General features: G+C 38.7%; 57 protein-coding genes (2 of these 57 cut by a window edge). 48 read left to right on the forward strand and 9 right to left on the reverse strand.

The window, feature by feature from the left end:
- The 30 genes from BFM98_RS13125 to BFM98_RS13270 all read left to right on the forward strand — a co-directional run.
- On the forward strand, nt 1–780 hold the 3' portion of the coding sequence (locus BFM98_RS13125; RefSeq protein WP_054550706.1) for a hypothetical protein. Its footprint begins 3 nt before the window's first position; only the last 780 of its 783 coding nucleotides appear in the window; its start codon lies beyond the left edge, outside the window; its stop codon occupies nt 778–780.
- A 92-nt stretch (nt 781–872) separates the two neighbouring features.
- On the forward strand, nt 873–2,351 hold the full coding sequence (gene spoIVA / locus BFM98_RS13130; RefSeq protein WP_048389809.1) for a stage IV sporulation protein A: 1,479 nt from the start codon (nt 873–875) through the stop codon (nt 2,349–2,351).
- Between the two features lie 198 nt (nt 2,352–2,549).
- A complete protein-coding gene (locus tag BFM98_RS13135; RefSeq protein WP_004232618.1) occupies nt 2,550–2,822 on the forward strand; it encodes an HU family DNA-binding protein in 273 nt (90 codons plus the stop codon).
- A 219-nt stretch (nt 2,823–3,041) separates the two neighbouring features.
- Nucleotides 3,042–3,611, forward strand: a complete 570-nt coding sequence (gene folE, locus BFM98_RS13140) for a GTP cyclohydrolase I FolE (RefSeq protein ID WP_066037616.1) — start codon at nt 3,042–3,044, stop codon at nt 3,609–3,611.
- Nucleotides 3,612–3,673: 62 nt separating this feature from the next.
- Nucleotides 3,674–3,892 carry a trp RNA-binding attenuation protein MtrB gene (mtrB, locus tag BFM98_RS13145; protein WP_004232621.1) on the forward strand — a complete coding sequence of 73 codons (219 nt, stop codon included), beginning with the start codon at nt 3,674–3,676 and terminating at the stop codon, nt 3,890–3,892.
- A gap of 263 nt (nt 3,893–4,155) precedes the next feature.
- Nucleotides 4,156–4,923, forward strand: coding sequence for a heptaprenyl diphosphate synthase component 1 (locus BFM98_RS13150; RefSeq protein WP_048389813.1), 768 nt, complete (start codon nt 4,156–4,158; stop codon nt 4,921–4,923).
- Nucleotides 4,924–4,938: 15 nt separating this feature from the next.
- Nucleotides 4,939–5,643 carry a demethylmenaquinone methyltransferase gene (locus BFM98_RS13155; protein WP_048389815.1) on the forward strand — a complete coding sequence of 235 codons (705 nt, stop codon included), beginning with the start codon at nt 4,939–4,941 and terminating at the stop codon, nt 5,641–5,643.
- A gap of 19 nt (nt 5,644–5,662) precedes the next feature.
- Nucleotides 5,663–6,637 (forward strand): heptaprenyl diphosphate synthase component II, encoded by a 975-nt coding sequence (hepT, locus tag BFM98_RS13160; protein ID WP_054550708.1) that lies wholly within the window; start codon nt 5,663–5,665, stop codon nt 6,635–6,637.
- 86 nt (nt 6,638–6,723) lie between these two features.
- Nucleotides 6,724–7,140, forward strand: a complete 417-nt coding sequence (gene ndk, locus BFM98_RS13165) for a nucleoside-diphosphate kinase (protein WP_004232627.1) — start codon at nt 6,724–6,726, stop codon at nt 7,138–7,140.
- Between the two features lie 116 nt (nt 7,141–7,256).
- Entirely contained in the window at nt 7,257–8,093 is an 837-nt protein-coding gene (locus BFM98_RS13170) for a tyrosine-type recombinase/integrase (protein WP_254660036.1), read from the forward strand.
- 905 nt (nt 8,094–8,998) lie between these two features.
- A complete protein-coding gene (locus tag BFM98_RS13175; RefSeq protein WP_066037617.1) occupies nt 8,999–10,753 on the forward strand; it encodes an RNA-directed DNA polymerase in 1,755 nt (584 codons plus the stop codon).
- A gap of 541 nt (nt 10,754–11,294) precedes the next feature.
- A complete protein-coding gene (locus BFM98_RS13180) occupies nt 11,295–12,443 on the forward strand; it encodes a thiolase family protein (RefSeq protein WP_054550709.1) in 1,149 nt (382 codons plus the stop codon).
- A gap of 15 nt (nt 12,444–12,458) precedes the next feature.
- Nucleotides 12,459–13,226, forward strand: coding sequence for a 3-hydroxyacyl-CoA dehydrogenase (locus BFM98_RS13185; protein ID WP_066037618.1), 768 nt, complete (start codon nt 12,459–12,461; stop codon nt 13,224–13,226).
- Between the two features lie 70 nt (nt 13,227–13,296).
- Nucleotides 13,297–14,922 carry a long-chain fatty acid--CoA ligase gene (locus BFM98_RS13190; protein WP_066037619.1) on the forward strand — a complete coding sequence of 542 codons (1,626 nt, stop codon included), beginning with the start codon at nt 13,297–13,299 and terminating at the stop codon, nt 14,920–14,922.
- 125 nt (nt 14,923–15,047) lie between these two features.
- Nucleotides 15,048–15,278, forward strand: a complete 231-nt coding sequence (locus BFM98_RS13195; RefSeq protein WP_048389827.1) for a hypothetical protein — start codon at nt 15,048–15,050, stop codon at nt 15,276–15,278.
- Nucleotides 15,279–15,362: 84 nt separating this feature from the next.
- The gene (locus BFM98_RS13200; protein ID WP_048389829.1) at nt 15,363–16,136 is read left to right on the forward strand and encodes a CheR family methyltransferase; all 774 of its coding nucleotides are present in this window, start codon (nt 15,363–15,365) and stop codon (nt 16,134–16,136) included.
- Nucleotides 16,137–16,417: 281 nt separating this feature from the next.
- Nucleotides 16,418–17,599 carry a chorismate synthase gene (aroC, locus tag BFM98_RS13205; protein WP_066037620.1) on the forward strand — a complete coding sequence of 394 codons (1,182 nt, stop codon included), beginning with the start codon at nt 16,418–16,420 and terminating at the stop codon, nt 17,597–17,599.
- Nucleotides 17,600–17,602: 3 nt separating this feature from the next.
- Nucleotides 17,603–18,694: a 3-dehydroquinate synthase gene (gene aroB / locus BFM98_RS13210; RefSeq protein ID WP_066037621.1), complete on the forward strand. Its 1,092-nt coding sequence runs from the start codon at nt 17,603–17,605 to the stop codon at nt 18,692–18,694.
- Entirely contained in the window at nt 18,691–19,059 is a 369-nt protein-coding gene (gene aroH, locus BFM98_RS13215) for a chorismate mutase (protein WP_004232646.1), read from the forward strand. Before aroB ends, aroH begins: the two co-directional genes overlap by 4 nt.
- 18 nt (nt 19,060–19,077) lie before the next feature.
- Nucleotides 19,078–20,178, forward strand: a complete 1,101-nt coding sequence (hisC, locus tag BFM98_RS13220; RefSeq protein ID WP_066037622.1) for a histidinol-phosphate transaminase — start codon at nt 19,078–19,080, stop codon at nt 20,176–20,178.
- Nucleotides 20,175–21,272 (forward strand): prephenate dehydrogenase, encoded by a 1,098-nt coding sequence (locus tag BFM98_RS13225; protein ID WP_066037623.1) that lies wholly within the window; start codon nt 20,175–20,177, stop codon nt 21,270–21,272. Before hisC ends, BFM98_RS13225 begins: the two co-directional genes overlap by 4 nt.
- Before the next feature lie 59 nt (nt 21,273–21,331).
- On the forward strand, nt 21,332–22,618 hold the full coding sequence (gene aroA / locus BFM98_RS13230) for a 3-phosphoshikimate 1-carboxyvinyltransferase (protein WP_066037624.1): 1,287 nt from the start codon (nt 21,332–21,334) through the stop codon (nt 22,616–22,618).
- A 96-nt stretch (nt 22,619–22,714) separates the two neighbouring features.
- Nucleotides 22,715–23,983, forward strand: coding sequence for a tetratricopeptide repeat protein (locus tag BFM98_RS13235; RefSeq protein WP_004232654.1), 1,269 nt, complete (start codon nt 22,715–22,717; stop codon nt 23,981–23,983).
- Between the two features lie 14 nt (nt 23,984–23,997).
- The gene (locus BFM98_RS13240) at nt 23,998–24,555 is read left to right on the forward strand and encodes a ReoY family proteolytic degradation factor (protein WP_048389838.1); all 558 of its coding nucleotides are present in this window, start codon (nt 23,998–24,000) and stop codon (nt 24,553–24,555) included.
- Nucleotides 24,556–24,696: 141 nt separating this feature from the next.
- On the forward strand, nt 24,697–25,146 hold the full coding sequence (locus tag BFM98_RS13245; RefSeq protein ID WP_048389840.1) for a DUF2487 family protein: 450 nt from the start codon (nt 24,697–24,699) through the stop codon (nt 25,144–25,146).
- Between the two features lie 154 nt (nt 25,147–25,300).
- Nucleotides 25,301–25,807: a QcrA and Rieske domain-containing protein gene (locus tag BFM98_RS13250; protein WP_004232660.1), complete on the forward strand. Its 507-nt coding sequence runs from the start codon at nt 25,301–25,303 to the stop codon at nt 25,805–25,807.
- Between the two features lie 19 nt (nt 25,808–25,826).
- Nucleotides 25,827–26,501: a menaquinol-cytochrome c reductase cytochrome b subunit gene (gene qcrB / locus BFM98_RS13255; RefSeq protein ID WP_004232663.1), complete on the forward strand. Its 675-nt coding sequence runs from the start codon at nt 25,827–25,829 to the stop codon at nt 26,499–26,501.
- A 41-nt stretch (nt 26,502–26,542) separates the two neighbouring features.
- A complete protein-coding gene (locus BFM98_RS13260) occupies nt 26,543–27,310 on the forward strand; it encodes a menaquinol-cytochrome c reductase cytochrome b/c subunit (RefSeq protein ID WP_066037625.1) in 768 nt (255 codons plus the stop codon).
- Between the two features lie 268 nt (nt 27,311–27,578).
- Nucleotides 27,579–28,175, forward strand: a complete 597-nt coding sequence (gene lhaT / locus BFM98_RS13265) for a lipoprotein heptaprenylglyceryl N-acetyltransferase LhaT (RefSeq protein ID WP_048389842.1) — start codon at nt 27,579–27,581, stop codon at nt 28,173–28,175.
- 60 nt (nt 28,176–28,235) lie between these two features.
- The gene (locus BFM98_RS13270) at nt 28,236–28,910 is read left to right on the forward strand and encodes a zinc metallopeptidase (protein ID WP_036077718.1); all 675 of its coding nucleotides are present in this window, start codon (nt 28,236–28,238) and stop codon (nt 28,908–28,910) included.
- A 55-nt stretch (nt 28,911–28,965) separates the two neighbouring features.
- Here BFM98_RS13270 and BFM98_RS13275 read toward each other — a convergent pair whose 3' ends face one another.
- Nucleotides 28,966–29,835 carry a YitT family protein gene (locus BFM98_RS13275; protein WP_004232676.1) on the reverse strand — a complete coding sequence of 290 codons (870 nt, stop codon included), beginning with the start codon at nt 29,833–29,835 and terminating at the stop codon, nt 28,966–28,968.
- A 115-nt stretch (nt 29,836–29,950) separates the two neighbouring features.
- Between BFM98_RS13275 and BFM98_RS13280 the strand changes: the two genes are divergently transcribed.
- The 6 genes from BFM98_RS13280 to BFM98_RS13305 all read left to right on the forward strand — a co-directional run bounded on the left by BFM98_RS13280 (nt 29,951) and on the right by BFM98_RS13305 (nt 34,984).
- The gene (locus BFM98_RS13280) at nt 29,951–30,286 is read left to right on the forward strand and encodes a nucleotide pyrophosphohydrolase (RefSeq protein ID WP_036077682.1); all 336 of its coding nucleotides are present in this window, start codon (nt 29,951–29,953) and stop codon (nt 30,284–30,286) included.
- Nucleotides 30,286–31,083 (forward strand): 4-hydroxy-tetrahydrodipicolinate reductase, encoded by a 798-nt coding sequence (gene dapB, locus BFM98_RS13285; RefSeq protein ID WP_004232679.1) that lies wholly within the window; start codon nt 30,286–30,288, stop codon nt 31,081–31,083. Before BFM98_RS13280 ends, dapB begins: the two co-directional genes overlap by 1 nt.
- 19 nt (nt 31,084–31,102) lie before the next feature.
- Complete coding sequence (mgsA, locus tag BFM98_RS13290; RefSeq protein ID WP_004232690.1) at nt 31,103–31,507, forward strand: methylglyoxal synthase; 405 nt, start codon at nt 31,103–31,105, stop codon at nt 31,505–31,507.
- A gap of 33 nt (nt 31,508–31,540) precedes the next feature.
- Nucleotides 31,541–32,686, forward strand: coding sequence for an N-acetyl-alpha-D-glucosaminyl L-malate synthase BshA (gene bshA / locus BFM98_RS13295; protein ID WP_004232695.1), 1,146 nt, complete (start codon nt 31,541–31,543; stop codon nt 32,684–32,686).
- Nucleotides 32,673–33,845, forward strand: coding sequence for a CCA tRNA nucleotidyltransferase (locus tag BFM98_RS13300; protein ID WP_066037626.1), 1,173 nt, complete (start codon nt 32,673–32,675; stop codon nt 33,843–33,845). Before bshA ends, BFM98_RS13300 begins: the two co-directional genes overlap by 14 nt.
- Nucleotides 33,846–34,000: 155 nt before the next feature.
- Complete coding sequence (locus tag BFM98_RS13305; protein ID WP_054550716.1) at nt 34,001–34,984, forward strand: biotin--[acetyl-CoA-carboxylase] ligase; 984 nt, start codon at nt 34,001–34,003, stop codon at nt 34,982–34,984.
- A 606-nt stretch (nt 34,985–35,590) separates the two neighbouring features.
- Here the strand turns inward: BFM98_RS13305 and BFM98_RS13315 are convergent.
- Genes BFM98_RS13315 through BFM98_RS13325 form a run of 3 tightly spaced genes read right to left on the reverse strand, consistent with a single transcriptional unit; the run spans nt 35,591 to nt 37,346 of the window.
- Nucleotides 35,591–36,427, reverse strand: a complete 837-nt coding sequence (locus BFM98_RS13315; RefSeq protein ID WP_066037627.1) for a DUF4097 family beta strand repeat-containing protein — start codon at nt 36,425–36,427, stop codon at nt 35,591–35,593.
- Nucleotides 36,428–37,033, reverse strand: a complete 606-nt coding sequence (locus tag BFM98_RS13320; RefSeq protein WP_066037628.1) for a DUF1700 domain-containing protein — start codon at nt 37,031–37,033, stop codon at nt 36,428–36,430.
- Nucleotides 37,026–37,346, reverse strand: a complete 321-nt coding sequence (locus BFM98_RS13325) for a PadR family transcriptional regulator (RefSeq protein WP_004232706.1) — start codon at nt 37,344–37,346, stop codon at nt 37,026–37,028. The genes BFM98_RS13320 and BFM98_RS13325 overlap by 8 nt, the downstream gene beginning before the upstream one ends.
- 427 nt (nt 37,347–37,773) lie before the next feature.
- Between BFM98_RS13325 and panB the strand changes: the two genes are divergently transcribed.
- From panB to dinG, 5 genes are all read left to right on the forward strand, one after another.
- On the forward strand, nt 37,774–38,610 hold the full coding sequence (gene panB, locus BFM98_RS13330) for a 3-methyl-2-oxobutanoate hydroxymethyltransferase (RefSeq protein ID WP_066037629.1): 837 nt from the start codon (nt 37,774–37,776) through the stop codon (nt 38,608–38,610).
- Nucleotides 38,610–39,464, forward strand: a complete 855-nt coding sequence (gene panC / locus BFM98_RS13335; protein WP_066037736.1) for a pantoate--beta-alanine ligase — start codon at nt 38,610–38,612, stop codon at nt 39,462–39,464. The genes panB and panC overlap by 1 nt, the downstream gene beginning before the upstream one ends.
- A 1-nt stretch (nt 39,465) precedes the next feature.
- Nucleotides 39,466–39,849 carry an aspartate 1-decarboxylase gene (gene panD, locus BFM98_RS13340; protein WP_009370842.1) on the forward strand — a complete coding sequence of 128 codons (384 nt, stop codon included), beginning with the start codon at nt 39,466–39,468 and terminating at the stop codon, nt 39,847–39,849.
- Nucleotides 39,850–40,077: 228 nt separating this feature from the next.
- The gene (locus BFM98_RS13345) at nt 40,078–42,228 is read left to right on the forward strand and encodes a 5'-nucleotidase C-terminal domain-containing protein (RefSeq protein WP_066037630.1); all 2,151 of its coding nucleotides are present in this window, start codon (nt 40,078–40,080) and stop codon (nt 42,226–42,228) included.
- A 182-nt stretch (nt 42,229–42,410) separates the two neighbouring features.
- A complete protein-coding gene (gene dinG / locus BFM98_RS13350; protein ID WP_066037631.1) occupies nt 42,411–45,182 on the forward strand; it encodes an ATP-dependent DNA helicase DinG in 2,772 nt (923 codons plus the stop codon).
- Between the two features lie 82 nt (nt 45,183–45,264).
- Here the strand turns inward: dinG and BFM98_RS13355 are convergent, their stop codons facing one another.
- Entirely contained in the window at nt 45,265–45,915 is a 651-nt protein-coding gene (locus BFM98_RS13355; RefSeq protein ID WP_054550961.1) for a TetR/AcrR family transcriptional regulator, read from the reverse strand.
- Nucleotides 45,916–46,238: 323 nt separating this feature from the next.
- Here BFM98_RS13355 and BFM98_RS13360 point away from each other — a divergent pair, with 323 nt between their 5' ends.
- Nucleotides 46,239–48,272 carry a CocE/NonD family hydrolase gene (locus BFM98_RS13360; RefSeq protein WP_066037632.1) on the forward strand — a complete coding sequence of 678 codons (2,034 nt, stop codon included), beginning with the start codon at nt 46,239–46,241 and terminating at the stop codon, nt 48,270–48,272.
- A gap of 22 nt (nt 48,273–48,294) precedes the next feature.
- Nucleotides 48,295–49,593 (forward strand): MFS transporter, encoded by a 1,299-nt coding sequence (locus BFM98_RS13365; RefSeq protein WP_048389869.1) that lies wholly within the window; start codon nt 48,295–48,297, stop codon nt 49,591–49,593.
- 146 nt (nt 49,594–49,739) lie between these two features.
- Here the strand turns inward: BFM98_RS13365 and BFM98_RS24560 are convergent, their stop codons facing one another.
- Complete coding sequence (locus BFM98_RS24560) at nt 49,740–49,910, reverse strand: GGDEF domain-containing protein (RefSeq protein ID WP_081011058.1); 171 nt, start codon at nt 49,908–49,910, stop codon at nt 49,740–49,742.
- Between the two features lie 436 nt (nt 49,911–50,346).
- Between BFM98_RS24560 and BFM98_RS13370 the strand changes: the two genes are divergently transcribed.
- The 5 genes from BFM98_RS13370 to BFM98_RS13390 all read left to right on the forward strand — a co-directional run bounded on the left by BFM98_RS13370 (nt 50,347) and on the right by BFM98_RS13390 (nt 53,598).
- Nucleotides 50,347–51,114 carry an isocitrate lyase/PEP mutase family protein gene (locus BFM98_RS13370; RefSeq protein WP_048389871.1) on the forward strand — a complete coding sequence of 256 codons (768 nt, stop codon included), beginning with the start codon at nt 50,347–50,349 and terminating at the stop codon, nt 51,112–51,114.
- Nucleotides 51,115–51,139: 25 nt separating this feature from the next.
- Nucleotides 51,140–51,715 carry a bifunctional transcriptional activator/DNA repair enzyme AdaA gene (locus BFM98_RS13375; RefSeq protein WP_066037633.1) on the forward strand — a complete coding sequence of 192 codons (576 nt, stop codon included), beginning with the start codon at nt 51,140–51,142 and terminating at the stop codon, nt 51,713–51,715.
- Entirely contained in the window at nt 51,712–52,626 is a 915-nt protein-coding gene (locus BFM98_RS13380) for a DNA-3-methyladenine glycosylase family protein (RefSeq protein ID WP_066037634.1), read from the forward strand. The genes BFM98_RS13375 and BFM98_RS13380 overlap by 4 nt, the downstream gene beginning before the upstream one ends.
- Complete coding sequence (locus BFM98_RS13385) at nt 52,613–53,098, forward strand: methylated-DNA--[protein]-cysteine S-methyltransferase (protein ID WP_054550724.1); 486 nt, start codon at nt 52,613–52,615, stop codon at nt 53,096–53,098. The genes BFM98_RS13380 and BFM98_RS13385 overlap by 14 nt, the downstream gene beginning before the upstream one ends.
- 182 nt (nt 53,099–53,280) lie before the next feature.
- The gene (locus BFM98_RS13390) at nt 53,281–53,598 is read left to right on the forward strand and encodes a DUF378 domain-containing protein (protein ID WP_048389879.1); all 318 of its coding nucleotides are present in this window, start codon (nt 53,281–53,283) and stop codon (nt 53,596–53,598) included.
- Nucleotides 53,599–53,690: 92 nt separating this feature from the next.
- Here BFM98_RS13390 and BFM98_RS13395 read toward each other — a convergent pair whose 3' ends face one another.
- The 3 genes from BFM98_RS13395 to BFM98_RS13405 all read right to left on the reverse strand — a co-directional run.
- Nucleotides 53,691–55,211 carry a CoA-acylating methylmalonate-semialdehyde dehydrogenase gene (locus BFM98_RS13395; RefSeq protein WP_054550725.1) on the reverse strand — a complete coding sequence of 507 codons (1,521 nt, stop codon included), beginning with the start codon at nt 55,209–55,211 and terminating at the stop codon, nt 53,691–53,693.
- A 13-nt stretch (nt 55,212–55,224) separates the two neighbouring features.
- On the reverse strand, nt 55,225–56,586 hold the full coding sequence (locus BFM98_RS13400) for an aspartate aminotransferase family protein (protein WP_066037635.1): 1,362 nt from the start codon (nt 56,584–56,586) through the stop codon (nt 55,225–55,227).
- Nucleotides 56,587–56,758: 172 nt separating this feature from the next.
- On the reverse strand, nt 56,759–57,671 hold the 3' portion of the coding sequence (locus BFM98_RS13405; RefSeq protein ID WP_066037636.1) for a PucR family transcriptional regulator. It continues 257 nt past the right edge of the window; only the last 913 of its 1,170 coding nucleotides appear in the window; its start codon lies off the right edge, out of view; it ends in the stop codon at nt 56,759–56,761.

Genomic DNA, 57,671 nt, shown 5'->3' on the forward strand with positions numbered 1-57,671 from the left:
AAAAAACTAAGTGCTTTGCTGTTGGTATTTGCAACCGCCATACTGTTAGTAGGATGTGCGTACCCAGAAGAAGAAAAAAGGGCTAAGGTCACGCCTGATGTCGATCAACTAGCGGCAGTTCAACGTGCTGTGGATGAATACCGTGAAGCAACAGGTGGACTAGTACCAATTAAAAATAGCGAGCTAGATACGGATATCTATATCAAATATTTAATCGATTTTGAAAAACTTATGCCGAAGTATTTGACGACAATTCCTGGAAATGCCTATGAAAAAGGTGGTATATATCAATATATCATTTGGGACCCTGAAAATGAGGCATCGGTCAAATTAGTAGATTTAAACGCGGCAGAGCGTATACGTGAAATAGGTATTCGTAAACTATCTACACAGTATTTACCAATAAAAGGGTCAATTTCAGATAATGTTTATCAGATCAACTATAAAGATTTGGGTTATAAAACAGAGGTAACTGTAAAAAGTCCCTATTCTGGCGTCGAGTTACCGCTTTTCATGACTGGTGATGGTGAATTACATGTAGACTATGCTGTGGATTTAGGCCAGCTTTTAAAAGAGGATAAGCCGAATGTAAAGCCAGGTGATGATATTCGCCAACTGCTTGTCGACAAATTTCCAGTGGTGCCTGCCTATTCTATTCCATATACAGTGGACGAGAATGGAGAGCCTATCTATGATATGAAAACGTATAATGCGGATGTCAAAAAAGCGAAAGAATTACAAAAACAAGAGGCAGAAGCCGCCGAGAAAAAAGAGAAATAGCAAACAAGCTCCTTACATTTGTGAGGGGCTTTTTCATATTTGTCTACAGGCTCGCATATAGTGAAAAAGCGTAGATAAAGGAGGCAGAAACCTTGAGTGAAGCAGTATTTAGAGAAATTGCAGAGCGCACAAATGGCGATGTTTATATTGGTGTTGTCGGTCCAGTACGTGTAGGTAAATCAACATTTGTAAAAAAGGTAATGGAATCAGTCGTGTTACCAAACATTGTGGATGAAACGGAAAGAATGCGAGCACAAGATGAGTTGCCACAAAGTTCTCCGGGGCCAGTCATTATGACTGCTGAGCCGAAGTTTGTGCCTGCCCAAGCAACCCGTATTGTGGTCGGTGAAGATGAAATGCCATTCCAAATTCGATTAGCAGATTGTGTTGGTTATATTATCGATGGGACAAAAGGCTATGAGGATGAAAATGGACCAAAATTTGTTCATACGCCTTGGCATACGGAGCCAATTCCATTTCAGGAAGCCGCTAAAATTGGCACAGATAAGGTGATTCGCGATCATGCGAATATTGGTATTGTCGTAACGACTGATGGTACAGTGAACGGAATCAGTCGACGAGCAGCAGAGAAGGCAGAAGAGGAAATTGTAGAGCAATTAAAAGACATCGGCAAACCATTTGTCATCTTACTCAATTGCCAAATGCCTGCGAGAGAAGAAACGGTTCAGCTTCGCAATGAATTGTTTGAACGTTACAATGTCCCTGTTATTGCGATGTCCATTGATCAAATGAGAGAAACGGATATTCAATATATTTTACAAGAGGCGTTATTTGAATTCCCAATTCGTACCATTGAGGTGGAAAAACCAGACTGGCTGGATGTATTAGATGCTACACATCCATTAAATGTTGCATTGATTGATTCGATGGAGGAAGTCCTTTCTTCTGTTATGAAAATTCGAGATGTGCAACAGGCGTCAGATGCCTTTAAAGCCATTGACTTTATTGACCAAAGTGAAGTTGTTCATGTAGATGCAGGTGTAGGAACAGCTGTAATTCGGGTATCCCTACAGGGTGAATTGTATAAATCAGTTTGTAATGAATGGCTAGAAGAACCAATTGAAACGAAAAAAGATTGGTTACTCTTTATCAAAGAGGCGGCAGAGGCAAAAGAGGCCCAAAAGCGATTTAAAAGTGCTATTCACGATGCTGATACGACAGGCTATGGCGTGACATTGCCAATGATGCAGGAATTTGAGCCAACAGCCCCAGAGCTCATTAAACAGAATAATTTCTTCGGCGTACGAATGAAGGCAAAAGCGCCATCCTATCATATTATCCGAGTTGATATGGAGTCAGAATTTGCACCGTTAATTGGCTCAGAGTTCCATAGTCAGCAACTTCTAAAAGATTTAAATCATGCTTATTTACATGATCGTGATGCCTTATGGAATACACAATTATTTGGCACACCATTGCATGAAGTATTAAAAGAGGGAATTCGCTATAAAATGGATGCAGTTCCATCCACTGCCAAAAAACGTATGCGTCAGACGATTGAACGTATGGTTAACGAAGGAGATCGTGGTTTAGTAACATTTATTTTATAGTGATAAAATTCAGAAAAAATGCAAAAAATATACGCAGGGCTTTTCGTTTTTATGCGAAAAGTCCTTTTATTTTTGTTTTTTGGGTGAAAAACTGATTTTTTGGTTATAATCATGTATGAATACAGTTGCGTAGCGGTTTTCTATGTGTTACTCTTTTTACAGAATTGGTTCATGACCCTTTGAGAGGAGGTGAATGGTGTGAATAAAACAGAATTAGTAAACTCTGTTGCTGAAGCTGCAGGTCTTTCTAAAAAAGACGCTTCTAAAGCAGTTGAAGCTGTATTTGATACAATTCAAGATGCTCTTGCAAAGGGTGACAAAGTACAATTAATTGGTTTTGGTAACTTTGAAGTACGTGAACGTGCGGCTCGTAAAGGTCGTAACCCACAAACTGGTAAAGAAATCGAAATCGCTGCTAGCAAGGTGCCTGCTTTCAAACCAGGTAAAGCGCTTAAAGACGCGGTAAAATAATACACGTCTAGTAGTTACATAGAGCAGTCTTCATGTTAACGAACATGAAGGCTGCTCTTTTTAACTTCAAATTTGAATTTTACATAATAATATACAGTGATTTTCTTATCTAGAAGCGAATTTCTGATGAATCAGGTAAGTCATTTTGCGCTTACCTTTTGGATGTGCTACGATGCATAGGGAAATGTGTAATGTTTTGATATGCAGGAGGGTTTTTTGATGTCGAATATTGATTTATTAAAAATAGAAAAAGCGGTAAAAATGATTTTAGAAGCGGTAGGTGAAGATGTAAATCGTGAAGGTTTATTGGATACGCCGAAGCGTGTAGCAAAAATGTATGCCGAAATGTTCAGCGGCTTGCATGAGGATGCTAAAGATTATTTTAAAACGGTATTTCATGAGGATCATGAAGAACTAGTGCTTGTCAAAGATATACCTTTTTATTCGATGTGTGAGCATCATCTAGTACCTTTCTATGGCAAAGCACATGTTGCATACATACCAAATGACGGCGTTGTTGCTGGGCTGAGTAAGTTAGGACGTGCAGTGGAGACGATTGCCCGCAGACCACAACTGCAAGAGCGTATTACCTCTTCAGTAGCAGACACAATAATGGAGATGCTTTCGCCAAAAGGTGTCTATGTTGTGATCGAGGCTGAGCATATGTGTATGACAATGCGTGGATTAAAAAAACCTGGTTCTAAAACGGTGACATCTGTTGCACGCGGTATTTATGAGGAAGATGAAGTGAAACGTAGAGAAGTACTATCATTTATTCAAATGTCTTAAATTGCGTGTCTAATTATGTTATGATGAACTAAGAATTTGTCGGATTTAAGGAGTGTACAAAGATGTCACAAGATTATATTGTTATTCAAGCAGAAGAAGATGGTGTACATGTCATTGGATTAACACGTGGAACTGATACGAAATTCCATCATTCAGAGAAATTAGATGCCGGCGAAGTAATGATTGCTCAATTTACAGAACACACGTCTGCCATGAAAATACGCGGTAAAGCGCAAATTCATACAGCACATGGCGTGATCAATAGCGAAGCGAAAAAATAAGAAATTTTGTTTCTGACGATAGGTTTTAATGCTGTTCAACGTTCTACAGCACATATAAAAACACTAGATGTGAAAAACTTAGTATAAGGTCTATGGGCAGTTAGCATTCCAACATTCAATTATGGGAGAGCTTTACTGCCTGTGCTATGAAGAAAGCAAATTTTTTTTATTCCGCATCGTTGCGTATGCTATAATGACTCAGTAAGCAAGCGTTTGGCCTTGTAAAGGGCTAACGTATCTGAAAGTGAAATGGAGTAAGGTCTATGAATGCAACATACATTCAAAATTCAATTGCACAGTTAAAAACAGAGATTTTCATGGATGTTCGTCATAGAACTTTGCAAAAATACACAGGTGTACCTGTGCTAGATGAAAATCAACTGTTTTATTTGTTAATCCCGTTTTTGAATGGTGAAGAGTGGCAACAAGAGCAACAAGAGGCTGCAATTACTGTTGGCATAGTGTACGCAGCATTAGCGGCTCACGATCATATAAAAGAATTAGACGCAACATCAAAAGAACAGCAGCTTACCGTATTAGCTGGGGATTTTTATAGTGGTCGTTATTATGAAATATTAGCAATGTCAGGGAATGTTGCATTAATTCGAAACTTGTCACAAGGTATTGTGGCACGATGTGAAAACCAAATTAAGGTTTATGAAAATAAACAACGAACAATGGAACAGTGGTATACATCGATGAGTACGATAGAATCTGGGTTAATTGCTCAATTTTTTGATCTTTATTCTTTCAGTGAATATATACCACTTATAGAAAAAAGCTTATTAATCTTGCGTTTAGAAAAAGAATGGACAGCTTATCAACGTGGGCAAATGTCTTTAATGGGTAAGGCACTAGAAGAAAGTGTCAGACGTAATGGCGCAACCTTTAATAGCGTCATCCAAGGGAAAATTGTGCATTTAAAAACAGAGCTATCACAGATCATTAATCAGGCATCCTTTTTACAAAGTGATATCAAACAAGCTTTACATGCACATGTAGAGGCATCCATTGCTTCTACTAACGGATAAGAGAGGTTTTTCAAAATGGCTAAAACGAAAGAAGAACACGTTCACGAAGTATTTGAAAGTATTTCGGAAAACTACGATAAAATGAATGGTGTAATTAGTTTCCAGATGCATGTTGGCTGGCGTAACGATACGATGAAGCACATGGCTGTAAAACCTGGATCAAAAGCACTTGATGTATGCTGTGGCACCGCAGACTGGACAATCGCATTGGCAGAGGCTGTTGGTGAAAGTGGGGAAGTAAAAGGGCTTGACTTTAGTCAAAACATGCTGAAAGTTGGCGAAAAAAAGGTAGAGCCATACCCACAAATTGAACTCATTCATGGAAATGCGATGGAGTTGCCTTTTCCTGATGATACGTTTGATTATGTGACAATCGGCTTTGGTCTTCGCAATGTACCTGATTATTTACAAGTTTTGAAGGAAATGCATCGTGTTGTTAAACCAGGTGGAATGGTGGTTTGTTTAGAAACATCTCAATCTGAAATCCCTGGTTATCGTCAGCTGTTCCGTTTTTATTTTAAATTTATAATGCCGATATTTGGTAAAATATTTGCGAAAAGCTATAAGGAGTATTCTTGGCTTCAGGAATCTGCGAATGATTTCCCAGGTATGAAAAGGTTAGCGGCATTGTTTGAGCAGGCAGGATTAGAAAAAGTAACGTACAAAGCATACAGTGGCGGGGCTGCGGCAATGCATATGGGCTTTAAAAAGATACGTTAATGGGGGAAGGTTTTCACACGTGGAAAAGATGAAGTTAAAACTACTCTATTCCGATTTGAAATCAGATATCGAAATCATTGAACAAGAGTTAGAAAAAGCGGTGGACTCATCTTCATATTTGATCAACGATGCTTCTCTCCATTTATTACAAGCTGGTGGCAAACGGATAAGACCAATTTTTGTGTTACTAGGCGCAAAATTTGGTGATTATGACATTGAGAAGATGAAGGATGTAGCAGTGCCTTTAGAACTCATTCATATGGCATCGCTTGTACATGATGATGTCATTGACGACTCCAATATGCGAAGAGGACGCCCAACTGTCAAATCACAGTGGAATAACAGGGTAGCAATGTACACAGGCGATTTTATTTTCGCACGTGCGCTGGAATATATAACAAAGTTAGAAGACCCACTTGTTCATCAAATTTTAGCCCGTACGATGGTGGAGATTTGTAACGGTGAAGTCATTCAAATTGAAGATAAATTTAGATTAGATCAAGGTTTAAAAGATTATTTTAGAAGAATCAAACGTAAAACAGCATTACTTATTTCTTCAAGCTGTGAGCTAGGAGCTGTGGCAGCGGGGGTTGATGCTAAAACAGTTCGGCATTTAAAGCGCTTCGGCTACTTTGTAGGCATGAGCTTCCAAATTATCGATGATGTTTTAGATATTATGGCAACCGATAAAGAACTAGGGAAGCCAGCAGGTAGTGACTTACTACAGGGCAATATTACTTTACCGATTTTATTGTTGAAAGATGATCCGGAGATGCAACCATACTTAGTTAAAGTGTTTGCAGGCACGTTAACAGAATCGGAACGTCAAAATATGTTGCAATATGTGCGTAAATCTCATGCGATTGAGCAAGCTAATCGTATGAGTGATAAATATTTGAAAAAAGCCTTACAAGAAATTGATGCTTTACCAAAACATCCCGTTAAGAAAAAATTACGTGATGTAGCATTGTTCATGGGTAAGCGCAAATTCTAGCTTTTTGTTGTACAAAAGCTCATTTTTTGTTAATATTTATCGGTAGGTGTAAAACCTGTTAGACGAATTTAAGGAGTGTTTTAAACATGGCAATTGAACAAACTTTTTTAATGGTTAAGCCTGACGGCGTTGAACGTCAAGTAATTGGAGACATCGTTGATCGTTTCGAACGTCGCGGTTTTGTAATGAAAGGTGCTAAATTAATGGTAATTCCTAAAGAATTAGCAGAAAAGCACTATGCTGAGCATGCTGAGCGTCCATTCTTTGGTGAATTAGTTGATTTCATCACTTCTGGTCCTGTATTCGCTATGGTATGGGAAGGCGAGAACGTAATCAAGCTTGCTCGTACAATGATGGGTGCAACAAAACCTGAAGAATCTAACCCAGGTACAATCCGTGGTGACTACGCAACAACTGTTTCTCACAACATCATCCACGGTTCTGACTCTCTTGCTTCTGCAGAGCGCGAAATCGGCTTATTCTTCGGTGAAGATTTAGTTTAATTTGCGAATCTAAGAAGCGTAGCGAAAATAACTACGGATAGAACTCAATAAAAAAATCATCTATTTTTCCGATGGAACTTTTACCTTCTAACAAAAAATGTTAGGGGGTTTTTTATTTGTCAAAATCATTCAATAAAGTTAACACAAACATTGATTTAAGCTTATTGACTATCAAAACTGAAAAAGAACCAAAGAAAGAAATGGTGACAAAAATCAATAACTCAATAGTTAAAATGGATACTTATGATGAATTGGACAACAGAAATATTGCCATTAAACACGCCATACAAATTTTAAATCAACAATGGCGACTAAACGGATTAAGACCAAGGACAATTGATAGTTACAACTATAATTTTAAGCGATTTGTTGAAGTTACTAAAGTTGAATATCTCCACGAAATCAACAATGAAAAAATTTATCAATATTTATCAAGTTTCAAAAATGCAAAGGACACATCTCTACATGGTCGTTTAAAGCAAATTAAAGCCGTTTTAAGCAAGTGTCACGATAATGGTTGGTATAACTCAAAGTTTTGGACAAACATCAAAATAAAAGTAAATACAAGCGTTAAAGAAGCTACTACGGAAAGAGAACTGGCACTTTTGTTATCACTTTTGGATAAATCAACGTATTCAGGGTTACGTGATAGCATAGCGATTTTACTTTTATACAAAACAGGTATTCGAATTAAAACATTAGGTGCGTTGAGAGAACAGAATATTGATTTTGAAAATATGCTTTTGAAGTTACAAGGAGAGATAATGAAATCGCATAGACCATTGATTCTCCCTTTAGATGATGAAATGTGTACTTTATTAAGAGAGTTAATTTCAATAAATGATGATATTAGGAAAGAACATAGAGAAAAGAATGATTATATTTTCCTTTCAAACATAGGTGTACCAATTTCGAATACAGTTTCTTCTTATCTGATATATCTACAAAATTAATCATGGATGTGTTCAAATTTAATGAAGGGAGAGAGTTAATCAAACAAAATATTGATACGCTATTTAAATGGATGACTTTACCTTATCTTATATGCATGGTATTTGGATGCTTTACAATCGAATTGAAACTAAGAAATATCACCAACCTGGTACATTTCTGATTGAATCGTCAAATAGGGACTTCTAATTGAATAATATATTTCTATTTTATAATCAATCGATATAGTATAAAATAAGTAAGGTCTTTGAACCAAGTGTAATACTCCCTATTGAATATAGAAATGTGGATAGCTCTCAAACGCTTATGGCTCTAAAGGTCGACATCGTGTGAATCGTAAATAGCCAAACTAAACGAGTAGAAGCTGTAGTATTGAAGTCTTTGAACGCGGGTTTGACTCCCACGATCTTCTTTGTATGCAATCATATGATTTCGTTGAACGTCAAAACCTTTGATAATTAAGGGTTTTGGCGTTTTTCTATCTTAAACAATTTCAATTGAATGTAGTCAATTGTGTTTAACAACTAATGTGTAGATGAGTAGCATGGAACACAAGTACTGTCTTTGATATAGGATTTTTCATATAGTAGATTTTCAGTAAATGATTCCTATTTATCTATTATTACCTTACAATGGTATAATAGTACTGTAGGTAAAATATATTACAATTACTACAACTTATCATAGTAAATATTATATGAATTAAATACTACAAGTTTTTTGGACATTTAAGTCAGTCTTTATTTTGAAGATTAAGAACAAATCAAAGCAACAGTAATATGCACTTAACTACAAAAAGGCAAGTGCTAGGGTATGCACTATATACAAAACAAATTTGAAATTATTAAGGAATTTTAAGAAGCATGAAATTAACATAATTACAATAAAGAAATAGTAGGAGATTAGTATGTACGCTAAACAACAAATTAGAAATGCATGTAATCGTGCAATAAATAACATTTTATATGAAGGTACTACTGATGTAGAAATTTTTAATAAATTTTTTGAAATATCATTTTTAGAGGATGAAAATACCAAAAAAAATATTGTAGATTCAATAACACAAGATATTTTAAACAAAAAATTAGAATTTACAAGAATAAAGCACCACGGAAAAGTTTTAGTCCCTAAAAATAATTTAGCTGCTTTTCGTATTTGCTCTCTGACAGATATATATGATGAAATATTTTATTTAACACTTGTTTTACTTATGTCTAATGAAATAGAGGTGAAGCGCTTAAATAAATCTGAAAAGACAATCTATTCTTATCGTATTAATAAAAATAAAAGCTCAAAAAGCTTATTTGATGAAAATTTTAATTTTACTTCTTTTAAGGAACAAGTAAGAAAAGAAAGTGCACAAAATGGAAATAATATTATTGTTGAATGTGATATTGCTAATTTTTATGATAGATTGAACCTTCATAGGTTAGAATCTACGTTATTATCTATTAAAGCTATAGATAGAGAGGCTATAAAATTATTGAATGAACTTTTGCTATATTGGAGTCATAGAGATTCATATGGTATTCCAGTAGGTTCAAATGCTTCTAGAATTTTAGCAGAAGCGTCTTTAATAGAGGTAGATAATTATCTAAAAAGAAAGAAAATTAAATTTTGTCGTTTTGTAGATGACTATAGAATCTTTGCTAAAGATTCAAATGAAGCTTTTAGAAGCTTAACTATTTTAATTGAAAGACTTCAGTTGGAAGGTCTTTTTGTAAATTCATCTAAAACTAATATTAAACAAATTATTATCAATGAAGTTTCTGATACATCAGTTAATACTGCAGAAACGAACCAATCTGTTGCAAAATCTAATGAAATTAAAACGATAACTAAAGTTCCTGAGGCGGTAGCCGCTACAATTGAAGTCAACGAATCTAATAAAGTAACTGGAGAAAAAAGCTCCACTATAAATAATAGTAATAATGAAATAGCTGATCGAAGTTCTTTGAATAAGATTATTAGAGGTTACTCTGGTATTATTCCATTGAAGTTTAGACAAATGTCTGAAAAAGAAGTTGAGAAATTGTCTCTTTTAGATTTTGATAAAGAATTTGAATTAATTAAAGATGAAGTGATTATTGAGCCTGAAAAAATAAAGACTTTATTGAAAATTGTTGTCGCTCAAAAAAAATGGGAAGAGATTACAACTGTATTGCTGTTAATTAAAAAATTCCCTCAGTTTACACCATATGTAATTGATATACTAACAAAGTACGAAGAGTATCTATCTCAAAATAGTATTAAAGAAATTAAAGAAGATTTTAAGAATATTATTCAAGATGAAGACACTCCTGAATATATTGTTATTTATTTGGTCAAATTATTTAGTAATGGTTCATTTACTGATAAAGAAATACTTTTAGACTTCTTTTTCAATTTAAAAAGAAATTCGGGTGATTATATAGGACGAGCAGTTTTGGATGCATTGTCTAATTGTAAGGATTTATCAATAGGGGATGCGTTGCAAATAAAAACCTATTTTCAACGCGCGGATATATTTGAAAAAAGAAGGATATTATATATATTGAATAAGCATCTAGAGTTAGAAGAGAGAAATGCTTATTTTAAAAATGTAGGGATGATTGAAGAAGATCATTTTATATTACATATGACAGATAGGAAAAAGGATTTTATGTACCCTAAAAAGACCTAATAAGGTTTAAATTTAAAATTGGTACGATAGTTTCTTAAGAACTGCTAACTCAATTCATAATTTACTCTAGAAAAATGTTCCTAAATTAACAAATTAAAAAAATGTTGACTCATAAAGTGATAGGAATATATGTTTCGCGATCAATTTAATTTCAAAGATTAATACATTAAAATGTAGATTTTTGCGAGAGATAATTTTATGTGCGAAATAACAATACAATTATCGAAAAAAAATACTGGGGGAATTTCCCCTCTTCTACTTAATCAAACTTGCTAACAAAGCTATAATGTATAGTGACTAATTAATAGAAGGTAAAAACGCAGTTCTAATCTAGTTTAATTTCGAATAGATCAAGCAATCTCAATTTATGAGATTGCTTTTTTTATTGCGCAAAAAGGGGAGGGCACATCCTGATATAGAATTGTTAAAAACTTCTTACTCATGTACAATAAATAATGTAATATTCTGATAATTAAGTTAGGAATAGTTTAGTAGACTCGTCAATAAACTAAGAGGATGACGAGGAAAAGGGGTTATGGACATGAGAGAAGTGGTGATTGTAGCAGCTGTGAGAACTGCTATAGGAAGAAGTAAGGGCGCATTAAGTCAAGTTCGAGCAGATGATTTAGCAGCTGATGTATTACAGGAGGTTGTAAAGCGTGCAGGCATTGGTAAGGAACAAGTAGACGATGTCATTTTGGGATGTGTGACGCAAACAGCAGAACAAGGGGCAAATATTGCGAGAACCTCTTTATTAATGGCTGGATTCCCAGATAGTGTGCCAGGTGTAACCATTGATCGTCAGTGTGGTTCAAGCCAACAAGCCGTGCACTTCGCAGCACAGGCAATTTTAGCGGGGGATATGGACATTGTCATTGCTGGTGGGGTAGAAAGTATGTCAAGAGTACCAATGGGCTCAAACATGCAACATGCCCATGCTAGTAACCGCTTACAGGAAAATTATGATATTATCCATCAAGGATTATCAGCAGAGAAAATCGCTTCCCAATGGTCTTTATCGAAAGAACAGCTAAATAGCTATGCTTATCAAAGCCATCAACGGGCGATTTCCGCCATTAGAGCGGGTCATTTCCAAGCTGAAATACTACCCATTCAAGTTCCACAAGAGGATGGCTCAGTGACAACATTTGCGGTAGATGAGGGTCCTCGTGCAGAAACTACCGTTGACATTTTAAATGGATTAAAAACTGTCTTTCAAGAGAATGGCGCGATTACTGCGGGCAATGCGAGCCAAATGAGTGATGGGGCCTCAGCTGTAGTCGTAATGGCATTGGATAAAGCGAGAGAACTAGGCATTCAACCACTCGCTAAAATTGTGACAAGAGTGGTCGTGGGCTCTGATCCGACATTAATGCTGACAGGGCCAATCGAAGCTACTAGAAAAGCATTAGAACGGTCAGGGCTCAACATTGAGGATATCGACACATATGAGGTAAATGAAGCCTTTGCACCTGTGCCGCTCGTATGGCTGCATGAAATAGGAGGAGACCCACAGAAGCTCAATCCTGATGGTGGAGCCATTGCACTGGGACATCCATTAGGGGCAACAGGTACGAAATTGTTAACGACCATGCTCTATCGAATGGAGCGAGAGAATTATCGTTACGGCTTGTTGGCGATTTGTGAGGGAATGGGAATGGCCAATGCCACGATCATTGAAAAAATGTAAAAGGGGATATGTCTGATGAAGGAACATGAAGTGGTGGCAGTCGTAACAGGGGGTGCCTCTGGTTTAGGAGAGGCAACCGTTCGGAAATTAATAGGACAGGGTGGCAAAGCAATTATTTTTGATGTCAATGATGAGCGTGGACAAGCTCTAGTGGAAGAATTAGGTCAAAATGTCCTTTATGCACGAGTAGACGTCACAAAGGAAGAGGAGGTGGCGACTGGCCTTGAGCAGGCTATTGCAGCTTTTGGTAAGATCAATGTTGCAGTGAACTGTGCTGGCATTGCAGATGCGAGTAAAGTTATTTCGAAGCGTGGTATACACGCCCTTGCGTTATTTGAAAAAGTGATTGCTGTTAATTTAGTTGGCACGTTTAATGTCATCCGTCTAGTGGCAGAAAAAATGCAACATAATGAGCCAAATGAGGATGGACAGCGTGGCGTCATTATTAATACCGCGTCTGTGGCTGCATTTGATGGGCAAATCGGACAAGCTGCTTATAGCGCGTCAAAAGGTGGCGTAGCAGCCATGACTTTGCCAATTGCAAGAGAGCTTGCGGAAATCGGTGTCCGAGTGATGACCATAGCGCCAGGATTAATTGAAACACCAATGTTTGCTTCGTTACCTGAGCCTGCACGAACAGCTCTTGCTCAAATGACACCATTCCCTAAACGACTTGGTAAACCTTCGGAATATGCTCTTTTGGTTGAAAGTATTATCCACAATGGCTTGTTAAATGGAGAGATCATTCGACTAGATGGTGCCATTCGCATGCAGCCGAGGTAACGGCAAAATCTAGTTCAAATAGTTTTTGTTTTGATTGTTTCTAAAATCGTAGATGAAGGGAAGCGGTATCATGCATATGATGGATACACCTTTATTATTAACAAGTTTTTTGAATCGTGCAGAACGATTTTTTCACTCAAAGAAAATCTATTCTCGAACAAGTGCCACTACTATTCACGAATTTACGTATAAAGAATATGTCAAACGGACTCGCCGATTAGCCGATGCTTTGACGAAACTAGGGATGGATCAAGGAATGAAGGTGGGCACATTTGCTTGGAATCACCATCGCCATTTGGAAGCCTATTTTGCTGTACCATGTGCAGGAGCAGTATTGCATATGATTAATATTCGATTATCCCCTGAGCATATTGCCTATGTCATCAATCATGCCGAGGATGAAATATTATTAATAGATGATAATCTGGTGCCACTAATTGCACCTATCGTCTCTCAGCTGAAAACGGTAAAGCATTATATCATTATGGGTGATGCTGTTGCAGTAGAAACTTTACCGATTCCAAATGCTCTTTCCTATGAATCGTTACTTGCGGAGGCAGATGAACATTTCACATTCCCAGAAGATTTAGATGAAAATACACCCGCAGGCATGTGCTATACCAGTGCAACGACGGGCATGCCAAAGGGAGTAGTCTATACACATCGCAGTATTGTACTTCATAGTTTAACAGCTGGTCTCGCTGACAGTATTGCAATTTGTGAGTCGGATGTGGTGTTACCTGTTGTGCCAATGTTCCATGCGAATGCATGGGGATTACCATTTGCCAGTGTCGCATTTGGTTCTACACAGGTCTTACCGGGACCTATGTTTACACCACAGCTATTGCTAGAATTATTTGATGTATATAAAGTTACATTGACAGCAGGTGTACCGACCATATGGCTGGGCGTTCTACAGGAGCAGCGTCAAAATCCTCGTGACCTATCGTCTATGCGATTAATTGTTTGTGGAGGTTCTGCTTCACCAATTGGTCTTGTCCGAGGCTTTGAGCAAGAACTTAATATCCCGTACATGACAGGTTACGGTATGACGGAAACCTCACCTCTTGTAAGCCTATCCACGTATTTAACACATATGGAGGACTATACGGCTGATGAAAAAATGAATGTTCGGATTACACAAGGTATGACGATGCCACTTATTGATACAAGGATTGTCAATGAAAATGGTGAAGTGCCTTGGGATGGCAAAACGATGGGAGAGCTTACGATTAGAGGACCATGGATTGCTAATGAGTATTATCAGGATGAACGAACGGAAGAGGCCTTTAAAGACGGCTGGCTCTATACAGGCGATATTGCTGTGATGACAACAGATGGCTATATAAAAATTACCGACCGTACAAAGGATTTAATTAAGAGTGGTGGCGAATGGATTTCTTCAGTAGAGCTTGAAAATGCATTAATGTCCCATCCAAAGGTCTTTGAGGCAGCTGTTATTGCCATTCCACATGAAAAGTGGTTGGAGCGACCATTAGCTTGTGTCGTAGCAAAGCCAGAGTTTAAGGGTTCGATTACAAAAGAAGAGTTACTAGAGAGTCTACAGCACCAATTCCATAAATCATGGGTTCCTGATGATATTGTCTTCATTGACGAGGTACCAAAAACGTCTGTAGGTAAATTCTTAAAGACTAAATTACGAGAAGATTTAAAAGCGTACCGCATACAAGTCTAACGATAATGGATAGAATGAGGGTGGTGAAAAACTACCTTCATTTTTTATTGGAATAAATTCCTGAAAAATGAAACTATTTTTTCTATTTTGCCGTATAATCAAAATAACGAAAGGAAGTGAACGGATTGTCAATTGCCATTGTAGCGATAATTGGAGGCGTCATTATTTCTCTAGCTGGAATTTTTACAGACGCTCGTACTAGACAACAAAAAATAAAACTGAAGGCTGTTGAAAAAGAAGTAGAATTAGAAAAGCTTAGGTTAGAAACTTATACGATTGAAACAGAAAAAATGAGACTTGAATTAGAACAGTCGAAAGTATTACTTTTAGAGGAAAAACAAAACGTAAGAAAGTAGATTTGCATACATGAGAAAGACTATTTCAGGATTGGGACTTTTCCGCTATAATGGTAATACGACGCTAGAGGGGAAGATGACCATATGTCTGATTATGAACAGTTTATAGAAGGTATTAAGCGCAAAACAGGAATAGATTTAGCGTTATATAAAGAAGCGCAAATGAAAAGACGATTAACCTCTCTTTATGAGAAAAAGGGCTATCGTAATTTTGTAGACTTTCTAAAGGCACTCGAACAAGATCGTGATTTAATGAATGAATTCTTAGATCGTATGACGATCAATGTTTCTGAATTTTATCGCAATGGAAAGCGCTGGGAAGTATTACAAAAGAAAATATTTCCGAAACTTTTACAAACTAATAAGCGTTTAAAAATTTGGAGTGCGGCTTGTTCGACAGGAGAAGAACCATATTCTTTAGTAATGGTATTATCTCAATTGGTGCCTTTATCTCAAATTCAAATTATTGCCACTGATTTAGATGAGAATGTGATACAAAAGGCGAAGTTAGGTGTCTACCCTGAACGCTCTTTAGCCGAGGTCCCAAGTGATATTAAAGCAAAGTATTTTGAACAAGAAGGCTCCTTCTATCGCGTGAAGGATGAGATTAAGCGTTGTGTAACCTTTAAGAAACATAATTTATTGAATGACTCTTATGACGGCAATTATGATTTAATTGTTTGTCGCAATGTCATGATTTATTTTACAGAAGAAGCGAAAGATCAAATTTATAATAATTTTAGTAAAGCACTGCGCAAGGATGGCGTTTTATTTGTTGGATCGACAGAGCAAATTTTTAATCCAGCACGTTATGAATTTGATGTAGAAGACACGTTCTTCTATCGCAAAAATAATTAATAATATGGATGAAAAGCTTTGTACAAATAACCCAATTGTACATAAAGTTGACCAAGCATTAAACATAGATAATTCATACGCTTTTCGCTTATCATAAGCAAAGGCGTATTTTTTATAAAATTTAGCTAGGTGTTTTTTATAACTTTCATTCAGAATATTCACATTTAGATCTATGAAAATGGTAACTACTTAAAAGACATTCGTAAAAGGACTGTTTTTTTAAAGAATATATGTTATAGTGAAAAATACATACTTTAGCGAGTTGAAGGGAGAAAGTGTTTATGCGTTACTTAACAGCAGGTGAGTCTCACGGACCTCAATTAACGACAATTATTGAGGGTTTACCGTCACTCTTACCCATTACAGCAGAAAAAATTAATCACGATTTAAAACGTCGCCAAGGAGGTCATGGACGTGGGCGCCGCATGCAAATCGAAACAGATACAGTGGAGATTGTAGCTGGTGTTCGTCATGGTCAGACACTTGGATCTCCTGTTGCACTCGTTGTCACAAATGATGACTGGAAGCACTGGACTAAAATTATGGGAGCAGAGCCATTAGCTGATGATATCAACCCTGAAGATATCAAGCGTCAAATCTCACGTCCTCGACCAGGTCATGCAGATTTAGTTGGAGGCATGAAATATGGTCACCGCGATTTAAGGAATGTATTAGAGCGTTCCTCTGCGCGTGAAACAACTGTACGAGTAGCAGTTGGGTCTGTGGCAAAGGCGTTACTTAATGAACTAGGCATTTCCATTGTTGCACATGTTACAGAGATAGTGGGAATTAAAGCCGATACTTCTTTAATAGAAGGAAAAACAACAGAAGAAATTCGTGCAATTGTCGAAGCGGATCCTTGCTACTGTGTAGATCCAATCGCCTCTGCGAAAATGGTTGAGGCAATTGATGAAGCGAAAAAGGCCGGCGATTCGATCGGTGGTGTTGTAGAAATCATTGTAGAAGGCATGCCAGCAGGTGTAGGTTCTTATGTACATTATGATCGTAAGCTGGATGCAAAGCTTGCTGCTGCTATGCTATCTATTAATGCATTTAAAGGAGTAGAGTTTGGACTTGGCTTTGAAATGGCACGTCGAAAAGGTTCTGAAGTACACGATGAAATCATCTGGTCTGAAGAAGAAGGTTATACTCGTGCAACCAATCGACTTGGTGGCTTAGAAGGCGGTATGTCAACAGGTATGCCAATTGTTGTACGTGGTGTGATGAAGCCAATTCCTACTTTATATAAACCATTACAAAGTGTAGATATTGAAACAAAAGAGCCGTTTAAAGCGAGTGTTGAGCGCTCTGATAGCTGTGCAGTACCAGCAGCGTCTGTAGTTGCAGAACATGTTATTGCCTGGGAAATAGCGAATGCAATTTTAGAGCAATTCCATAGTGATCAACTACCACAATTACAAGCTCAAATTGACGAGCATCGTCAATATACAAAGGGGTTCTAAGTTATGCGTGTACCAGTAGCAACAAAATCGCATCAATATGAAGTTGTTCTTGGGCATCAATTTCTAACTGAAGCTGTGGAGGCATTTGCTGATAAACTTCAAAAAGCGGATAAGCTCTTTGTGTTTACTGATGTCAATGTTTGGGCAGCACAGGGAGAGTACTTCAAAGCAAATTTCCCGTACCACTTTGAGGTTTTTATTTTGCCAGGTGGAGAAGCGTGCAAAACCTTTGATCAATACAATGCTGCTCAAACATTTTTATTAGAGCAAAAATGCTCCAGAAAATCCTTCATTTTTGCTTTTGGAGGAGGAGCAGTTGGCGATTTAACAGGTTTTGTTGCGGCAACTTATATGCGTGGGATTCCGTTTATTCAAATTCCAACGACTATTCTAGCGCATGATTCCGCAGTTGGTGGAAAAACTGCCATTAATCATCCACTAGGAAAAAATATGATTGGCGCATTTTATCAGCCAGAAGGCGTGATATATGATACAGCTCTTTTAGAAAGTTTATCAGAGCGTGAGGTACGTTCGGGAACAGCAGAGTTAATTAAGCATGCCATGATTTCTGACCCGAACTGGCTGGAGGAATTAATGACAGGAGATTCGGTGATCCATTTTAATCAAAATGAACTAGCAAAGCAACTAAAAAAAGGAATTGAAGTGAAAGCACAAATTGTTGCTGAGGACGAAACAGAGCAATCCGTTCGAAAGTTTTTAAACCTAGGCCATACATATGGACATGCCATTGAGGCAGCTGCGGGTTATGGCAAAGTGGCTCATGGTGAGGCTGTTATGATTGGACTCGTCTATTGTCTTCTATTGAGTGAACGATATGGAGAACTTGATCGAACGTTCACCCAATCCTTTTTACAGTTTGCGATAAAAAACGGCTATCCTTTTAAGGCTGTGAGTGATTATTCATTTGAACAATTATCTAGCTACCTAATGAAAGATAAAAAAGCGGAATATGGCATTTTACAATTTGTTCTTTTGGAGAAAATTGGAAAGCCTTTTGTCAAAGCTATTGATTTAGAAGAATGCCAAGAAATAGATGCTGAATATAGACAGTTATTAGCGGAGGTGCTTGTATGATTCGTGGACTTAGAGGAGCAATAACAATTGAATCTGACAAGCCAGAGCTTGTATGGGATGAGACAGCAAGATTAGTGCGTGAGGTTGTGGCAGCAAATAATGTGGACATTGATGATATCGCATCGATCCTCATTTCAACAACGCCAGATATTACCTCAGCATTTCCTGCTCGTGCAGTACGCTTGATGGATGGCTGGCAATATGTCCCTGTTATGTGTACACATGAGATGGATGTGCCAGAAGCGTTACCATTATGTATTCGTGTATTAATACATGCAAATGTAGAGGTTGCCCAAAAAGATGTAAAGCACTTGTATCTCAATGATGCAGTGAAATTAAGACCAGATTTGGCCCAGGCTAAATAAGTAGAGGAGATGTTTTAGATGAAGTGGAAACAACAATTGGACGGTATGCAAGCATATAAGCCAGGTAAACCAATTGAAGAAGTACAACGTGAATATGGCTTAAAGGAAGTTATTAAATTGGCATCGAATGAAAATCCATTCGGGTGCTCACCTAAGGTAACAGCTTATTTACAAAATAATGCAGTGAATCATGCACTTTATCCAGATGGCTATGCCCAAAACCTACGTACTGCTGTGGCAAATCATCTAGGTGTGAAAGAAACACAGCTTCTTTTTGGTAACGGCTCTGATGACATCATTGCTATTATTACTCGTGCTCTGTTGTATCCAGGGGTAAACACGGTTATGGCCGACCCTTCCTTCTCTCAATACTGGCACAATGCTGAAATTGAAGGTGCTGAAGTACGTAAAGTGCCTTGTCAAGATGGAGCACATGATCTAGAGGCAATGTTGGCTGCAATTGATGACCAAACTTCTATTGTTTGGGTATGTAGTCCAAATAATCCTACAGGAGTTGTCATTCCTGATGCTGCATTGCGTGCCTTTCTTGCAAAGGTTCCAAGCGATGTCCTTGTCGTGCTTGATGAGGCATACATTGAATATGTTACACATCCAGACCACAAGGATACGTTACCAATCATTAATGAGTATCCGAATGTGCTTTTACTGCGTACATTCTCTAAAGCATATGGCTTAGCTTCGTTCCGCGTAGGCTATGCTATTGGCCAACCTGATGTTATTGCTAAGCTTGATCCTGTGCGTGCACCATTCAATAATACAATCTTAAGTCAAGCTGTTGCTGCCATTGCCCTCAGTGACCAAGATTATATTGAAGCCTGCCGTGAAGCCAATGAAAAAGGCAAAAAACAATATGTAGAATTTTGTGAAAAGCATAATTTAAAATACTTCCCATCTGATACAAACTTTATTTTCTTTGATACCCATGCTGATAGTGATGTTGTTTTCCAAGAGCTGATGAAAAGAGGCTTTATCGTGCGCAGTGGTAATGCATTAGGCTTACCAGGATTTATCCGTGTGACAATTGGAACAGAGGCTCAAAATGCAGCATTGCTTAGCCAACTTGATGAAGTGTTAAAACAACAAGGGGTATTTGCATGACACGCAAAGTACTCGTTATAGGGCTAGGATTGATCGGAGGTTCTATTGCCCTTGCTTTGCAAAAAGCACCGGAAACAAAAATTATTGGCTACGACATGGACGCACAAACACGCGAGCATGCGAAAACATTAAATATTGTGCATGAGATTGTCGCAGATCCACTGGCTGTTGCGGCTGAGGTTGATGTTATTATCTTCGGTACGCCCGTTAATGCAACACTGGATTGGATGGAGCAATTAAAATCATGGCCCTTGAAAAATAAAGTCATCGTAACAGATACAGGAAGTACAAAAAAATTAATTATGCAAAAAGCCAGCGAATTACGAGAACTTGGCATAACGTTTATTGGTGGACATCCAATGGCGGGGTCTCATAAAAGTGGTGTGCTGGCTGCTAAGGCGCATCTTTTTGAAAACGCATATTACATGCTTACGCCACTTGCTGGGGAAGAAATTGTTCATATGGCACAGCTTGAAAGTTTGCTGAAATTTACCCATGCAAAAGTAGTCAGTGTATCTGCCAGTGAGCATGATCACATGACAGCGGTGGTGAGTCATTTTCCGCATGTTATTGCGGCCTCACTTGTTCATCAATTAGGCGGCGAAAATGGGGAGTACCCAATGACACGTTCTCTTGCAGCAGGAGGGTTTCGTGATGTGACACGAATCGCCTCTTCTAATCCCATCTTATGGCGAGATATTACGCTGCAAAATCGCGAGGAACTCCTCACGCAATTAGAGGGCTGGGAAAAAGAAATGACACGCATTAAGGAACTGCTGATGGAGGGTTCTTCACAGGCTATTGAAAACTATTTTGCAGTTGCCAAAGAACTGAGAGATGAATTACCGATTAGTGCAGGGGCTATGTATACACCATTCGATCTATATGTTGATGTTCCTGACTATCCAGGTGTTATTTCTGAAGTGACGGGCTTTTTAGCAGATGAAGCAATTAGTATTACGAATCTTCGCATCGTTGAATCACGAGAAGATGTTTTCGGTATTCTAGTCATTAGCTTCCAAAGTGAAAATGATCGCGAACGTGCTGCAGCCTGTATTCAAAAACGAGCAAATTTCGAAACGTATATTTCTTAGCATAAGAAAGCGTCGGCATTTCGGCGCTTTCTATCTTCATATTGGAGGGAATAAAGTTCATGAGTGAAAAAGTATTGCAATACAACAAGCCTTCTTTACAGGGCTCTTTAACTGTTCCAGGTGATAAGTCTGTATCTCATCGCTCTGTGATGTTTGGCGCCATTGCTAGTGGAACAACGACAGTAGAGGGCTTTTTAATAGGTGAAGATTGTTTAAGTACAATTGATTGCTTCCAGAAACTTGGCGTTCAGATTGAGGTGGAAGGGACAAATGTAACCATTCATAGTCCAGGGATGGATGGCTGGCAGGAGCCGATAGAAGTGTTATATACGGGTAACTCTGGTACAACAACACGCTTAATGCTAGGCATTTTAGCTGGTTCTACTGTTCACTCTGTCATGACAGGAGATGCATCCATTGGAAAACGACCAATGCGCCGTGTTATAGATCCACTGCGTCAGATGGGTGCACAAATTACAGGGCGTGCAGACGGGCAATATACACCGCTAGCCATTCAAGGTACAAAATTACAAGCCATTGATTACAAGATGCCTGTAGCAAGTGCACAGGTGAAATCTGCTATTTTACTAGCGGGCTTGCGTGCTGAAGGAACAACTATTGTTAGAGAAATGGATGTTTCGAGAGATCATACAGAGCGAATGCTGCGTCAATTTGGTGCACATGTAGAAGTAGATAATGGCGTAGTATCGATTGAAGGAGGACAAGCTCTCAATGGTACGCATGTTTCTGTGCCAGGAGATATATCATCGGCTGCCTTTTTCTTAGTGGCAGGAGCCATTTGCAAAAATAGTCAGCTAACACTAAATAATGTGGGCATTAATCCAACACGTGATGGCATTATAGAGGTGCTGCAAAAAATGGGCGCCACGATGACGGTAACGCCGAATGATGATAATCAAGCTGAACCTACAGCAACAATCCAAATCGCCACATCTTCTTTAACTGGTACAATAATTGAGGGAGACATTATTCCTCGTTTAATTGACGAAATTCCAATTCTTGCATTACTCGCTACGCAAGCACATGGTCAAACGATCATTAAAGATGCCGAGGAGCTAAAGGTGAAGGAGACTGACCGTATCACGGCTGTTGTGACTGAATTGAAGAAACTTGGTGCCCAAATCGAAGCAACAGAAGATGGTATGATTATTGAGGGACCAACGTCTTTAAAAGGAGCAAACCTTCAAACCTATGGCGATCATCGAATCGGCATGATGGGTGCAGTTGCAGCTTTAATAACAGACGGAGCTGTTACACTAGATGATGCACAATGTATTGCTGTATCCTACCCATCGTTCTTTGAGCATATTGAGGCAGTGAGGTAACAATTAAAGAGATGCTCTCCAAGCTTTTGGGGAGTTTTTTCTTGTTTCAGAGGTAAATGTTTTGTAGCATAAAGGTATCAACGAAAGAATAGGTGAATGACTGTGAACAATGCGATGACTGAAATGATGCAAGCACTTGAACAAGGGGATTTAGCATTAATAGATCAGCTACTAGAATCATTTTTAATGAAGGAGCTACCCGAGGAGATCTATGCACTTGCTGAGATTTTTATGCAGTATGGGTACATGAAGGAAGCTGACCGTGTGCTGGAGCATTTACAATTTTTATTCCCAGAAGAAGCACAGTTAAAAATAGATCGTGCCAATGTCCTAATGGAGCTTGGTAATGAAGATGAAGCATTAGATTTATTATTAGAAATTGAAGAAACCTCCCCAGAATATCCACAAGCGTTATTGGTTTTAGCTGATTATTATCAAATGCAAGGGTTATTTGAGGTTGCAGAAAAGCGTATAAATGAAGCATTAGCGATTTTACCAGACGAGCCATTATTACATTTTGCGAAAGCAGAACTTTTATTTGAAACAGGTCGTTTTTTAGAGGCAGCAAGACTGTATGAGGACTTATATGAGCAGCAAAATGAATTTGCTGGTATTCAACTTGTCGAACGACTAGCGGAGGTTTATCGTGCAGGTGCAGCCTATGAGACGGCATTTGATTATTATGTCAAAGCCCTTGAAGATGAAGTAAAGCCCGATATTTTATTTGGAGCTGCTTATTCAGCCTTCCAGTCACAAAAATACGAGATGGCTATTAAACAACTAGAGGAATTGAAAGAATTAGATCCTGATTACTTCTCAGCCTATTTATTGCTTGCGGAAAGTTATGCAATGACAGAGGATAATCAAAAAGCTTATGCTGCCATTCAAGAGGGGTTAAAGCGTGATGAATATGATAAATCGCTTTATTTATTCGCTGGTAAAATGGCATTGAAAAATGGTTTGCCTGAAGAAGCTGAGCAACATCTGAGAGAAGCTATAGCGCTCGATCCTGAATATATGGAAGCGGTACTGGCACTTATTTCAGTGTTTGGACAACAGGAGCGCCATGAGGATGTAATCGAGTTATTTGAGACATTACAGCAAAATGATTTTGAATGGAGCACTTTATATCCTTTTGCGGCAGAGGCATATGAAAATTTAGAATTGTACGACCGTGCATACGAATTTTACCGTTTGGCATATAATGATTTTAAGGAAGACGCAACATTTTTAGAAAAATATGTTTACTTCTTATTAGAAGAAGGAAAGCGTTCAGAGGCAAAAGAGGTTCTTGGACAATTAATCAACATTCAACCGGGTGAACCAGAGTGGCAGGAGAAGTTAGAAACCTTAGAATTTGAGTAAAGGAGGGAGTGGGTATGACTGCTTCTGTATCAGTTGTTGATAAAAAAGCATTTGTTCGATGGTTTTTAAAAAATTATCAATTGAAACGTCGTGAGTGTGTATGGATTTTAAATTACCTATTAAGTAATGATGACTTGTTAAAAAGAATCCGTTTTGTGGAAGAAGCTCACTATTGTCCTAGGGCAATGGTGATGTCAACAGTAGACTCAACAGGTGTGCCTTTTCGTTTCTATAAAGGCAATGTGATGACGGCAGATGCTGAGAAGTCTTTCCATGATTTACGCTTACATGAACAAGAAGATATGTATATACAATTGAATTTTCCTAATATACCACCAAGTGCACAATACTTAGCAGTTCTTGAAGAAAACCCTTATATGCCAGAAACACTGCTCGTCAGTGAAAAAGATCGTGTACTGGCAGAAGAGCTGCTTTCCAATAGCTTACTCGTATTCCAAGAAGAGAAATTACTTGCACAAATTGATGAAGCCCTCGACCAGGGAGATGAAGTGCGATTTTATGAATTGTCTAATTTGTTACAAGCATTGAAGGAAACGGCTAATTTACGTTAATTATAGGTAAAAATTGAATGTCCTTTATCCATTTCAATATGGTAACATTACTAGTGAATGATTGTTTTCACTTTTAATTGGGTATCCTATTGAAGAGTGGAAAAGGACATTTTTATTTTGCGATAAAAGGAGGTTTGTTGAATGTATTTTAATGCAAACGATGTAACATCGTTTATGGCACAAAAAGATTTTATTGATACCGCGGTTGTTCCACTTGTATCCATTGATCTCTCTTCTGAAAAAATGAAACAAAGTGGTGCCGAGGTAGATTTTGTCATGTCTTTAACTTCTTTTATAGAGCAGCAGTTTAAAGGTCGACTACTAGTCATGCCACCATTTTCTTATATGACAACTTTAAAAAACGACGATTTACCACAGCAATTAGAAGCACAATTACATAATGCTGGATTTAAGCATGTGTTCTTCATTACTTGTGACCATTATTGGACAAAGAGTGGAGAGATAGTCAATATGATTTGGTTACCAGCGATTCCTTTAGAAAGTATGGATGCCAGTGTGAAAAAATCCATTCTAGAAGATCAATTGCGACAAGTGATTCCAATGCTTTCGACTAAATGGGCACAGATTTAACAATTAGTTTCAATAAATGTTCACATTCTCCAGCTTTCCACAGAATGCTATATTGACCAAGCTATGGACTTGATATATCATATATATGTCCTAGTATTACTATTTGTAAAAGTATGTCCGTTGGACTGACCTTTAAGTTAGAGGGGGGAAAATAATGAGTAATAATCGAGTTTCACGTCGTCAATTTCTAAGTTATACTCTTACTGGTGTAGGTGGATTTATGGCGGCAGGTATGCTAATGCCAATGCTTCGCTTTGCAATTGATCCTGTGCTACAAAAGCATGAGGGTGGGGATTTTGTAAAAACAGAGCATAAAATCGCTGACTTGACTGAAGAGCCTGTAAAAGTGGACTTTTCATATGAACAAGTGGATGCATGGTATAAATCACAGGTTACAGATGTAGCTTGGGTTTATAAAAGTGGCGATCAAATCATTGCCCTTTCACCTGTTTGTAAGCATTTAGGATGTATGGTTGACTGGAATGGAGATTCTGCACACCCAGGTCAATTCTTCTGTCCATGCCACGCAGGACGTTATGAGAAAAACGGGAAAAACATTGCAGGTACACCGCCTCTAGGTCCGTTGGATGAATTTGAAGTACAAGAACAAGATGGCTATTTAATGATTGGTCCAGCTAAAGCAAATTCTCTAGTTAAATAAGTAAGGGGGTACGACAACAGTGCTAAATAAAATTTATGATTGGGTCGATGAACGCCTAGATATTACACCGATTTGGCGTGATATTGCCGACCACGAAGTGCCAGAGCACGTTAACCCTGCACATCATTTTTCAGCATTCGTTTACTGCTTTGGTGGATTAACATTCTTCATCACAGTAATTCAAATTCTATCTGGTATGTTCCTAACAATGTACTATGTACCAGACGTTGTGAATGCCTGGAAATCAGTTTATTATTTACAAAACGAAGTAGCATTTGGTGAAATCGTACGCGGTATGCACCACTGGGGAGCTTCATTAGTTATCGTAATGATGTTCTTACATACACTTCGTGTATTCTTCACAGGTTCTTATAAAAAACCTCGTGAGTTAAACTGGATGGTTGGTGTAGGTATTTTTGGTGTAATGATGGGTCTTGGATTTACAGGATACTTATTACCATGGGATATGAAAGCATTATTCGCTACTAAAGTAGGTATCGAAATTGCAGCATCAGTACCGTTTATCGGTGGGATGATTAAAGTATTATTAGCGGGTGACACAACGATTCTTGGTGCTCAAACGTTAACTCGATTCTTTGCGATTCATGTATTCTTCTTACCTGCAGTATTGTTTGGGTTACTTGCAGCGCACTTTATCATGATTCGTCGTCAAGGAATTTCAGGACCGTTGTAATTGTCTTGACGGTTCGATGATCTTTAAAAGGAGGGGACACTATGCATCGCGGAAAAGGAATGAAATTTGTCGGCGATTCTCGTATTAAAGCGAATCACAGAATGCCGAACGTTCCAAAGGATTATTCCGAATATCCAGGTAAGACGGAAGCTTTCTGGCCGAACTTCTTACTGAAGGAATGGATGGTAGGTGCTGTATTTTTAATTGGATACTTATTATTAACTGTCGCTCACCCGTCACCACTTGAAGGGCCGGCAGATCCAACTAGAGCATATACACCACTACCGGACTGGTACTTCTTATTTATGTATCAACTTTTAAAATACTCATTTGCTTCTGGTCCATACAATGTAATCGGAGCTATTGTAATTCCAGGTCTTGCATTTGGAGCGCTATTATTAATGCCATTTTTAGACAAGGGTCCAGAACGTCGTCCATCTAAACGTCCATTGCCAACAGCGTTTATGTTATTAACTTTAGCTGCTATGTTCTACCTAACTTGGGAGTCAGTTGTTAACCACGACTGGGAAGCTCAAAAAGCTATGGGTGCAATCGTAGAAACAGTTGAATTCGATAAAGAATCAGAAGGTTATAAACTATACGCTGGTTCAGCTTGTATTACATGTCACGGTGAAGGCTTAGAAGGTGGAGCTGGTGCACCATCTCTAATGGACACTGGATTAACAGCTGATGAGATTAAGGACATTGCTCATAATGGTCGCGGTAACATGCCACCAGGATTATGGACAGGTTCAGATGAAGATCTTCAAAAACTTGCTGAATTCATCGAAAGCTTAAAAGCAGAGTAATAGTAAAAGAGTCAGGAAACTGGCTCTTTTTTTTCTACCTTGTTATACTATTGGGACTGGAAGCCATACAAAAAGGTTCCCTTGTATAAAGGATTTTAGCGAAAGATGTCGAAAAAACATTTATTCTTGAAACAAGTAAGCGAATTAAAACAATAAAATAACACATATTGATGGTGAGATACAATTGAATTGAAAGGTAGAGTAAAGCTCTAGAATTTCAGAACTATACATAAATAATGGATTGTTTTTATCGGAAGGAGTTAACATCGTGCAACTAACAAGAGCAAATATTTGGTACCTTCTGACCCATAAATCATTCTTGATAGTGCTGCTAATTATTAATCTACTAGGTACAATTTATGGCTATTATTGGTATGGGTGGCAGCTTGCCATTACAGAGCCTATTTTTTATATTTTTGTTCCAGATAGTCCGACAGCCAGTTTATTCTTTTGTTTTGTGTTAATTGCTTGGATTATGGGGAAAAGCTGGCCACTGATGGAAGTACTTGCCCTTGTTACGTTGGTGAAATATGGCTTATGGGCAGATGTGATGAATATTTGGACATTAATTGAAACAGGTTCTATTGGCTGGCAGGGGTGGATGCTAGTTGGTTCACATTTTGCCATGGCTGTACAAGCTGTACTATATATGAAGAAATATGTCTTCACTTATTGGCATGTTGTGATAGCAGCTGTTTGGACACTGCATAATGATGTCATTGACTATGTATTTGGGCAAATGCCGATGTATCGGGATTTAGCCAATTACACAAGCTATATAGGTTACTTTACATTCTGGTTATCAATTGCATGTATTTTACTTGCCATTTTCTCAATTAGGTGGCGCAAATATTTGCCGAATTAGGGTATAAATTATAGAATTATAGTATCGAGGTAGAAAGGGGTTAGAAAATTGTCAACGAGCATGTATATTGTTTATTTTGTGATTATTATGCTGCTTCCACTTTATGCTCAAATGAAGGTAAAGGGTACGTATAATAAATTTGCAAAGCAACGTACAATGAAGGGGCAAACTGGTGCAGAGGTAGCGCGTGCGATTTTAGATGCAAACGGCTTATATGATGTACGAGTTGTGCCAACACAAGGTGTGTTGTCTGATCATTATAATCCAGCAACCAAAACAGTGGCTTTATCAGAAAGTAACTTTTATGAAGCAAGTGTTGCAGGGGCTGCGGTTGCTGCCCATGAGGTAGGTCACGCCATCCAACATAAAGAAGCTTATTCCATGCTTACATTACGTAGTAAGCTAGTCCCAGTAGCAAATATTTCTTCTAATGCGTCTTGGATTTTCGTAATGATTGGTATTTTTGCAAGTAGTACGAATTTCTTGCTATTAGGTATCATATTATTAGCAGCAGGTGTTGTTTTCCAATTAGTGACACTTCCGGTGGAGTTTGATGCCTCAAAGCGAGCATTAGTTCAAATGAATTCACTTGGCATTATTACAAATGAAGAAGAACGACCAGCACGAAAAGTATTAAGTGCTGCAGCATTAACATATGTAGCAGCGGCAGCGGTAGCTGTACTAGAGTTATTACGTTTAATTTTAATTTTTACCAATATGCGTAGCGACGACTAAGAAAAAACTTGTTATAGTGGTACACCACTGTAACAAGTTTTTTATCTTCGTATGCTTAATGAAGGGGTTGCTTTTGATCGTCTAGTGTGAAGCCTTCTCCTGCCACATCTCGTACTTCAATGATGGAAACAAATGCGTGCGGATCAACTTCATGCACAATAGATTTTAACCGTACAACTTCATTGCGGCCAATTACACAATAAATAACCTCCTTAGGTTGTTTCGTAAAATGACCATGTCCTTCTAAAATGGTGATACCACGCTCCATTCGAAGAGCGATTGTTTCAGCAATGGCTCCAGACTTTTCTGATATGATAAGCGCACCACGAGCCGCATAAGCACCTTCTTGTACAAAGTCAATGACACGGGCTCCAACAAATACGGCTACTAATGTATACATCATGGAACGAGCATCCAAGAACGTCAGCCAAGAAAGAATGATGACGATGGCATCGAAGACAAACATGGTTTTCCCCATACTCCACCCAAAATATTTATGCCCTAGTCGTGCCAAAATATCGACACCACCTGTAGTGCCACCGAAACGAAAGACAATCCCAAGTCCCAATCCAACAAAGACACCAGCAAAAAGTGCTACAAGCAACATGTCATCCTCTAAATGGATGGTAAATTGATATTTTTGGAAAATTTTTAGAAAAAGAGATACGGATAAAGTGCCGACAAGCGTATAGACAAATGATTTTTTTCCAAGTAATCGATAACCTATGATAAACATGGGAATATTTAATAACAGGTTCATTAAGGCGGGGTCCCATCCTAATGTAAAATATAGTATGAGTGTAATCCCACTTAGTCCACCTTCACCCAGTTGATTTTGGATGTTGAAGTGAACAAAGCCGAAGCTGAAAACTGCTGCTCCGAGCATAATCGCGATAATATTACGTATTTTAATCTGTTTTAGCATTTGACCTCCTGTAGTTCCAAACAAATGAAGTAGTGTTATCTATTATCTGACATTTTATTGGTTTTGACAACAATGGTGTAAATTTTATACGATGGTAAATAGGAGTGTGATTTTTATGGCAGATCAACTAACAATGCAAGCTTTACAACAGCGTGTCGATGACTATATAGGACAATTTAAAGAAGGCTATTTTCCACCATTTGAATTACTTGCACGTCTAACAGAAGAATTAGGTGAACTTTCACGCGAAGTTCAGGATGTCTATGGACAGAAAAAGAAAAAGAGTACAGAGGATACAAACAGTATTGAAGAGGAACTAGGAGACTTTTTCTTTGTACTAGTCTGTTTTGCAAATGCCCAAGGTATTAAACTAGATGAAGCACTTTTACGCGTCATACATAAATTTGAAACTAGAGATAAGGATCGTTGGACTAGAAAGGATGAAGAATGATGTCGATTCGTGTAGCTATTGCGGGAGCAAGAGGAAAAATGGGAGCTGAGGCTGTACATACGGTCATGAAACATGACAAAATGGAATTAGTAGCTGTACTAGATTATAAGGAAGTAGGAAAAACTTTAGCTGATTTAGATATGTTTCCAGCAAGCTATACAGTGCCTATATTTACAGAAATGCATGATCTTGTAGAAGCAACTGCACCAGATGTACTAGTGGATTTAACTAATCCACATGCAGTCTACAAACATACAAAGGAAGCACTGAATTTAAATGTACGACCAGTAATTGGTACAACAGGATTTACAGATGCACAACTAGAGGAATTATCAGCCATGGCCAAAGAAAAAGAGTTAGGTTGCATTATTGCACCAAACTTTGCGATTGGTGCTATCCTAATGATGAAGTTTGCAAAAGAAGCAGCCAAATACTTACCAGATGTAGAGATTATAGAAATGCACCATGATCAGAAGCTTGATGCACCATCTGGGACAGCGGTGAAAACGGCACAGTTAATACAAGAGGTCCGTACGCCAAAGGCACAAGGACATCTAGAAGAGAAAGAAACCATTAAAGGTGCAAGAGGTGGAGATTTTGACGGTATGCGCATTCACTCCGTACGTTTACCTGGTTTAGTGGCACACCAGCAAGTATTATTTGGAGGGGATGGGCAGCTACTAACGATTCGCCATGATTCATTAAACCGTAATTCTTTTATGTCGGGTGTTGCATTTTGCATAGAAGAGGTTATGAAAATGGATCAGCTTGTTTATGGTTTAGAAAACATCATCTAAAGATTGGGATGGAAGCTATATGAAAATCGCATTGATTGCACATGATCGTAAAAAAGATAATTTAGTACAGTTTGCTATTGCTTACCAAAATATTTTACAAGAACACACACTATATGCTACCGGCACAACAGGACAACGTGTCATCGAAGCTACTGGTTTGGAAGTTACACGTTTTCGTTCAGGGCCACTTGGTGGCGACCAACAAATTGGCGCAATGATTGCCAATAATGATATGGACATGGTGATATTTTTCCGTGATCCTTTAACAGCACAACCACATGAGCCAGATGTTTCTGCACTAATCCGTCTTTGTGATGTTTACCAAGTGCCACTGGCAACAAATATGGGAACAGCAGAAATATTACTAAAAGGCCTACAGGAAGGCTTTGTGGATTGGAGACTGATACAAGAAAGACGCAATTAACAAAAGACGTGATTCAGAAAGGATGATCATCGAATGAAAAAGCTAAAAATAGGCATTACCTGTTATCCTACAGTTGGTGGCTCTGGTGTCATTGCAACAGAATTAGGCAAAATGCTTGCAGAAAGAGGACATGAAATTCATTTCATCACCTCAAGCGTACCATTTCGATTGAATAAAATTTATCCAACCGTCTTTTTCCATGAAGTCGAAGTTAATAATTATTCAGTATTTCAATATTCTCCATACGATATTGCATTAGCGAGTAAAATGGCAGACGTCATAAAGGATGAAGAGTTGGATGTGCTACATGTGCATTATGCCATCCCACATGCAGTATGTGCGGTGCTAGCACGTGAAATGAGCGGCCGAGACATTGGCATCGTTACAACCCTTCATGGCACAGATATATCGGTGCTTGGGCAAGATTCTACGCTCTCACAGGCCATAAAGTATGGGATTGATAAATCTGATATTGTGACTACCGTGTCACAGGCATTAAAAGAACAAACCTATGAACTGATTGATACAGTAAAACCAATTGAAACGATTTATAACTTTGTGGACGAACGCGAATACTTCCCACGAAATTCAGGAAACTTAAAAGAGCAATTTGGTATACAAGAAGATGAAAAAGTCCTCATTCATGTATCAAACTTCCGTAAAATAAAGAACCTTCCACACATTGTAGACGCCTTTATGAAAATCCGTGCCAACATGAAAGCAAAGCTCTTATTAGTAGGTGATGGCCCAGAAAAGCATCGTGTCATGGACCAAGTAAAAGGAAGTCCGTATATGAAGGATGTTTTATTTTTAGGGAAACAAGAAAACTTAGCTGAACTGTATGCGATTAGTGACCTTAAGCTATTATTATCACAGCAAGAATCGTTTGGACTGGTGTTATTAGAGGCAATGGCTTGTGGTGTACCTTGTATTGGAACAAATGTAGGTGGTATTCCAGAAGTCATTGAGCATGGTGTAGACGGCTATATCGTGGAATTAGGGGATACAGAGGCAGTTGCGGCGTATGCAACCCATTTATTGCAAGATGAGGAACAATTACTGCGCTTCCGAGAAGCGGCCATCCGTGCAGTAAGTGAAAAATTCCACTCATCCAAAATTGTGGAACAATATGAAAATCTGTACGAGAAGGTTGCGGAAAGAAATCATGCAAAACAATAAAGAATGGCAGGCAGCCTATTCAGTCATTGAACAATTAGATCAGGCGGGATTTGAAGCAGTTATTGTTGGTGGAGCTGTAAGAGATGCTTTACTCGATCGTCCTGCCCATGATGTAGATGTGGCTACTAATGCCTTGCCTGAAGAAGTAAAAACTGTGTTTCAAAAGACTGTAGATATTGGGATTCAGCATGGGACGGTACTTGTTATCGTACCCGCTGGACCTGTGGAAGTGACTACCTATCGGACAGATGGGGAATATACAGATCATCGAAGACCACAGAATGTCCATTTCGTTCGATCTCTAAAAGAGGATTTACAACGCCGAGATTTTACAATGAACGCCATTGCCATGCGGCGTGATGGCTCTTTTGTAGATTATTATGGTGGACAACAAGATATTGAAAAGCGCGTTATACGAGCGGTAGGAGAGGCAGAAAAACGGTTTGCAGAAGATGCTTTAAGGATGCTGCGAGCGATTCGCTTCTCTGCACAGCTTGATTTTACGATCGAGGCGAATACATTCGCAGCTATCCAGCAAAGGGCTGCTGATTTGGGCTTTATTGCAAAAGAACGCATTAAAGCAGAGCTTGATAAGCTTTGGGTAGGACAAACAGTTTTTGGGGGTATACAAAAACTAGAGGACAGTGGATTAACGGCCTATTTAACAGGTGATTTTCAAACTGCTCAATGGCATAATTTCCAAACAAAAGATGCCCTTCTTGGCTGGGCATACTTTGCCTTACTACAAGGAACAGCATGGCGTGAGGTAGTGCGCGATTATCGATTATCGAATAAGGAAATGGCGTTTATTAATTCCGTTTTAACCGCTTATGACGCTTTAAAAGATGGTTGGACAAATCGCCATTATTTTTACTACACAGAGCAAGAACTAGAGGCTGCACAATATTTTGCCCAACTTCGCCAATTAGACGCTTCGATACCTCAACAATCTATCCGAGAATTACAGGCAAAGCTACCGATTCAACATAAGCAAGAATTAGCGGTGAATGGGGCTGATTTACTGAAATGGTCTGGCAAAAAGGGTGGGCCGTGGGTAAAAGCCGCATTGGAGGATCTGCTGACAGCCATTCTTCATCATGAACTTCAAAATGATCGACAACAGATTAAAAGCTGGCTGGAGCAACAGGATCTTACTTAAAGCCGAATACATGATAGGTAAAAGCCGTCTCCTGAAATGGGAGACGGCTTCATTAAATTCCTATCGTTGGTGGTCATTTACGTTAATTTACAGTATGATTAAGACAAAATAAGTTACATAACAAGAGTACAGTTAACTAAAGGATTGATGTGAAGATGACAATTTCCATGAAGGACGAAATTTTAAAAAGAATATTGGCTGCTGATGGAGAAGCGGTTTCAGGTCAGGAATTAGCAGATTCTCTTGGTGTCTCAAGAACCGCTGTTTGGAAGCATATGCAAACATTACAAGAAGAAGGGTATACATTTGATACAATTAAGAAAAAGGGGTATGTATTGACAGGTGTACCAAATAGCTTGAGCCCCACACAGATTAAGCTTTTTTTAAAGACAGAGCATTTTGGACGTGAGATCCATTATTACGATGTAGTTGATTCAACACAAACAATTGCGCATAAGCTTGCACAGGAAGGAGCTCCACACGGTACAATTATTATTGGTGAGGAGCAAACAGCGGGGCGTGGTCGTATGGCTCGTCCTTGGGAGTCTGCACATGGGACAGGTATTTGGATGACCGTTATCGTTCGGCCAGATGTTACGCCCCAACAGGCCTCATCCTATACACTTGTGGTGGCAGTAGCTGTCACAATGGCCATTAAAACCTTATATAAACATGTAGAGCCAGCGATTAAATGGCCCAATGATTTATTGATTAATGGCAAAAAATGTACGGGGATTTTAACGGAAATGCAAGCAGAGGCGGATCTTGTGCAAGCTTTACTTGTTGGAATTGGCATAAATGCGAACCAAGCAGCAGCTGACTTTTCACCTGATATTGCGGATATTGCCACTTCATTACGATTAGAAGCTGGAGAAGAAATCAATCGTGCAGCACTTGTGGCCTCTATCTTACACTATTTAGAACAATTTACAGAACTATACGTTAAAGAAGGTTTTGCGAGTCTAAAGACATTATGGCAGCAAATGTCTTGTACAATTGGTCAACGTATAGAGGTAACGACGATACGCGAACGTTTTGAAGGGGTTGCCAGTGGCATTACAGACGATGGTGTTCTGCAATTGACACAGGACGATGGAACGGTTCGAACGATCTATGCAGGAGACATCAAAATATTATAAAAAAGAAGCTGCAAGTAACGTCCTGTACTTGCGGCTTCTCATGTTGTTGCAAAAAGATGATGTCAACGGCAGAAAAAGCAACTTTGCAAGGTGAGGGGTTGATTTCCGTTCCGCCAGCGTCCTTTCCAGGGGGCGTCCGATGAGCCGCTTCACTCACTTGCGTTCGCTCCAGGGTCTCATCTGTGACGCTAAATCCCCTAGGAGTGACCTGGCTCCACTCCAATCAACCATTCTGTAAAAGTGTCTTTGCTTTATCTTTCATACTGGCCGTAGCGAACAAAATAATCCATTATTTGTATTATTAGAGAATCGATAGACTTTTATTTTCAATGTGGGGAAGTTATGCGTATCAGCACCTCTTCATAAAGAGTCGTGAACACCTTCACTTTATTGGGAAACCTTTGCAAAAAGGTAACACTTTTGTAGGTTGAAGTGGAAGGCTACTTGACTCCCGTGGGATCGGCGCTCGCCCACAGGAAAGAAAGTAGCCTGCAACGGAAACCATTTTCACCTTTCACAAAAATTCTATTAATGGTTTTGTTTTTCAACAATATGAAAAGCTGCAAGTAACGTCCTGTACTTGCAGCTTCTTTTATAGTCTATTCTTTATTTTAGTGACACATCTATATCACCATGTGATAAGGAAACATTCAGTTGGTGCTGACCCTTCGTTACCTGAGTCACGGTGCCACTTTGTTCTTCATCATTAATGGTCACATCACCGAAGTCTGTTTTAAGAGCATAGCCTACATCACTTTGTTTGTTTTGTAAGTGAATCGTTGTATCGCCAAAACTAGAGGTAATGGTTGTTTGCCCATTTAATGTGCCATCTATATCGATATCTCCATGCTCGCTCTCAATAGTGAAGCCGTTACTAGTAAGTTTCTGAAGCGTCAAATCACCAAAGGACTGCCTAATCTCTGTTTTGTCACCCGTCGTGCTGTTGAAAGTAATATCTCCATAATCCTGGATGAGATTAAGCTGCTGATACTGGAGCCCATGAATGGCTGTATCGCCAAAATTACTGTCTATTACAATCGCCTCTATTTTTGTATCTTTTGGGACATAGAGTTTGATTGAAGGGGAAGAGAGGTTACCGAAGCCAAATTGAAAACCATCCTTTTTCTTTGCCATTGTTTCGATGGTTAAAGTTCCGTTATCAATATGATATGTTACATCTTCTTGCTCATGGACCTTTGTGTCTAATTTATAGTCACTATCACTTGCAACAATCTCCACATCTCCATAATCATTTACGATATTAATGCTTGTGAATGCATCTAAAGCATGAGACTGACTTATTAATTTAGTATTACTTGGGACATAAAGACCCTCTGAATCTTTAAGAATCAGCCAGCGACCCCCTGAAAAATAGCCAATCAATGCGAGTAGAATGCCTAATGCAATCATTGTCATGGCAATAAGGGTATTTTTTGACGTCATTTAGAAGTCCCCCTTTTTTTGCTTCTTTGTCATTTTATGGAATAGTCTACCTAATGTTTCAACAGAGACAACAACGGTTTTCTTGATAACACGAGCAACAACTGGGAACAGTAGGACACCTAAGCCCGTTACGATTAACCCGACACCCATAAAGAGCAGTGCGGTCGGCCAATGCTCTGTTAAAATTAAGAAACCTGAAATGATCGCCACAACGCCACCAGCAAAAATACTAATAACAGTTGCGACAATAGCAAAGATTAAGCTGATAATGACTGCGCCAAATGAAAAAATGAGTGCAATGGCTGTTGCAAGTAATGGCAATGATAGGGGCGCAGACAGTATAGCTAGAATAATGAGCCAAATGGCAGACATATTCTTTTTTGTTGATTTTGCCGAGGAGGTTTCTAAATCCTTTAATGCGAAATCAGCTAATATTTGTGAGGCGACGTGTGAAGGAGAGCCAAGTTGTGAAATGACCTGATGCTCGTTTTCCTCTCCAGCCTCCTCAAAGTATTCTTCATAATAGGCAAGCGCAGCGTCTAACTCATGCGCAGGAAGCCGACGTAATTTTCCTCGTAGCTGTTTCAAATAGCTTGCTCTATCCATCTAAATTCCCTCCTAAAAGTACACAATCAACCTTTTCCTTATACATTTGCCATTCTTTTAATAGCTCTAATAATCGTATACGTCCTTGCTCTGTAATTTGATAATAGCGTCTATTTCTACCTTGATAAGGTTGATCGTACGTTGTTAAGTAATGCGCTTTTTGTAAGCGGCGTAATACAGGATACAGTGTAGACTCTGAAATCTCCATGACTGATTGTACCTGCTGTGTTAAAGAATAACCGTAGGCGTCCTCTTTCTCGACAATAGCCAGTACACAAGCATCAAGTAAAGCTGAACCAAGCTGAAATGTCATCTTTTCACCTCACATGTAATACCTATACTTCATTTTATATTATATGACATATAGTATGTGGATAGTATATGACGTATAACATTGATTGTCAATTCTAAAAGAAAATTTTTTCCAATGTTGTTAGACGAAGATATTGTAAGAAAATAATATTTGAAGATTAATAGGAAAATCTGTTATAGTATGTGCGAAGGGCAGTATCCATTGTGAACGGCACCTTCAAAAACGCAATAGACTATACTATCAAATATCTGCCTTGATCTTTTAGACAGGGACGGAAGAAAACGATACGTTCAAATATAGCTTTCATTTTGTAAGCTATTGCCTCTTTCAGGGGTCTTTTTATCATTGAACGACACACTACCCTTCTGTCTGTTTTCGGCCAGAAGGGTTTTTCTGTTTTCTTCCTTTAAAAAAGGAGGACTACAAAATGAAAACGACAACAGATTTTTTAAAGATGAAAGCGGCAGGCGAGAAAATCGTGATGGTGACGGCCTATGATTATCCAGCTGCTAAATTCGCGGAAGAAGCTGGCGTTGAGATGATACTAGTCGGGGATTCACTTGGAATGGTCGTGCTTGGCTATGATTCTACAATGCCTGTAACTGTAGCGGATATGGTCCATCATGCAAAAGCAGTAAGACGAGGGGCAAAGGATACGTTTATAGTCGTTGATATGCCCTTTGGTTCTTATCATGGCGATGTCAATGAGACACTCAAAACAGCCATTGCGATGATGCAACAAACAGGAGCAGATGCTTTAAAGGTTGAGGGGGCAGGTGAAGTTATACCTGTCATTCGTAAATTAACGTCAGCTGGTATTCCAGTAGTAGCTCACTTAGGCTTGTTGCCTCAATCAGCGGGAGTGCTTGGTGGTTATAAGGTACAAGGAAAAACAGCTGAACAGGCTGCTACACTGCTTGAAGAAGCAAAACAATGCGAAGCGGCTGGAGCATGTGCAGTCGTGTTGGAATGTATCCCTCATCAGCTGACAGAAATTGTTTCAGCTAGTCTTGTTATTCCAACCATTGGCATAGGCGCTGGTATTGAGGCTGATGGACAAGTGCTGGTGTATCATGACATGCTAAGCTACGGTTCACACCATGTACCGAAATTTGTTCAACAATTTGCTGATATGGGCAAAGAAGCAAGCGCGGGGATGATGGGTTACGTAGAAGCAGTGAAAGCGGGTACTTTCCCAGCTCCAAAGCATTTCTTCACAATGAAAGAGGAAGCATTAGATCAGCTATATGGAGGCGTTAAATGATGAAAGTCATCACGACCATACAGGCATTAGCCACAGAAATTCAAGCAGCTAAGCATGCTCAAAAAACGATTGGACTTGTTCCGACAATGGGCTATTTACATGAAGGTCATTTAACATTAGCACAAACAGCTCGTGTAGAAAATGATGTCGTTGTGATGAGTATATTTGTCAACCCAACACAATTTGGGCCAAATGAGGATTTTGAAAGTTATCCTCGTGATTTGCCAAGAGATACTGCATTAGCTGAATCTGTGGGCGTTGATATTGTGTTCGCACCAAGTGTGGAAGAAATGTATCCTCAAGATGGAGGGATTCGTCTACATGCAGGTGAGCAGGCTTCCATTCTTTGTGGTGCAAGTCGTCCTGGTCATTTTGATGGCGTTTTACAGGTTGTCTCTAAATTATTTCATTTAACACTGCCAACAAGAGCTTATTTCGGTCAAAAAGATGCACAGCAGGTTGCGATTATTGCGACAATGGTACGTGATTTTAATTTCCCTTTAGAAATGCGTGTTGTCCCAATTGTACGCGAGGAGGACGGTTTAGCGAAATCTTCTCGTAATGTCTATTTAAGTGAGTCAGAGCGACAAGAGGCTCCAGCAATCAATGAAGCATTACAGTTGGCTCGCGATAGCTTTTTAGCGAATGGTGATGCTGATAAAGCACTTGCAAAAGCAAAAGCTCATATTCATGCAAGAACACATGGCCGCATTGATTATATTGAATTATTAACATATCCAGATTTAACACCAGTGACAACTGCAACTCAGCAAGTTCTGTTGGCAGCAGCTGTTTATATAGGTAAAACACGTTTAATCGATAATTGTATTTTTACTGTGAAAGAGGGACTATAGTATGTTACGTATGATGATGAATAGTAAAATCCACCGTGCAACAGTGACACAGGCAGATTTAAACTATGTAGGCTCCATAACAATAGATGAAGATATTTTAGATGCAGTAGGTATGCTGGCAAACGAAAAAGTACATGTTGTTAATAACAATAATGGCGCTCGTTTTGAAACATATATTATAGCTGGTGAACGAGGATCAGGTGTCATTTGTGTTAATGGCGCAGCAGCAAGACTTGTGCAGCGTGGTGATATTGTCATTATTATTTCCTATGTGTATGTGGATAATCATGAGGCAAAAGACCATCAACCAACTGTAGCCATCATGGGAGAGGGCAATACAATTAAGGAAATGATCGCACACGAGCCAGAAGCAACTGTGATGTGAATTCAGCCATAGAATAAATTAATACTAGAGAGGAGGATGGCAAAGCATAGCCAATCCTCCTTTTTTGCGATTACGTTTATATCAAAAGTTACTGGCAAAAATTTGCTTTTATTACTATTAAACTAGTTAACAAAATTATAATTTTACAAATGTTCTAGTATTTTGCGTCATATTTATGTAGAATTTAGTTGTTAGTACATCATTTTACTAGTGGAGGTATCATTTGTCATGGAAAATAAACGTAACAAATTTTTAACAGTAACTGCAGCAGCATTGGCTGTAACAGCGGTAGCGGTAGTACCAGCATCAGCAGCAAGTCCTTTTTCGGATGTAAAGGAAAGTCATGCAGATTTTGAAGGCATTTCTACACTTTATGCAGCAGGGATTATTAGTGGTTACCCAGATGGTACATTCAAACCAGATACAAATGTCACACGTGGACAAGCGGCAAAAATGATTGCAGGCGCATTAAAATTGGATACAAAAGAAGTAGAGGATCCAAAATTTACGGATATTAGTGCATCAAATCCTTATTATGGCTCAATTGCAGCCCTTGTAGGATTAAATGTCATTACAGGCTATGGAGATAATACTTTCCGTCCAAACCAAACAATTACACATGGTGATTTAGCAAAAATTTTAGCATCTATCCCAACATTACCAGAGCTAGAAAGTGCAAAAAATCATGAGGCTAGTGAAAAAGTTACACGTGGACAACTGGCAACATTCATTGCTGAGGCTCTAACAAAATCAAACCCAGAAACACCAGAGACTCCAGAAACACCAGAGACTCCTGAAACACCAGCAGATGCATTCTCATTATCGATTTTACATGTGAATGATACACATGCTCGTGCAGATAAATTACCAAAATTAGCAACAGCAGTTAAAGAACAACGTGAAACGAAGAAAAATGTTTTAACATTACATGCTGGTGACGCATTTAGTGGTACACTATACTTCAACGAGTTCCATGGAAAAGCAGACCTAGCACTATTAAATGAAATTGGCTTTGATGCGATGGTATTTGGTAACCATGAATTTGATTTAGGCTCATCACCAGAAGGTCATCAAGCATTAGCGGATTTTGTTAAAGGCGCTAAATTCCCATTTGTAGATGCTAATACTGATTTCTCAGCAGATGCTAAATTCACAGGTTTATTTACAGATTTAGTTTCAAGTGAGCCTGAGAATGGTAAAATCTATTCTGGTATTGTGAAAGAAATTGATGGAGAAAAAGTAGGTATTTTCGGCTTAACGACTGAGGAAACGATGGATATTGCTTCTCCTGATAAAATAACATTTACAAATTATATTGATGAAGCGAAAAAAGCAGTGGCAGCCTTTGAAGGAATGGGTGTCAACAAAATTATCGCTTTAACACATATTGGCTATAATGATAATCCAAATGTAGATAATGATATTTTATTAGCTAAAAATGTACCAGGTATTGATGTCATCGTCGGTGGCCATGACCATACAAAATTAGAAAAACCATTTGTTGTGGATACAAATACAGTTGGTGAAGCAAAAGATGCTACATTAATCGTACAAGCTAATGAATATGTAAATTACTTAGGTACACTTGATGTAACATTTGATGGAAAAGGCATTGTCACTAAGTATGAAGGAGAATTAATCGATCTTGGTAAAGTTGTAGAAGATGAAGCGTTAGTGAAAATCCTTGAGCCATTTACAGCAAAAGTAAATGAAGTTAGCAACAAGGAGATCGGTGTAAAAATTACTGAGGAATTAGCTAATCCTCGTGCAACTGAAGACAATCTGAACAGTGTTCGTAGCAATGAAACAGCTTTAGGTAATATCATTACAGACGGTATGCTAGCAAAAGCACAAAAATATACTGATAAAACGGTTGTAATGGCATTACAAAATGGCGGTGGTATTCGTGCTGCAATTCCAGCGGGCAATATTTCAGTTGGTCAAGTGATTACAGTATTACCATTTGGTAACACTTTAGCATTAATGGATGTTACAGGTGCAGAGCTTAAAGCAGCATTTGAAGTATCCCTGAAAAATGCGCCAAAAGAAAACGGTGGCTTCTTACACATTGGTGGAGCAAAACTACAATATGACTCTTCAAAAGAAGTTGGCTCACGTGTTGTTTCCATCGAATATTTAGATAAAGCGACTGGTAAATATGTTGCTTTAGAAGATGGTAAAACGTATACAGTGGCGACTAATGCCTTCACAGCTAAAGGTGGAGACGGCTTTGATATGTTTGCTAAAGCATATGAAGAAGGTCGTGTTACAGATTTAGGCTTATCTGATTGGGAAAACCTTCAAGAGCAATTACTATCACTTAAAGAAGTGAAAACAACAACAGAAGGTCGTATTGTTGATGTAGCAAAAAAACAATAAGCGTAACGTTGTTTGAGTAAGCATTCCATAACGATTCCACAACGCAACCTTAGGGGATTGATTTCTCCAAGGTTGCGTTTTTTGTATGGATGCGGTGATTCAACAAAGAGGAGAAAGGATGCCGCAAAGCCAATAATATGATAAAATTCAACTTATCTAATGTGAACTGTGAGTTGAGATGTATGATGGAAAGTCAAAAATATGCAATTGTAGATTTGGAGACAACTGGTCATTCACCAGCCAATGGGGACCGGATGATTCAAATTGCCATTGTTATTATGAAGGATTGGGAAATTGAGCGTACCTATACGAAGTTCATAAATCCAGGGAAAGCTATTCCCACTTTCATTCAAGATTTAACGCATATAACGAATGAGGATGTAAAGGATGCCTTCCCATTTGAAGCGCATGCGGATTACATATATGAGCTACTTGCTGACTGTGTATTTGTTGCACATAATGCAGATTTTGACTTATCCTTTTTACAAGCAGAGTTTAAACGTGCTGGACTACCGAAATGGCAAGGTAAAAAAATGGATACGGTGGAGCTAGCTAAAATTTTGTTCCCTATGTCCCTTGGTTTTAAGCTAGGGGATTTAGCGGCCGATTTAAATATTGAGTTAGCAAATGCCCATCGAGCGGATGACGATGCTCGCGCGACAGCGGAGCTATTCAAGCATTGCTGGAAGGAGCTACTAAGTTTACCACAGCTTACACTTGAACAGATGCATAAGCGTTCCTTTCGCTTAAAATCAAATATTTCTCAGCTTTTTTTTGAGGCGTTGCAAATTAAGCGCCAGCATACGACGGGCCGCGAAAATGTACATTATTACCGTAATTTTGCGATTGGCAATGGCCGAAATAAGCATGAGCATGTGACAGAAACGATTGCCTACCCTCAATCAGTAGATGAGAAAATAACTTTAATGTCAAAGGCACTACCAAATTTTGAGGAACGTCCTGCACAATTTGACATGATGGACACGATTTGGCGGGCATTACATGAACAACAGGAGTGCGTGATTGAAGCTTCTACAGGTATTGGTAAAACTGCTGGCTATTTACTTTCAGCCATCTTATTTGCCCGTGCTGTCAATAAAAAGATTGCCATCAGTACGTATACTTCCTATTTACAAGAACAGCTTGTAGAAGAAGAGCTACCAAAGATTGAAAAAATCCTTGGGACAAAGGTGAATTTGTGTGTGTTGAAGGGAATGCAGCATTATATTGATCTCGATCGCTTTGAGCAATGTATGGCATATGCTGATGAATCCTATGATGATACATTTACTATTTTACAAATACTTGTGTGGTTGACCAAAACAGAGACTGGTGTGTTGAGCGAGCTCAATGTTTCTGGTGGCGGACAACTGTTTTTAGAGAAAATCCGAAAAATACCGAATGACAAGCCTTCAAAGGGCTTTGATTTCTATGAGCAAGCTTTAAAGAACAGTGCAGTTGCTGACTGTATTGTAACGAATCATGCCATGGTTTTAAGTGATTTAGTGCGTCAAACACCACTTTTTACAGAAATAGATGGCTGGATTATTGACGAGGCGCATCAATTTATTCAGGCTGCTATGCAGCAGGATGAAGTAGTCTTCTCCTATACACAATGGAAGTATATTTTTGGACAAATTGGTACGATGGAGGACACGGCTCTATTTCAACAGTTTTGCCAGGCAGCGAAGAAAAAACAGCGAGTAGCCATGCAAAATTTACAGCATCTTGATGCACAATTCATACGTTTGCAACGGACATTTGATGAAACAATCCAGAGAACTATTCAAAAATTGCAACAGCAAATGAAAGGGAAACAAGCAGGTAGTAAATGCACCTTGTTTTTAGAGGATGTTTCATTTGCGAAAGAAACGTTTGCACAAGTAAGCAAACTAACCCAGCAATGGCTGGATCTCGCTACTAGCATTACACAGTCGTTCGAAAATGCGATTGAGCAGCTAGATAAAAACGATCAATATGTATTATCTGAATGGCAATATTGGATTCGAGAAGTGAAGATAAAAATTGCTGAATGGGACGATATTTTTCTGTCACCACAGGAAGGCAATTCTGTTTGGTTAGAATTTGATGTACGGAGTGTCCCTGGCAGTCTCCATGTTTTTAAGAAGCCTGTCAATGTGACGCCGATAATTGAACAAGTATTAGCACCATTACGTCAGCAAGCTAGTATTGTTTGGACATCAGGCACATTAACGGTACCAGGCAATGAGCGCTTTGTTACACGCCAGTTAGGCATTTCTGATAATGTTAAAGTCTTGAAACTACAAGCTCCGCCAGCCTACTATGCTGGGGCTAAGGCATTTATCGTCACCGATATGCCAGATATTCAGCATGTCAGCCAAGAAGAATACATTGAGGCTGTTGCCCATGCAATTACGCGGACTGTTCGAATGACAGAAGGGCGTTGCTTTGTACTCTTTACAGCACAGGATATGCTACGAAAAACAGTTGAGCTTATCCAAGATAGTGAACTATTAGATGATTACATGCTATTTGCACAAGGTGTTACAGGCGGTAGCCGTATGCGCATTCTAAAATCCTTCCAAAAATTTAGTCATGCCGTTCTATTTGGCACAAACAGTTTTTGGGAGGGGGTAGATGTTCCAGGAGATGCACTTGCCTCTGTTATTGTCGTACGATTACCATTTTCTTCACCAGAAGAGCCTGTTTTTAAGGCGAGGGCAAAGCATCTAACTACTCTAGGCCGCAATTCCTTTACTGAGCTTTCCTTACCAGAAGCGATCATGAGGTTTAAGCAAGGCTTTGGTCGATTAATACGTTCTTCGCAGGATAAAGGAGCTTTTATTGTCCTAGACCGACGAATTACTAGTAAGTCATATGGGAAAGAGTTTATTAAGGCATTACCACCTATCGATGTAAAGAAATTGCAGCTACCCGAATTGTTAAAGGAACTAAATCATTGGCAAAAATAGCAGAAACCCCTTTTAGCATTGCTAGAAGGGGTTTTTACGTATTGTATAAGCGTTTAAAGAAAGGCAATTGCTAGTATGATTCTCATTGCTTGTTTTTAGTTTGCTCATCAAAAAGGTTAGCATTACGAACGATTTCTGTAATATATTTCATAGTGATTGCCGTTGCTTGGTTGGCATCATAACTTTTGCGATTATTCAATAGGTTTGTAAACATACCTTGCCAAATTAATAGTGTAATTTCATTGATGGCATCAACATTGCCTTCAGTTAAGTAGCCTTCTTTTAAAGCGATCTCTAACATAGAACGCCCTCGTTTCGTTAGGCTGTGTTGAAATAAAATGGTCTTTAAATCATCAGGGATATTGATTAAATCATTGGGGTAAAAATTATAATAATTTTCCAATAGTGCTTCTGGTGTTTCCCCTAAATCCATGATAAAGACTGCGTGAAAAATCTGAGGTTGTTTGAAGGAATATTGACAAAAGCACTCCCAAGCCAATAAGTATTTTTCAATAGGATCTTTGCCTCTTTCTATGTAGCGAGCAACTTCGTTGGTATAGTCTTGCATGCATCTCATCGATGCAAAAAATAGAAGATGCGAGACTTCTGAAAAATAATTGTAGATAGTAGCACTGTTGTAACCTGCTTTATCAGCAACCTTTCGGATTGTGACATTTTCCAGCCCTTCTTCTTCGATGATTTCCGCAGTGGCATCTACAAAGTATTTCCACATACGACTCCTTTGTATTTCCTTTTTCTTCAAAGTAATATCCCCCTAACAAACAATTAATTACTGTAAAATCATTAATCAAATGTATATATTTACCTTCTTGTAGCTGATTTAAACTTATTATAGCATAGCAATTTTAATTATCTTCTTTCATTATAGCATTAGCTTTTGTCATTTTCAGAGTTGTGCATTAGAATTTCAGGTGATATACTAATCACAATTATTTTATAATCATGATTACTAAATAATCAAGATTCGGAATAATTAGACGAAGAGGATGTTATAACTAGGAGTCTTGCACTTAGACACAAGGGGAGGATTATACAATGAGTAAAAAAATTGTGACACAATTTGAGTGTACATATGAAACGATTGAAAACACATGGATCGAGTTAGCAGACGGCACAAGGCTTTCAAGTCGTATTTGGCTACCAAATGTAAAATTGGGAGAGAAAGTACCAGCCATTTTAGAGTATATTCCTTATCGTAAAACAGATGGGACAAGAGCAAGAGATGAGCCTATGCACGGTTATTTTGCAGGACATGGTTATGCTGTTGTGCGAGTGGATATGCGAGGTTCAGGTGAGTCAGATGGTTTATTAAAGGACGAATATCTAAAGCAAGAGCAGGATGATGCCCTTGAAGTCATTGAATGGATTGCTAACCAAAGCTGGTGTAATGGCAATATTGGGATGATGGGGAAATCGTGGGGCGGATTTAATTCTCTACAAGTAGCAGCTCGTCGACCAAAGGCGTTAAAGGCGATTATTACCGTAGGCTTTACAGATGATCGTTATAACAATGATATTCACTATAAGGGCGGTTGCTTGTTAAACGATAACTTCTGGTGGGGTGCTATTATGTTAGCCTACCAGTTACGTCCAATTGATCCACATATTGTTGGCGATAGCTGGCGTGATATATGGATGGAACGATTAGAAAATATGCCTTTGTGGATGGCACAATGGATGGAGCATCAAACAAGAGACGATTATTGGAAACATGGTTCAGTTTGTGAAAATTATCAAGACATAGAAATCCCAGTTTTTGCGCTAGATGGCTGGGAAGATTCCTATACAAACACAGTCTTAAGTTTAATGGAAGGGCTTTCTGTTCCGAGAAAAGGCATCATTGGCCCATGGGCACATGTTTATCCCCACGATGGAGTACCGGGTCCAGCAATGGGCTTTCTACAAGAAGCTGTGAAATGGTGGGATCATTGGTTAAAAGGAATAGACAACGATGTAATGGATGGACCAATGGTGAATGTCTGGGTAGAAGAGAGCATGGAGCCATCCGTTAAGAAACCAATCAGCAAAGGCTATTGGGTTGGTTTAGAATCGTGGCCAGCAGCGGAATCGATACAAACTAAGGTGTATCAACTGACACATGGAAAACTAGTAGAAAACCGCAGTGAGCAACAAGAGCAAGTCCTACTAAAAACTCCTCAAAATCATGGTCTTTTATCTGGTGAATGGATGGGCGCTGGCGTACTAGGTGAAAGTCCAGCAGACCAACGATTAGATGATGGAATGGCCATGGTTTTTGAAACGGATAGGCTAGAGAAAGCCTTAGAGATTGTGGGCTATCCAAAATTTGAAGTGGAATTAATGAGTGACAAACCACATGCAATGCTATTTGCACAGCTATCAGACGTAGCACCTGATGGAGCTGTCACTCGTGTATCCTATGGCGTGATGAACCTGACACACTTAAATGGGCATGATCATGTTGACCTGTTAACACCTGGTGAAAAAGTGAAGGCCTTTGTTCAGTTAGATTGCTGTGGCCATCAATTTAAAGCGGGGCATCGTTTACGCCTATCCTTAGCTACAACGTTTTGGCCGATGTTTTGGCCAATGCCAGAAGACGCTACATTGACATTAAATCTAGAAACGGCTACCTTATCATTGCCAACCTTCCATGGTCAGCAGGTAGTAGGACCTAATATGAATGCTGAAAGTGCACCATTAACGCCAATCACAACGCTGCAAGAAGGAAGAGTTGATCGTTCTATATCCTATGATATTTTAACAGATACATGGACATGCATTACAGATGGGGTTGGAGGCGTATTTGGTGAAGGTATTTATCGCTTTGATGATATTGATGTCACTGTAGAACATAATTTGAAACGAGAATTAACCTTAACGAATGCTGATCCACTGTCAGCTCAGTATACAATCTATCAAAAAATGAAAATTGGTCGTGAAGGCTGGTGGATTGACGCGGATATTACTATTACCAAAACATCCGATCAGGAGAATTTCCAAATTGTTGGGGAAATGGTCATCAAAGAAAATGACAAACAAGTCTTCCATAAGGAATGGAATCAAAAAATTAAACGTCATGGCTTGTAAATAACATATAAGGGGTAAACATATGGAAGCTAAGTTAAAAAAGAATACAGCTACTTTAGTTATTTTAGCTGTTTCAGGTGCCTTAATTTACGCATTGCCTTATTTTAGAAACTACTATTATGATGTCTTTCTGGATGCATTTCATTTAACCAATACACAAATGGGGACACTTGGTAGTGCGTATGGTGTTTGTTGTTTAATTTCCTATATTTTTGGAGGATTTTGTGCAGATCGTTGGAAAACGAAATATTTATTAACCATTTCTTTAGTAGCCACAGGATTATTAGGGTTTACATTATTATTGTATCCACCCTATCCAGTACTTCTACTGATTCATGCTGCTTGGGGAATCACGTCCATTATGACGTTCTGGGGAGCATTAGTAAAAGCGGTTCGTTCTTTAGGCTCTGAAAATGAACAAGGAAAAGCTTTTGGATTTTTTGAAGGCGGACGTGGTGTAACCAACATTATTCAATCTGCTGTGATTTTAGGGATCTTTGCTTTTTTTGCAAAACATATGAGTGATAAAATGGCTCTTTCAGCAGTTATTACAGTGTATTCTGTGATTTGTCTTTTGTTGGGCCTCATGATTATGATGCTGTATAAAGATCCAGATCAAGCAACTGTCAGTCCAGAAGATAGAGAGAGCAGTAAAACGTTTGATTGGGCAGTCCTTTGGAAAGTGTTGAAGATGCCAACTACCTGGCTTGCGACTATACTTATCTTTACGTCCTACGCGATGATTATTAGCTATTATTACATTACACCTTATGCAACGGCCGCATTTGGTGCGTCTACGTTAATTGCTGCGGCTTTGGGCTACTTCTCGCAATATTGTCGTCCTATTGGTAGTTTTAGTGCAGGAATCATAGGCGACCGGATTGGTGTGTCGAATATGGTGTTAATCGGCTATATTTTATTAGCATTTGGTTTAGTAGGGCTCATTTTATTACCAGGAAAAGCTTCTTTTATCCTTATGCTTTTAGTGTTCATTGGGATTATCTATACATCTATGTATGCTTTGCAAGCGATGCATTTTGCAATTCTAGTAGAAGGCGATTATCCAGTAGAATCAACAGGAACTGTGTCCATGCCACTGATGATAATTGGTTATAGTGGTGAAATCTTTATGCCAATTATTGCAGGTGCTTGTTTAGATTACTGGGGTGGCACAGCGGGCTATAAAGTATTCTTTGGTATTTTATTAGGCTTAGCTATTATTGGATTCATTACAGTAGTCATTTGGCAGCGTGTGACGAAAGAAAAACGCCGAGAAATTGCTTTACAACGAAAGCTTTCCAAGGAACAGGCACTTACTTAATTTAGTTTAGAACTAACATTGGTTTCTTCCAAAGCCAGCTTTTTTTAAACATAATGATGAATAGCTAAAAAGGCTGCGAATAGTTTTTTACTATTTATACAAGTTGATTATTCACAAATCAATATGTAAACAGGGAAACAGAGGCGTCAAGATAATGACGCCTCTGTTTTCGTCTCCGGTTTTGTATGATCCAGTAAAAATTCCACACGATTTCTACCATGGTGTTTGGCCTGATATAAAGCCTTGTCACATCTAGATAATAAGGAATGAATTGTATCGCCCATCACAAAGCAAGTCACTCCAATAATGATATACATATCAATGCTATCTAGTTTATCTGTTACCTCTAGCCAATGGGATTCATTTTTATCTATTCAAATATTATCCATGGATAAACGTAACCAAATAGTATCTCTCGTATGCCAGAAGAATGGATACGATTGATTTCTAGCCACAAAAGAATGATCATGGACATCACTCAATATATCTTCGATGGAGACCATTTTGGAATTAAATGCTGTCCTAACACAATAGGATCTAGCAGCTTATCTGTTGGGCTATTGCACTAACAGGGGGGATGAGAGCGAACATAACTAGGATAATAAGTGTGAATAAATTTATTTTTCTGACTATTGTATTTTCCATGTTATTTGCTAAAACATTATTATAGACCATAACAGCAAGATTGAGGACGAAATAAAAGGATAGTTCCTGATAATATAAGGTCTAACAAACAGCATGGAGGCTTATATTATGTCAAAAATTCAGCAATTTTATGATTTACATTTTTCACAAGAGCTATTATTTATTGGGAATGCTTGGGATGTTATATCAGCATTAACATTAGAAAAGGCAGGCTTTCAAGCAATCGGTACAACAAGCTGGGGCATAGCGAACTCACTTGGCTATGCAGACGGTGAACAAATCGATTTTCAACGACATCTAACAATTATTCAATCCATTACAGAGCAAGTCAAGATACCCGTATCAGCAGATATAGAAGCGGGGTATGGCCATGATGAACAAAGTATTATCGACAATGTTTTGAGAACGGCAGATGTAGGAGTAGCAGGGATTAACATTGAAGATTCCCTTAAACATCAAACAGGCTTAAGGAGCATAATTGAACACTGTTATTTATTAACAAACATGAGGAAAGAATTAGATAATCATGGCTATAAAGATTTCTTTATTAATGCTCGAACAGATACGTATTTTCAATTAGAGCAACCATTTGAAGAAACAATAACAAGAGCAAAAGCTTATATTGAGAGCGGAGCAAGTGGTATATTTATCCCAGGCTTAACAGATGCCAATGAAATAAGCGCGATGACTCGTAATATAAATGCGCCCATTAATCTTCTTTCATTACCTAGTTTAACGAATGTCAAGCTACTAAAAGAATTAGGGGTGAAACGCTTTAGCTTTGGAAATGCACTTTCAGATAAAATAATTGCGCATTTAACACAGCATGCTGCACAATTATTAAAAGACCAAGATACTTCTGCGTTATATATATAGTCGATGGGAATGAGGTGAGATAATCGTGGACAATGCCATCAATTTATCTTTTGAGGAAAAGTGGGAAAAGATTATAACATGTGATCAAACCTATGATGGGCTTTTTTATACAGCGGTTAAAACTACTAAGATTTATTGCCGTCCTTCCTGTAAATCCAGAAAGCCGAAAAAGATGAATGTTGAATTTTATGAAGATATCCAAAAGGTAGAGGCGGCTGGCTATCGGGCATGTAAACGATGTCAGCCTGAAATCGAACATTCCCCACACACGCAATTGATTAAAAATGTCACGACTTTTATTATGAACGAATATAAACAAAGAGTGACTTTACAGGATATGGCGGAGCATGTTGGCCTCAGTCCTTTTCACCTTGAACGACTATTTAAACAAGAGACTGCTGAGACGCCTCGAACGTATTTAGAGAAAATCAGAATTGATAAAGCTGCCCATCTATTAAAGCATACCGACTTTACAAATTTAGAAATATGTTATGAAGCTGGCTTTCAAAGCCCATCTAATTTTTATAAAGTTTTTCGACGGCTGAAAAATTGTTCGCCTACAGAATACCGTAACCTATCGTTGCAGGGGGACATGATATGAAATGGACAAACGATGTTGGCTATTTAGTTATCGAGTTACCACAAGCATTTAATTATAGAGAGTGTTTGCAGTTCTTAAAGCGCTCACATCACGAAATACTTCACCATATAAAGGATGATGTGCTCTACAAATTATTGAAGATTGATGAACAATTTATTTTATGTGAAATAACTGAACAAGCACATAAAATAATAGTAATATTTCCAATGAAACAGCCAGCTAGCCATGAACAGGCGATCATCGCACAATATATCGCAGAGTGGTTTGATTTAACAAAGGATTTGCAGGGGTATTACCAGATGGCTGAAAACGATCAAATCCTAAAGCCACTTGTGAAGAAATATAACGGATTACGGTTAATCGGGATTCCTGATTTATTTGAAGCATTAGTTTGGGCAATTATTGGTCAACAAATAAATTTAACTTTTGCCTATATGTTAAAAAAGAGATTTGTCGAGCATTTTGGAGAATATGTTTACTTTGAGGGGCAAAGCTACTGGCTGTTTCCAACGCCAGAGAGAATAGCCGTTATTGAGGTAGATGATTTAATCCACCTCCAATTTACACGGAGGAAATCAGAATACATTATTGATATTGCCAAAATTATCGCAAGCGGACAATTGACAAAAAATTTGCTGTGGCAACAAGAGGACTACGAAGCCATGAAAAAACGATTAATGGACATTCGAGGAATTGGTGCATGGACAGCAGATTATGTGCTTATGAAATGTCTGCAACAACCGACAGCATTTCCTATAGCAGATGTAGGTCTACATAATGCTTTAAAAATACAACTAGCATTAGAACGAAAACCAACAATTGAAGAATTAAAGAACTATGCGGAACATTGGCAAGGCTGGCAAGCTTATGCCACCTTTTATTTATGGAGGTCACTGTATGAAACGGTATAAATTAGATTATTCATCACCAATTGGGATTATAGAAGTTGAGGGAAGTGATACAGCAATTGATGCCATTAACTTTGCAGAGCGAGAGCAGGTCGTTAATACTCCTCAGCAAGACACACCTGAAGTTTTACTAGAATGTGTTAAGCAATTGCATGAGTATTTTCTAGGTGATCGTCAGGAGTTTTCATTTCCTTATGTTTTTCGAGGTACAGATTTTCAACAAGCTGTTTGGCATGTTTTACCGAGTGTAGGATTTGGTGAAACGGCTTCATATAAGGATATCGCCATTGCTATTAACAATGAAAAAGCTGTAAGGGCTGTTGGTAGTGCGAATGGTAAAAATAATATCAGCATTGTTGTGCCATGTCATCGAATTATCGGCTCCAATGGAACGCTGACAGGTTATGGAGGCGGGATGTGGCGCAAAGAATGGCTGCTTCAGCATGAGCAGACACATAAAAAATCATCCAAGTAACGCCATTCATCAGAGTACGTCATTTCGCCATTTGTACACAGTATAAAAAAGAGGTTATTGCAAAAAATAAGACCGTCAAAATGGCGGTTGTAATGACTAGTCTTTGTCATTTTATCGCTTCTTATGACACCTCCCTGCTAAGAAATATAGCTTGGAGTATTGAAAATAAAGGAGGTGTACACATGAGCGTGCTTTATAGAATCGCCTTAGTACTAGTTATTATAGGTGCAATCAACTGGGGACTCATTGGATTCTTTAGATTTGATTTAGTGGCTTATTTATTTGGTGGACAAACGGCGGTCTTATCTCGTTGGGTTTATGCACTCGTTGGTCTTGCTGGGCTAATTTCGATTCCAATTCTTGTAAAGCGATTTGAAGACGAGGATGATGTAGATACATTTACTCGTATGGATAGAAATCCTAGCTATGGCATGGAGGCTGGAGAAGAAACAGACTTCTCAGAAGTAAGAAAAACGGAAGAGAAAAAAGAGAACAAATAGTTAAACTGTAAAAACTAGTGACCATGTTTTTGCGTCAGTTTTTTCAAAATATTCGCGTAGCTATTGACTACGCGAATATTTATTTTTTAGGATTAGTCCTGATTACTTGGAAATGCAAAGGAAGAGGTAACGTCATTCCCTTGTTCTATCCATTTTTCTGAAATGGTTTTCGCTTTTGTGAAGAAACGTACTTGGTCAGGTCCAAACATATGCCCCTCACCAAATCTTGATCGTTTCCAGCCACCAAAGTTATGATAGCCTACTGGAATAGGAATGGGTACATTGACACCTACCATACCTACTTCAATTTCAGTGGTAAACTTTCGAGCTGCTGCACCATTGTTCGTAAAGATGGTTACACCATTTCCTAATTCATGGGCATTAATAAGGGCTATAGCTTCCTCTAATGATGCCACGCGGACGACATTACGTGCAGGTCCAAAAACCTCTTGTTCATAAATTTCCATTCCAGGCTTTACATGATCGAGTAATGTAGGTCCAAGATAGAAACCGTTCGATTGTTTGGAAATTTCCGGATTTCGCCCATCGCAGACCATTGTTGCGCCTTCTTCTAGGCTACGATCGATATAGCCAATGATGGCATCCTTTGATTGCTGAGTAATGACTGGTCCAAAATCAACTTCGGCATCTGTATAGGGACCCACTTTTAATTTGGCAATTTTATCGGCAAGAATACCCACTAATTTATTGGCTGTATCCTCCCCAACAGGAATAATGGTTGACAGTGCCATACAACGCTGGGAGGCTGCTCCATAGGCAGCACCTAAAAAGGCATTTGCTACATGCTCTAGGTCAGCATCTGGCATAACCACCATATTATTTTTACCTCCCCCAAGTGCTGTAACACGCTTCCCATGTTTAGAGGCTGTAGCATAAATGGCTTCTGCAACTGGCGTAGAGCCTACAAAGGAAATCGCTTCAATGGCAGGATGGCATAACAGCTCATTAACAGCATCTTTGTCTCCATTAATAACAGTCCAAACCCCATCTGGTAAGCCTGCCTCTTTCCACAGCTCTGATAAAAATAATGCTGAGCAAGGAACCCGCTCTGACGGCTTGAGAATCACACAGTTTCCTACAGCCACCGCCATACTTGTAATTGCTAGCGGTACCATGACAGGGAAATTAAATGGTGAAATAGCCGCTACAATGCCTAATGGTTCTTTCAGAGAATAGGCATTGATATGACCACCAACATTCACCGAATACTCTCCTTTAAGTAAATGGGGGGCATTGATAGCTAAATCAACAGATTCTAAACCGCGAGTAATTTCGCCCTTGGCATCCTCAATCGTTTTGCCACTCTCTGTACAAATCATATCAATTAGTTCATCGATATTTTCTGTTATGAGTTGGCGGAATCTAAGGATAATTTCAGCTCGTTTACCAACTGATAAGGCACGCCAAGCAGGAAAAGCCGCTTGGGCAGCAGCAATCGCTTCCTGTACCTCTTGTTTTGTTGCCAAAGGTACGCGAGCAATGACAGTACCTGTGCTTGGGTTGTAAACATCTGAAAACTGACCGCTTTTCCCTTGAACTGTTTGTCCATTGATAAAATGACCTAAATCCTGTATGTCTGTATTCGTTACCATCTAGCTATTCCTCCTACAGTTTAATAGAATGTAAGGCTTGTACAAATTTTTCAACAATGAAATTCGTCTCGTCTGTGGAAATAATCAGAGGAGGAGATAAGGTTAACACATTATTGAAACCTGCCACGGTTACCCCATTTTTCCCAATGAGTAACCCTTGTTCCTTACATTGTGTGATCACTTTGTTCACAAGTGTAATGTCGAGGGGTGTTTTGCTATCTTTATCTTGTACTAGCTCTACGCCAATTAATAAGCCTTTCCCACGAATATCCCCAACATTCGGGTGCTCCTTTAATTGCTCCTGTAATGTAGTGAGTAATGTAGCACCTAGTGCAGCCGAGTGGGCAAATAAATTTTCCTTTTCCATTATTTCAATATTTTTTAATGCAACGGCACATGCTGCTGGTGATCCACCGAATGTGTTGACATGACGGAAAAAGTCATATTCCTCAGTTCCAGCAAACGCCTCATAAATTTCACGACGAACAGCTGTAGCAGACAGTGGCATATAAGCGCTGGTTAAGCCTTTCGCCATAGTCACAATATCAGGCTGGATGCCGTAGTTTTGGAATCCAAAAGCTTTGCCTGTACGACCAAAACCACAAATGACTTCATCGACAATGAGTAGTGCGCCATGCTTCTCACAAACAGCTTTAACTCCTTGTAAGTAGCTGTCGTGGGGCATAATTACACCACCGCCAGTTATAATAGGCTCCATAATGACTGCTGCTATGGAATCTGACATTTCCCAAGTCATGACATGATCGATTGCTTGGACGGATGGTAATGCACAAGGGTCCTTACTTTGAATATGGTCTTCATTGGCACGATAAGCGTCAGGTGGAGTGACATGTAAAAAACCTGATGCCAGTGGCTCATATTTATACTTTCGTTGAGCTTGTCCAGTTGCTGCAAGAGCACCCATCGAGCTACCATGATAGGCCCGGTAACGAGAAATAATTTTCGTTCGATTGACGTGACCTTTTTGTTGATGATATTGTCTAGCTATTTTGAAGGCTGCCTCATTTGCCTCGGAGCCACTATTGGAGAAGAAGACGACATAATCATCCCCTAAAAGCTCATTAATTTTTTCACTTAATTGAATAGCAGGGATATGCCCAACAGATAATGGGGTATACGTATTTTCTAGCAATTGCTCATAGGCAGCTTTGGCAATCTCCTCACGTCCATAGCCAACGTTTACACACCATAAACCTGCCATTGCATCTAAATAGCGCTTGCCTTCAATGTCAGTAATCCATGCCCCTTTAGAGGATTGGACGATCATTGTTGCATTTGGATTGTAGGGCTTCATAGAATGCCATACGAATTGTTCATCTTTTACTTGCCAATTGGGACTTGTTACATTTGTCACGAAGCTTCACTCCTTCTAAACAGGTAGTTGATTAGCATGCATATGTTTTCCTCAGATGTGGACAACAAAAATGCGCAGTCGCCCCCATTTGTACTTTATATGTATGCTTCAAGAATTTTAGAAGAAGTATTTAATGAGAAAGATAATTCAGTTAATTTAATGTTGTGACAGGCTATTGATGCATTAAGACATCCTCAATTAAAAAGGCAATATACAAATTAGTCTTCGTAAAGGGATTGCTTAAGTCCATATCTAATAGCATTTCAATTTTCTTAATTTTATAGAGGACGGTGTTTCGATGTATAAATTGACGTTCACTAATCCTGCTTGTACTGCCATTTTCCTCAACAAAAATACGTAAAAAAGGTACATAGTCTGTCCCATGTAGTTCATCATAGCGGTAAAGTTGTCCTAAAATATCCTGACTAAACGATTTCATTAGGGGCTGATTTTTCACAGCCATCAATATTTTATAGGCACCGATTTCTTTGTATTTATACAAATAACGATTGTTATGAAGCTGTGCTAAATGGATGACGGTTAAGGACTCATCATAGCTTTGGCGAACATTTTCTAGCTCTTTATGAAAGTTACCTTTGCCGATAATAATATCCAAGTAACCATTTTTTAGTGTGATTTTTTCATAGATTTCTTCTACAACTTTTGAGAAGGGTATATTAGGTGTATTGATTTGTGCTCTATCAATTAAAAAGATGAGGTGATTTTTATGCTTTAATTTTAAGAAGCGTTGATAGCGATTTTGAAAAGCGAATTGGATCATGACCTCATAACGGTCAATAGCTGCTTTGGAGCCAATGGTTGTACAAGTTATGATCGCTAATTCTCTTCCTTGAGGAAATCCTAGCTGTGCTAATTGATCTTTCATTGTGTTAGTGTTTTGTTTGTAATGAAATAGTAGATTGAAAAGAACCTTTTCTTCGATAGAAAGCTCTTGATGGTGATTGGCAATAAATTGAAAGGTAGTTTTTAATAGATCAGCAATGCGATAATTCCATGGCATTTGAAAAATTGGGAAATCATGTTGATTGGCAAAAGAGATGACGGCTTCTGGAATGCTAGGAATG

Origin of the sequence: Lysinibacillus sp. AR18-8 (assembly GCF_001705465.1) — a bacterium.
In the GTDB taxonomy this organism is placed as follows: Bacteria; Bacillota; Bacilli; order Bacillales_A; family Planococcaceae; genus Lysinibacillus; species Lysinibacillus capsici.

What these genes read in the sequence shown, in the direction of transcription:
- folE (WP_066037616.1), top strand. Translation starts at nt 3,042, where the DNA reads ATGTCGAATATTGATTTATTAAAAATAGAAAAAGCGGTAAAAATGATT.
- mtrB (WP_004232621.1), top strand. Translation starts at nt 3,674, where the DNA reads ATGTCACAAGATTATATTGTTATTCAAGCAGAAGAAGATGGTGTACAT.
- BFM98_RS13150 (WP_048389813.1), top strand. Translation starts at nt 4,156, where the DNA reads ATGAATGCAACATACATTCAAAATTCAATTGCACAGTTAAAAACAGAG.
- BFM98_RS13155 (WP_048389815.1), top strand. Translation starts at nt 4,939, where the DNA reads ATGGCTAAAACGAAAGAAGAACACGTTCACGAAGTATTTGAAAGTATT.
- ndk (WP_004232627.1), top strand. Translation starts at nt 6,724, where the DNA reads ATGGCAATTGAACAAACTTTTTTAATGGTTAAGCCTGACGGCGTTGAA.
- BFM98_RS13175 (WP_066037617.1), top strand. Translation starts at nt 8,999, where the DNA reads ATGTACGCTAAACAACAAATTAGAAATGCATGTAATCGTGCAATAAAT.
- BFM98_RS13180 (WP_054550709.1), top strand. Translation starts at nt 11,295, where the DNA reads ATGAGAGAAGTGGTGATTGTAGCAGCTGTGAGAACTGCTATAGGAAGA.
- BFM98_RS13185 (WP_066037618.1), top strand. Translation starts at nt 12,459, where the DNA reads ATGAAGGAACATGAAGTGGTGGCAGTCGTAACAGGGGGTGCCTCTGGT.
- BFM98_RS13190 (WP_066037619.1), top strand. Translation starts at nt 13,297, where the DNA reads ATGCATATGATGGATACACCTTTATTATTAACAAGTTTTTTGAATCGT.
- BFM98_RS13200 (WP_048389829.1), top strand. Translation starts at nt 15,363, where the DNA reads ATGTCTGATTATGAACAGTTTATAGAAGGTATTAAGCGCAAAACAGGA.
- aroC (WP_066037620.1), top strand. Translation starts at nt 16,418, where the DNA reads ATGCGTTACTTAACAGCAGGTGAGTCTCACGGACCTCAATTAACGACA.
- aroB (WP_066037621.1), top strand. Translation starts at nt 17,603, where the DNA reads ATGCGTGTACCAGTAGCAACAAAATCGCATCAATATGAAGTTGTTCTT.
- aroH (WP_004232646.1), top strand. Translation starts at nt 18,691, where the DNA reads ATGATTCGTGGACTTAGAGGAGCAATAACAATTGAATCTGACAAGCCA.
- hisC (WP_066037622.1), top strand. Translation starts at nt 19,078, where the DNA reads ATGAAGTGGAAACAACAATTGGACGGTATGCAAGCATATAAGCCAGGT.
- BFM98_RS13225 (WP_066037623.1), top strand. Translation starts at nt 20,175, where the DNA reads ATGACACGCAAAGTACTCGTTATAGGGCTAGGATTGATCGGAGGTTCT.
- aroA (WP_066037624.1), top strand. Translation starts at nt 21,332, where the DNA reads ATGAGTGAAAAAGTATTGCAATACAACAAGCCTTCTTTACAGGGCTCT.
- BFM98_RS13235 (WP_004232654.1), top strand. Translation starts at nt 22,715, where the DNA reads ATGACTGTGAACAATGCGATGACTGAAATGATGCAAGCACTTGAACAA.
- BFM98_RS13240 (WP_048389838.1), top strand. Translation starts at nt 23,998, where the DNA reads ATGACTGCTTCTGTATCAGTTGTTGATAAAAAAGCATTTGTTCGATGG.
- BFM98_RS13245 (WP_048389840.1), top strand. Translation starts at nt 24,697, where the DNA reads ATGTATTTTAATGCAAACGATGTAACATCGTTTATGGCACAAAAAGAT.
- BFM98_RS13250 (WP_004232660.1), top strand. Translation starts at nt 25,301, where the DNA reads ATGAGTAATAATCGAGTTTCACGTCGTCAATTTCTAAGTTATACTCTT.
- BFM98_RS13260 (WP_066037625.1), top strand. Translation starts at nt 26,543, where the DNA reads ATGCATCGCGGAAAAGGAATGAAATTTGTCGGCGATTCTCGTATTAAA.
- BFM98_RS13270 (WP_036077718.1), top strand. Translation starts at nt 28,236, where the DNA reads ATGTATATTGTTTATTTTGTGATTATTATGCTGCTTCCACTTTATGCT.
- BFM98_RS13275 (WP_004232676.1), bottom strand. Translation starts at nt 29,835, where the DNA reads ATGCTAAAACAGATTAAAATACGTAATATTATCGCGATTATGCTCGGA.
- BFM98_RS13280 (WP_036077682.1), top strand. Translation starts at nt 29,951, where the DNA reads ATGGCAGATCAACTAACAATGCAAGCTTTACAACAGCGTGTCGATGAC.
- dapB (WP_004232679.1), top strand. Translation starts at nt 30,286, where the DNA reads ATGTCGATTCGTGTAGCTATTGCGGGAGCAAGAGGAAAAATGGGAGCT.
- mgsA (WP_004232690.1), top strand. Translation starts at nt 31,103, where the DNA reads ATGAAAATCGCATTGATTGCACATGATCGTAAAAAAGATAATTTAGTA.
- bshA (WP_004232695.1), top strand. Translation starts at nt 31,541, where the DNA reads ATGAAAAAGCTAAAAATAGGCATTACCTGTTATCCTACAGTTGGTGGC.
- BFM98_RS13300 (WP_066037626.1), top strand. Translation starts at nt 32,673, where the DNA reads ATGCAAAACAATAAAGAATGGCAGGCAGCCTATTCAGTCATTGAACAA.
- BFM98_RS13305 (WP_054550716.1), top strand. Translation starts at nt 34,001, where the DNA reads ATGACAATTTCCATGAAGGACGAAATTTTAAAAAGAATATTGGCTGCT.
- BFM98_RS13315 (WP_066037627.1), bottom strand. Translation starts at nt 36,427, where the DNA reads ATGACGTCAAAAAATACCCTTATTGCCATGACAATGATTGCATTAGGC.
- BFM98_RS13320 (WP_066037628.1), bottom strand. Translation starts at nt 37,033, where the DNA reads ATGGATAGAGCAAGCTATTTGAAACAGCTACGAGGAAAATTACGTCGG.
- BFM98_RS13325 (WP_004232706.1), bottom strand. Translation starts at nt 37,346, where the DNA reads ATGACATTTCAGCTTGGTTCAGCTTTACTTGATGCTTGTGTACTGGCT.
- panB (WP_066037629.1), top strand. Translation starts at nt 37,774, where the DNA reads ATGAAAACGACAACAGATTTTTTAAAGATGAAAGCGGCAGGCGAGAAA.
- panC (WP_066037736.1), top strand. Translation starts at nt 38,610, where the DNA reads ATGAAAGTCATCACGACCATACAGGCATTAGCCACAGAAATTCAAGCA.
- panD (WP_009370842.1), top strand. Translation starts at nt 39,466, where the DNA reads ATGTTACGTATGATGATGAATAGTAAAATCCACCGTGCAACAGTGACA.
- BFM98_RS13345 (WP_066037630.1), top strand. Translation starts at nt 40,078, where the DNA reads ATGGAAAATAAACGTAACAAATTTTTAACAGTAACTGCAGCAGCATTG.
- dinG (WP_066037631.1), top strand. Translation starts at nt 42,411, where the DNA reads ATGATGGAAAGTCAAAAATATGCAATTGTAGATTTGGAGACAACTGGT.
- BFM98_RS13355 (WP_054550961.1), bottom strand. Translation starts at nt 45,915, where the DNA reads ATGTGGAAATACTTTGTAGATGCCACTGCGGAAATCATCGAAGAAGAA.
- BFM98_RS13360 (WP_066037632.1), top strand. Translation starts at nt 46,239, where the DNA reads ATGAGTAAAAAAATTGTGACACAATTTGAGTGTACATATGAAACGATT.
- BFM98_RS13365 (WP_048389869.1), top strand. Translation starts at nt 48,295, where the DNA reads ATGGAAGCTAAGTTAAAAAAGAATACAGCTACTTTAGTTATTTTAGCT.
- BFM98_RS24560 (WP_081011058.1), bottom strand. Translation starts at nt 49,910, where the DNA reads ATGTATATCATTATTGGAGTGACTTGCTTTGTGATGGGCGATACAATT.
- BFM98_RS13370 (WP_048389871.1), top strand. Translation starts at nt 50,347, where the DNA reads ATGTCAAAAATTCAGCAATTTTATGATTTACATTTTTCACAAGAGCTA.
- BFM98_RS13380 (WP_066037634.1), top strand. Translation starts at nt 51,712, where the DNA reads ATGAAATGGACAAACGATGTTGGCTATTTAGTTATCGAGTTACCACAA.
- BFM98_RS13385 (WP_054550724.1), top strand. Translation starts at nt 52,613, where the DNA reads ATGAAACGGTATAAATTAGATTATTCATCACCAATTGGGATTATAGAA.
- BFM98_RS13390 (WP_048389879.1), top strand. Translation starts at nt 53,281, where the DNA reads ATGAGCGTGCTTTATAGAATCGCCTTAGTACTAGTTATTATAGGTGCA.
- BFM98_RS13395 (WP_054550725.1), bottom strand. Translation starts at nt 55,211, where the DNA reads ATGGTAACGAATACAGACATACAGGATTTAGGTCATTTTATCAATGGA.